This is a genomic window from Haloferula sp. BvORR071 (assembly GCF_000739615.1).
In the GTDB taxonomy this organism is placed as follows: Bacteria; Verrucomicrobiota; Verrucomicrobiia; order Verrucomicrobiales; family Akkermansiaceae; genus Haloferula.
Map to the genome: position 1 here is coordinate 57,672 of NZ_BATP01000022.1, position 56,594 is coordinate 114,265.

Annotated in this window: 53 protein-coding genes and 1 tRNA gene (2 of these 54 cut by a window edge); 14 read left to right on the forward strand and 40 right to left on the reverse strand. The window is 60.3% G+C overall.

Features of this window, described 5'->3' with window-relative positions:
- The 3 genes from BV071_RS10415 to BV071_RS10425 all read right to left on the reverse strand — a co-directional run.
- Window positions 1-748 carry the start of a right-handed parallel beta-helix repeat-containing protein gene (locus BV071_RS10415; RefSeq protein ID WP_035606111.1) on the reverse strand. 1,175 nt of this gene lie to the left of the window's left edge, so the window shows 748 of its 1,923 coding nt (coding positions 1-748); the start codon lies at window positions 746-748; the stop codon falls past the left edge of the window.
- Between the two features lie 209 nt (window positions 749-957).
- Window positions 958-1,995 carry an MBL fold metallo-hydrolase gene (locus BV071_RS10420; RefSeq protein WP_035606114.1) on the reverse strand — a complete coding sequence of 346 codons (1,038 nt, stop codon included), beginning with the start codon at window positions 1,993-1,995 and terminating at the stop codon, window positions 958-960.
- Between the two features lie 185 nt (window positions 1,996-2,180).
- A complete protein-coding gene (locus tag BV071_RS10425) occupies window positions 2,181-2,552 on the reverse strand; it encodes a Dabb family protein (protein ID WP_035606117.1) in 372 nt (123 codons plus the stop codon).
- Window positions 2,553-2,676: 124 nt separating this feature from the next.
- Here BV071_RS10425 and BV071_RS10430 point away from each other — a divergent pair, with 124 nt between their 5' ends.
- From BV071_RS10430 to BV071_RS10470, 9 genes are all read left to right on the forward strand, one after another.
- Window positions 2,677-3,108, forward strand: coding sequence for a TM2 domain-containing protein (locus BV071_RS10430; RefSeq protein WP_035606121.1), 432 nt, complete (start codon window positions 2,677-2,679; stop codon window positions 3,106-3,108).
- Window positions 3,109-3,738: 630 nt separating this feature from the next.
- Entirely contained in the window at window positions 3,739-7,299 is a 3,561-nt protein-coding gene (locus BV071_RS10435; RefSeq protein WP_035606124.1) for a LamG domain-containing protein, read from the forward strand.
- A 25-nt stretch (window positions 7,300-7,324) separates the two neighbouring features.
- Window positions 7,325-10,735: a hypothetical protein gene (locus BV071_RS10440; protein WP_265594307.1), complete on the forward strand. Its 3,411-nt coding sequence runs from the start codon at window positions 7,325-7,327 to the stop codon at window positions 10,733-10,735.
- A gap of 46 nt (window positions 10,736-10,781) precedes the next feature.
- The gene (locus tag BV071_RS10445) at window positions 10,782-11,480 is read left to right on the forward strand and encodes a hypothetical protein (protein ID WP_035606130.1); all 699 of its coding nucleotides are present in this window, start codon (window positions 10,782-10,784) and stop codon (window positions 11,478-11,480) included.
- Between the two features lie 38 nt (window positions 11,481-11,518).
- Window positions 11,519-13,408: a sulfatase-like hydrolase/transferase gene (locus BV071_RS10450; RefSeq protein ID WP_075090881.1), complete on the forward strand. Its 1,890-nt coding sequence runs from the start codon at window positions 11,519-11,521 to the stop codon at window positions 13,406-13,408.
- Between the two features lie 275 nt (window positions 13,409-13,683).
- Complete coding sequence (locus BV071_RS10455) at window positions 13,684-17,100, forward strand: response regulator (RefSeq protein ID WP_035606134.1); 3,417 nt, start codon at window positions 13,684-13,686, stop codon at window positions 17,098-17,100.
- 18 nt (window positions 17,101-17,118) lie between these two features.
- Window positions 17,119-17,955 (forward strand): CheR family methyltransferase, encoded by an 837-nt coding sequence (locus BV071_RS10460; RefSeq protein ID WP_035606136.1) that lies wholly within the window; start codon window positions 17,119-17,121, stop codon window positions 17,953-17,955.
- The gene (locus BV071_RS10465) at window positions 17,952-18,551 is read left to right on the forward strand and encodes a chemotaxis protein CheB (RefSeq protein ID WP_035606140.1); all 600 of its coding nucleotides are present in this window, start codon (window positions 17,952-17,954) and stop codon (window positions 18,549-18,551) included. The genes BV071_RS10460 and BV071_RS10465 overlap by 4 nt, the downstream gene beginning before the upstream one ends.
- Window positions 18,551-20,113 (forward strand): response regulator, encoded by a 1,563-nt coding sequence (locus BV071_RS10470; protein WP_035606144.1) that lies wholly within the window; start codon window positions 18,551-18,553, stop codon window positions 20,111-20,113. Before BV071_RS10465 ends, BV071_RS10470 begins: the two co-directional genes overlap by 1 nt.
- Window positions 20,114-20,121: 8 nt before the next feature.
- Here the strand turns inward: BV071_RS10470 and BV071_RS10475 are convergent, their stop codons facing one another.
- The 5 genes from BV071_RS10475 to ccoG form a co-directional block, all read right to left on the reverse strand.
- On the reverse strand, window positions 20,122-21,051 hold the full coding sequence (locus BV071_RS10475) for a helix-turn-helix domain-containing protein (RefSeq protein WP_052573137.1): 930 nt from the start codon (window positions 21,049-21,051) through the stop codon (window positions 20,122-20,124).
- Window positions 20,996-23,374 (reverse strand): heavy metal translocating P-type ATPase metal-binding domain-containing protein, encoded by a 2,379-nt coding sequence (locus BV071_RS10480; protein ID WP_052573138.1) that lies wholly within the window; start codon window positions 23,372-23,374, stop codon window positions 20,996-20,998. The genes BV071_RS10475 and BV071_RS10480 overlap by 56 nt, the downstream gene beginning before the upstream one ends.
- Window positions 23,375-23,444: 70 nt before the next feature.
- Entirely contained in the window at window positions 23,445-24,152 is a 708-nt protein-coding gene (locus tag BV071_RS32790; RefSeq protein ID WP_052573139.1) for a sulfite exporter TauE/SafE family protein, read from the reverse strand.
- A gap of 34 nt (window positions 24,153-24,186) precedes the next feature.
- Window positions 24,187-24,357 carry a hypothetical protein gene (locus BV071_RS35290; RefSeq protein WP_265594308.1) on the reverse strand — a complete coding sequence of 57 codons (171 nt, stop codon included), beginning with the start codon at window positions 24,355-24,357 and terminating at the stop codon, window positions 24,187-24,189.
- A complete protein-coding gene (gene ccoG, locus BV071_RS10490; RefSeq protein ID WP_035606147.1) occupies window positions 24,354-25,754 on the reverse strand; it encodes a cytochrome c oxidase accessory protein CcoG in 1,401 nt (466 codons plus the stop codon). Before ccoG ends, BV071_RS35290 begins: the two co-directional genes overlap by 4 nt.
- A 701-nt stretch (window positions 25,755-26,455) precedes the next feature.
- Here ccoG and BV071_RS10495 point away from each other — a divergent pair.
- Window positions 26,456-27,388 (forward strand): IS110 family transposase, encoded by a 933-nt coding sequence (locus BV071_RS10495; protein WP_035606150.1) that lies wholly within the window; start codon window positions 26,456-26,458, stop codon window positions 27,386-27,388.
- A gap of 75 nt (window positions 27,389-27,463) precedes the next feature.
- Here BV071_RS10495 and BV071_RS10500 read toward each other — a convergent pair whose 3' ends face one another.
- From BV071_RS10500 to BV071_RS10525, 7 genes are all read right to left on the reverse strand, one after another.
- Window positions 27,464-27,661, reverse strand: coding sequence for a hypothetical protein (locus tag BV071_RS10500; RefSeq protein ID WP_035606153.1), 198 nt, complete (start codon window positions 27,659-27,661; stop codon window positions 27,464-27,466).
- Window positions 27,662-27,692: 31 nt separating this feature from the next.
- On the reverse strand, window positions 27,693-28,316 hold the full coding sequence (locus BV071_RS10505) for a cbb3-type cytochrome c oxidase N-terminal domain-containing protein (RefSeq protein ID WP_035606155.1): 624 nt from the start codon (window positions 28,314-28,316) through the stop codon (window positions 27,693-27,695).
- Window positions 28,306-28,563: a hypothetical protein gene (locus BV071_RS10510; RefSeq protein WP_265594309.1), complete on the reverse strand. Its 258-nt coding sequence runs from the start codon at window positions 28,561-28,563 to the stop codon at window positions 28,306-28,308. Before BV071_RS10510 ends, BV071_RS10505 begins: the two co-directional genes overlap by 11 nt.
- An 88-nt stretch (window positions 28,564-28,651) precedes the next feature.
- Entirely contained in the window at window positions 28,652-31,207 is a 2,556-nt protein-coding gene (ccoN, locus tag BV071_RS10515; RefSeq protein WP_075090882.1) for a cytochrome-c oxidase, cbb3-type subunit I, read from the reverse strand.
- Window positions 31,204-31,365, reverse strand: coding sequence for a hypothetical protein (locus BV071_RS35295; RefSeq protein WP_265594310.1), 162 nt, complete (start codon window positions 31,363-31,365; stop codon window positions 31,204-31,206). The genes ccoN and BV071_RS35295 overlap by 4 nt, the downstream gene beginning before the upstream one ends.
- Before the next feature lie 22 nt (window positions 31,366-31,387).
- The gene (locus BV071_RS10520; RefSeq protein WP_035606161.1) at window positions 31,388-31,921 is read right to left on the reverse strand and encodes a hypothetical protein; all 534 of its coding nucleotides are present in this window, start codon (window positions 31,919-31,921) and stop codon (window positions 31,388-31,390) included.
- A gap of 13 nt (window positions 31,922-31,934) precedes the next feature.
- Window positions 31,935-32,183 carry a hypothetical protein gene (locus BV071_RS10525; protein WP_035606163.1) on the reverse strand — a complete coding sequence of 83 codons (249 nt, stop codon included), beginning with the start codon at window positions 32,181-32,183 and terminating at the stop codon, window positions 31,935-31,937.
- A gap of 229 nt (window positions 32,184-32,412) precedes the next feature.
- Here BV071_RS10525 and BV071_RS10530 point away from each other — a divergent pair, with 229 nt between their 5' ends.
- Window positions 32,413-33,114: an alpha/beta hydrolase gene (locus BV071_RS10530; protein ID WP_052573140.1), complete on the forward strand. Its 702-nt coding sequence runs from the start codon at window positions 32,413-32,415 to the stop codon at window positions 33,112-33,114.
- A gap of 210 nt (window positions 33,115-33,324) precedes the next feature.
- Here BV071_RS10530 and BV071_RS10535 read toward each other — a convergent pair.
- Window positions 33,325-33,399 (reverse strand) — tRNA-Arg (locus BV071_RS10535).
- A 142-nt stretch (window positions 33,400-33,541) separates the two neighbouring features.
- Between BV071_RS10535 and BV071_RS35300 the strand changes: the two genes are divergently transcribed.
- Entirely contained in the window at window positions 33,542-34,129 is a 588-nt protein-coding gene (locus BV071_RS35300; protein ID WP_265594311.1) for a hypothetical protein, read from the forward strand.
- Between the two features lie 1,629 nt (window positions 34,130-35,758).
- Here BV071_RS35300 and BV071_RS10555 read toward each other — a convergent pair.
- From BV071_RS10555 to BV071_RS10680, 23 genes are all read right to left on the reverse strand, one after another.
- Window positions 35,759-36,370: a CHAP domain-containing protein gene (locus tag BV071_RS10555; protein ID WP_035606176.1), complete on the reverse strand. Its 612-nt coding sequence runs from the start codon at window positions 36,368-36,370 to the stop codon at window positions 35,759-35,761.
- A gap of 67 nt (window positions 36,371-36,437) precedes the next feature.
- Complete coding sequence (locus BV071_RS34230) at window positions 36,438-36,773, reverse strand: DUF1353 domain-containing protein (RefSeq protein WP_035606827.1); 336 nt, start codon at window positions 36,771-36,773, stop codon at window positions 36,438-36,440.
- 208 nt (window positions 36,774-36,981) lie between these two features.
- A complete protein-coding gene (locus tag BV071_RS10565) occupies window positions 36,982-37,947 on the reverse strand; it encodes a hypothetical protein (protein WP_035606182.1) in 966 nt (321 codons plus the stop codon).
- Window positions 37,948-38,010: 63 nt separating this feature from the next.
- Window positions 38,011-39,447, reverse strand: a complete 1,437-nt coding sequence (locus tag BV071_RS10570; protein WP_035606185.1) for a hypothetical protein — start codon at window positions 39,445-39,447, stop codon at window positions 38,011-38,013.
- Entirely contained in the window at window positions 39,444-40,235 is a 792-nt protein-coding gene (locus BV071_RS10575) for a hypothetical protein (protein WP_265594312.1), read from the reverse strand. The genes BV071_RS10570 and BV071_RS10575 overlap by 4 nt, the downstream gene beginning before the upstream one ends.
- Window positions 40,236-40,261: 26 nt before the next feature.
- Window positions 40,262-41,845 (reverse strand): tape measure protein, encoded by a 1,584-nt coding sequence (locus BV071_RS10580; protein WP_035606191.1) that lies wholly within the window; start codon window positions 41,843-41,845, stop codon window positions 40,262-40,264.
- A gap of 219 nt (window positions 41,846-42,064) precedes the next feature.
- Window positions 42,065-42,460 carry a hypothetical protein gene (locus BV071_RS10590; RefSeq protein ID WP_035606200.1) on the reverse strand — a complete coding sequence of 132 codons (396 nt, stop codon included), beginning with the start codon at window positions 42,458-42,460 and terminating at the stop codon, window positions 42,065-42,067.
- On the reverse strand, window positions 42,457-42,882 hold the full coding sequence (locus tag BV071_RS10595) for a hypothetical protein (RefSeq protein ID WP_265594313.1): 426 nt from the start codon (window positions 42,880-42,882) through the stop codon (window positions 42,457-42,459). Before BV071_RS10595 ends, BV071_RS10590 begins: the two co-directional genes overlap by 4 nt.
- Window positions 42,883-42,953: 71 nt before the next feature.
- The gene (locus BV071_RS10600; protein ID WP_035606206.1) at window positions 42,954-43,325 is read right to left on the reverse strand and encodes a hypothetical protein; all 372 of its coding nucleotides are present in this window, start codon (window positions 43,323-43,325) and stop codon (window positions 42,954-42,956) included.
- A gap of 21 nt (window positions 43,326-43,346) precedes the next feature.
- On the reverse strand, window positions 43,347-43,787 hold the full coding sequence (locus BV071_RS10605) for a hypothetical protein (RefSeq protein ID WP_035606208.1): 441 nt from the start codon (window positions 43,785-43,787) through the stop codon (window positions 43,347-43,349).
- Window positions 43,788-43,821: 34 nt separating this feature from the next.
- On the reverse strand, window positions 43,822-44,574 hold the full coding sequence (locus tag BV071_RS10610; protein ID WP_035606210.1) for a hypothetical protein: 753 nt from the start codon (window positions 44,572-44,574) through the stop codon (window positions 43,822-43,824).
- Window positions 44,571-44,867 (reverse strand): hypothetical protein, encoded by a 297-nt coding sequence (locus BV071_RS10615; RefSeq protein ID WP_035606213.1) that lies wholly within the window; start codon window positions 44,865-44,867, stop codon window positions 44,571-44,573. Before BV071_RS10615 ends, BV071_RS10610 begins: the two co-directional genes overlap by 4 nt.
- Window positions 44,868-44,983: 116 nt before the next feature.
- On the reverse strand, window positions 44,984-45,838 hold the full coding sequence (locus BV071_RS10620) for a hypothetical protein (protein WP_035606216.1): 855 nt from the start codon (window positions 45,836-45,838) through the stop codon (window positions 44,984-44,986).
- A 137-nt stretch (window positions 45,839-45,975) separates the two neighbouring features.
- Window positions 45,976-46,428: a hypothetical protein gene (locus tag BV071_RS10625; protein ID WP_035606220.1), complete on the reverse strand. Its 453-nt coding sequence runs from the start codon at window positions 46,426-46,428 to the stop codon at window positions 45,976-45,978.
- A 12-nt stretch (window positions 46,429-46,440) separates the two neighbouring features.
- Window positions 46,441-47,223, reverse strand: a complete 783-nt coding sequence (locus BV071_RS10630) for a S49 family peptidase (RefSeq protein WP_035606222.1) — start codon at window positions 47,221-47,223, stop codon at window positions 46,441-46,443.
- Between the two features lies 1 nt (window position 47,224).
- The gene (locus BV071_RS10635) at window positions 47,225-48,613 is read right to left on the reverse strand and encodes a phage portal protein (protein ID WP_035606224.1); all 1,389 of its coding nucleotides are present in this window, start codon (window positions 48,611-48,613) and stop codon (window positions 47,225-47,227) included.
- Between the two features lie 267 nt (window positions 48,614-48,880).
- Window positions 48,881-50,563 (reverse strand): terminase gpA endonuclease subunit, encoded by a 1,683-nt coding sequence (locus BV071_RS10645; RefSeq protein ID WP_081885921.1) that lies wholly within the window; start codon window positions 50,561-50,563, stop codon window positions 48,881-48,883.
- A complete protein-coding gene (locus BV071_RS10650) occupies window positions 50,499-51,113 on the reverse strand; it encodes a hypothetical protein (protein WP_265594314.1) in 615 nt (204 codons plus the stop codon). The genes BV071_RS10645 and BV071_RS10650 overlap by 65 nt, the downstream gene beginning before the upstream one ends.
- Window positions 51,114-51,118: 5 nt before the next feature.
- On the reverse strand, window positions 51,119-51,571 hold the full coding sequence (locus BV071_RS10655) for a hypothetical protein (RefSeq protein WP_035606236.1): 453 nt from the start codon (window positions 51,569-51,571) through the stop codon (window positions 51,119-51,121).
- Complete coding sequence (locus BV071_RS10660) at window positions 51,568-52,017, reverse strand: hypothetical protein (protein ID WP_035606238.1); 450 nt, start codon at window positions 52,015-52,017, stop codon at window positions 51,568-51,570. The genes BV071_RS10655 and BV071_RS10660 overlap by 4 nt, the downstream gene beginning before the upstream one ends.
- Window positions 52,018-52,398: 381 nt before the next feature.
- Window positions 52,399-52,602: a hypothetical protein gene (locus BV071_RS10670; RefSeq protein ID WP_265594315.1), complete on the reverse strand. Its 204-nt coding sequence runs from the start codon at window positions 52,600-52,602 to the stop codon at window positions 52,399-52,401.
- 38 nt (window positions 52,603-52,640) lie between these two features.
- On the reverse strand, window positions 52,641-53,246 hold the full coding sequence (locus BV071_RS10675) for a hypothetical protein (protein ID WP_265594316.1): 606 nt from the start codon (window positions 53,244-53,246) through the stop codon (window positions 52,641-52,643).
- A 289-nt stretch (window positions 53,247-53,535) separates the two neighbouring features.
- Window positions 53,536-53,940 carry an HNH endonuclease signature motif containing protein gene (locus BV071_RS10680; protein WP_035606250.1) on the reverse strand — a complete coding sequence of 135 codons (405 nt, stop codon included), beginning with the start codon at window positions 53,938-53,940 and terminating at the stop codon, window positions 53,536-53,538.
- A 165-nt stretch (window positions 53,941-54,105) separates the two neighbouring features.
- Here BV071_RS10680 and BV071_RS10685 point away from each other — a divergent pair, with 165 nt between their 5' ends.
- Together BV071_RS10685 and BV071_RS10690 are read left to right on the forward strand one after the other, a co-directional pair.
- Entirely contained in the window at window positions 54,106-54,507 is a 402-nt protein-coding gene (locus BV071_RS10685; RefSeq protein ID WP_035606252.1) for a hypothetical protein, read from the forward strand.
- Between the two features lie 3 nt (window positions 54,508-54,510).
- The gene (locus BV071_RS10690) at window positions 54,511-54,717 is read left to right on the forward strand and encodes a helix-turn-helix domain-containing protein (RefSeq protein WP_035606255.1); all 207 of its coding nucleotides are present in this window, start codon (window positions 54,511-54,513) and stop codon (window positions 54,715-54,717) included.
- Between the two features lie 1,164 nt (window positions 54,718-55,881).
- Here BV071_RS10690 and BV071_RS32800 read toward each other — a convergent pair.
- Window positions 55,882-56,594 carry the 3' portion of a collagen-like protein gene (locus BV071_RS32800; protein ID WP_075090884.1) on the reverse strand. 682 nt of this gene lie beyond the right edge of the window, so 713 of the gene's 1,395 nt are visible here — the last part of the coding sequence; the start codon falls outside the window, past its right edge; its stop codon occupies window positions 55,882-55,884.

Sequence of the window (56,594 nt, forward strand, 5' to 3'; positions counted from 1 at the left end):
AACTGGCCGGATCCCCCGCCTGGTAGCTGGCGACACAGTCGCGCACGGTGACATTCGTGAGCGCGGAGACGGAGCCCGTGAAGCCGAAGGTCTCAATGCCGCAGTGGAGATTGTTGTGGGTATCCACCCGTGTGATCGTCACGTCGTCGTAGCCGGAGTTGCCGTTGTAGCCTCCCACCACGATTCCGCGGTCCCCGAAGCCACTGATCTCCATCTCATCCACGCGCATGTGCCGGTATTTGATGTCTCCCGGAGTATCCGTGTACAAGATGATGCCACTGCCAGTGTTTGTGGTGATGCCTTCCGCAGTCACACCCGAGCCGACAAGATTCAGCCGGCTGATTTCAATCCCACCACCATTATAGGAGACGATCCCCGAGCCATTCCCGGCAAGGATCGTCGCTCTCTCGCCCGCAGCACTGGTGAGGACAATCGGTGCGATCAGGTTGCCTTGGGCATCGGTGCCCGAGTCCTCCGGCCCGAGGTAGAGGATGCCTGTGAAGGTAGTTCCACTCGCCAGCTCAATCCGGTCACCGGGCCCGAAGTCGACGTCATTCAGGGCCGAGTATTCCTCCTGGGTGCTCACCAGGTAATCGGCAGCCGGAGCAGCCGCTGACAGCAGTGCGGCGACTCCATAAACCCGAAGCAGCAACGACGCTACGAGACGCCATTCGGGGACCTGTCCCGGCGTGCAAGCCGCGAACAAGCCCGGAAAGAAATTCCGGGGACTGGCTTTGCTCCACTTCATGCTTCCGGAAGGAGGAAGATACTTTCTGCAATCGGCTGCCAGTCGGGTGCCCGGCAAAAGGGGGATGGGATGAAGCGAGGGAGCAGGTAACACTCCGACCTAGCCCGGTCTAGGCAAAACCCCCGGAATTCGGATAACAAAACAGGAGTCTCCAGCGAAGGAGACTCCTGAAAATCAATGGACGCTTAAGGCATCCCGCTTGCCGGGCTTCAGGCCCAGCTCCAGCGCTCCATCCACCAGCGATAGTGATCTCCATCCTGCATCACGTGCCCGAGACCTGGCCACGGCAGGTGGAAGGCATAGCAGCGGAGGCGCTTCTCGGCCGCCTCGCTCCAGTACTTCTTCCGCACTTCCACTGCGGTCACCGGATCGTGGTCGAAGGCGATGGTCCAATTCGGGTCCGCGAACATCAAGAGGTGATGATGGGCCAGATCCATCAAGTGCAGCAGCTCCTCATTGCCGGAGCGGATGCGGAAGCAGGCGTGGCCATCGGTATGCCCTGGAGCAGCCTCGATCTTGACCATGCCACCCAGCACTTCGGTGCCCGGCTTCACCGGCCGCAGCTTGTCTTGCAGCGTGTCGAAGTGCCCACGCACTTCCTTGATCATCCCGGGGACCTGGCTCTTGTCGCGCTTGGACTTGGAGAAGTCCGGATTCTCGCCGCGCCAGAACTTCAGCTCGTCTTCCAGCAAGTAGATCTGCGCATTCGGGAAGGTCGGCTTGCCGTCGCGCACGAAGCCGTTCAGGTGGTCGGAGTGGGCGTGGCTCAAGAAACCGGCGGTCACCTGCTCCGGCGAGATCCCCACTGCGGCCAGACCATCGTAGAGCCAGCCCATCTGCGGGTTGTTCACCTTGCCGAATCCGGCGTCGAAAAGTGCCACTTCGTTGCCCGAGCGGATCACCAGGATGTTCACGTAAAGCGGGATGGTGTCCAGACGCTCGCCGTGGCGCTCCATCTCCTCCTTCATCTTCGGCCTCGCCTCCTCCGGCCACATCAGGCCCAGCCCTTCGCGGAAGCCTAGATTGCAATCGCTGATCGAGAAGGCCTCCAGCGAGCCGATCCGGAAACGGTAGATGTAGGGATCCCGGAAGCCGGCATCGGCACTCGTGTCGGCAGCCGCGGCCCGCGGCGCAGCGGCGGCACCCAAGGCGGCCATGCCAGCCAAGGCGGCCCCGACGAAGCCGCGGCGCGAGAACTCAGAAGAAGTGGAAGGGGCAGATGATGAAGATCCGGCGGGTGGATTCATGTGTGTCTGGGGCGTTTACGCGCGAATAAACCGGTTTTCATCAGTGAAACCCACTCATGACCAAGAAAAACCAACGCGGAATGAGGGATTCCCAAATCGGGGACAAAGCGTCGCCGCCCTCGGGCGACGCACCCTCAAAAATTCACTAATCACCAATGACAACCGGCAAATGACCCGAGTCCGGCTCAGTCCTTCTTCGCCGTGTAGTCAAACACCAGCGCCTTCTCCAGTAGGGGCTTGAGCTTGGCACCGAAGGCCTTGTGCGCCTCGTTCGGCAGGTAAGCCTCCAGATCCTTCTTATCTTTGAAGGTCACCAGGAAGCAATGGGTGAAGCCGTCGTTCAGGCCTTCCACGCTCTCGCTCGTGCCCCATTCGTAGCTCTTGATCGTGTCGATCTTCTTCGGCAGCTCGGCGAAGGCCTTCTCGATCTCTTTCACCTGCTCGGCCGTGGCCTCCGGCTTGAATTTGAACATGACGACGTGGCGGAACTCGTTCTCGGCGACGGCGGAGCTGGCAAGGGCGGCAGACATGGCGGTAATCAGGATGGCTTTGAACATGGCAGAGACTCCGCCGCCGGACGGGCGGATGTCAAAAGGCGATGCTGGCAGCGACCTCACCACTTCCAAATCCGCCCTCCAATTCTTATGGCGCACCCGGCCGAAAAGGCCATGATACGGGGTCATGGAACGCCCCCAAACGCACAGCAAACTGATCGGCTATCTGGTCTGGATCTTCGGTTTCACCGGCGCGCACCGCTTCTACTTCGGTCGCCCGGTGAGCGGCACGATCTGGATGCTGACCTTGGGCCTCTGCGGCGTCGGATGGCTGGTCGACCTCTTCTTGATCCCCTGGATGGAGCGCACCGCCGCGCGCAGATACACCGCCGGCCGGATCGACTATACCGTGGCTTGGCTCCTCCAGACCTTCCTCGGCGTCTTCGGCGCCCACCGCTTCTACATGGGCAAGGTCTGGACCGGCATCCTCTGGCTCGCCACCGGTGGTCTCTTCCTCATCGGCTACCTCTACGACTACTGCACACTCAACGGCCAGATCGATGAGATTAACTCCGCTGATCGCAGCTTCGCAAAGGGCTCCGCACTAGAGAACGCCTGAATGTATTCCATTTTGGTATCCAATCGACTAGGGATCCAGAATGACGCTCTGGATAGGTGACTAAAGAGATTTTCGGAAAATTCCTCTTGATCTCCCACCAAGTAGTCTGCATTAGTGCCGCCGTCAGCCGCAAGTCGGGTCAGCCCACAATCTGATCCGGCAAGCAAATCGAGCCACCCCGCGCCGGGGAGCAAGTTGGCATGGTGCCGCAACAGCCGGAATGGAGGGAACACCCCTTCACCGGTGCGGCGAATCACACCGCTCTCCTGCACATGTTACTCTTCCTACTTTCCGACAAGCCGCCCGCCGGTCCGACCTCGTGTCGATGCACCACTTGGGCGGCCACCCCCGCGGATCTCGCGAGCCGATGTATCGCTCGCCCCGCGGGTTGCTGATCGCCCGATTTTCCCGGTGGTTAAACGGATGGTCTCGCGGCCTAGGACGGCGTCTTGGGTTTCGCTGTTGAAGGCCGCAGAACAAAAGCCACGGCGGGCGCGGGACTCTTGGGTTTGTCCCGAGCCCGCCGTGGTAATCCGCCCCCTCCGGTAAATCAGCGCCTCCCCGCCACGCGGGATTTTTTTGCCCCTGCCCTTCCTCAGGGCCCTTTGCATTCAAAACCGATACCTTACCATGTTGCTCCACAAACTTCATTTGATTACCCCCCAGAGCGCCACGCGCCGCTCCCTCACCGGCGCGCTGCAGACCGGCGCCCCCACTGACGCCCTGCTCCAAGCTCATCGCGAAGACGCCGGCCGCCGCCGCTCGCGACGCTCCTCCTACTATCTCGCGCGCCTCGCCACCGCCGCCGCGGTCATGTCCTCCATCACCGATGCCGCCGTACTGGTCGGCCTCGATCCCGCCACCGCCCTCTACGACAGCAACGTGAAGGGCATCGTCGATGACGGCGGCACCGCTGGCAGTAAGTCCGGCATCCCGATCCTCGGCGATCCGGAGCACGCCCTCGGCGCTACCTTCAACATCAGCTTCACCCCAACCGCCGCCGACCTGGAACGGGCCACACCCACTGCGGCGCGAACGGTGCTGCTCATCGAGGTCGGCGGCACTTCAAATGGCATCGGTGTCTATCTGATCGATGGCGTGCCGACCCTGCTCTCCAAGCAGAGCTCGAACGATGTAACGGTGCCCGGCTCGCTCAATGACACCACGCTCCCGGCGATCGCGGTGCAGAACCCGATCGGCAAGCTCAACGCGGGCACCGCCTATTCGATCTCCGCTTCCTGGGATCACATCGGCACGGTCGAGCTGGTAGTCCAGCCGGATGGCGGCACCGCGGTGAAATCGCGCCACACCATCTCCGGCACCCCGGGAAACTGGTCCGGCAATGACACGCTGTCGGTGAAGACGATCAGCAGTGTCGGCTCGGTCGGAGGCCTGGCGGGAAGCAATGCCGCGAACGTGCTGGGACCGCCCTTCGACGTGAACAACGCCTCGAACTTCAGCGGCGCAATCACACGGGCGTTCTTCTGGAATGCCTCCGCGGTCACGCCGCCGGTTCCTACGCCACCTGCCGTACTCGGCTTCGAGGTCACTCCCTTGCCAACCACCAATCAAGTGCGCCTGCACTGGCGGGTGACGGAAGGCGGCGCGCCTTCGCCCACCAGCATCCAGATTAAGACCGGCGGCACGGTGATCTACACGCCACCAGGCTTGGAAGGCTTCTACGACCTCGCCGCCAGCACTGCCACGCAATTCACCCTGAGCGCGACCAATGGCAATGGCGTGACCGACAAGAATGCCACGCTCGCCGCGGAATCTCCCTTTGCCGCCGCGGTGCGCGCAGATGGTGCGGTGGCCTGGTATCGCTTCAATGAGGCAGCCGGCTCGCAGTTGTTCGCGGACTCCGCGGAGAATGCCCTGCCCTTCGATGGCCGCAGCTACGGCCAACCCGCCAGCGGCAGCACCGGTTTCCTCGGGGGCGCGGCGCTCTTCGATGGCGGCAGCGGTGGCATCCTTCCTTCCATCTTCGATCCCAGCACGCTGGACACCGGCTTCACGGTCGAAGCGATCGTGAAGCGGGCCCCCGGCGTGGTGGGTGCGAATCCCGTGATCCTGGGCCAGAAAGGCAGCGGCGGCCGCATCCACCTCGCCTCCACCGCAGACGGCAAGATCGTGACCGATATCGGTGCGGGCCAGCTCAAGCATGCCGATGCCACCTTGAGCGATGATACATGGGCTCACCTCGCAATCGTGGTCGACAAGCTGCACACTGAGATCCGCTTCTACCTCGATGGCGTACAGGTCGGCAGCAGTGCCGATGGCTTGAACCCTGACGGCAGCACCTTCGATCCGAACTTCCTCTTGGAGAGCTCCACCGAGGAATGGATCATCGGCGTTGGCAAGGCTCTCGCCGGCAATCACTGGAAGGGCAACATCGATGAGATCGCGGTCTATCGCCGCCTGCTCGATGATCCGGATGCCAATGGCGACAAGTCCGACTCGCGCGTCGCCGCCCACCGCGATGCCTGGTGGGGCCAGACCGCCGGGATCATCGGCTTCAGCGCCTCCAAGCTCACCGTCAGCTCCGGTGATCCGGTCGTTCTCTCCACCCTCGTCGGCGCCAATGTCAGCTCGGTGAGCATCGACCACGGCGTCGGCACGCTGCCACTCACCAATGGCCGTGCTTCAATCACCGTGAATCCCACGGCGACAACCACCTATCAAATCACCGCCGGCAGCGAGACCCGCAGCGTCACCGTCACCGCACTGCAATACCAAGTGCCGCAAGTGAAGGGCTTCCAAGTCACCAAGCTCGCCACCCCGGGCCGTCTGCGCCTGCACTGGAAGGTCACCGAGGGCGAAGCACCGAATCCGACCACCCTGAGCTTCAGTGCCGGTGCCACGGTATTGCACACGACCAGCACCCTGCAGGGCTTCGCCGATGTCGATGCCCCGGGAGTGACCCAAGTCACGCTGCATGCGGCAAATGCCACCGGCCCCACCGATGTGACGGATAGTGTCGATACCGAAAACGCCTTCTCCACCGCCGTGCGCCAGGATTCACCGGTCGCTTGGTTCCGCTTCAACGAAGCGGCGGGCACCGAGCTCTTCGTCGACTCGGCGGACAACACGGCACCGCACAATGGCCACCCTAACGGCAGCCCGGTGGGTGGCGTGACCGGCATCGTCGATGGTGTGATCACCCTGGATGCCAACGCCTCCGTCACCAGCGACTTGATCCTCAACCCGGCGCAACTCGATCCCGGCTTCACGATCGAAAGCGTGGTCCGGCGGGATCCCACGATCGGTAACGCCAACCGCGCGATCGTCAGCCAGTCCGACCTCAACGGCACCGGTCGCGTGCTGCTCTCCGTCTCCGATGCGGATGGCACGCCCCGCACCTACCTGGGCCAAGGCGTGCGCAAGGACGCCGACGCAAAGCTTGCCGAAGAAACCTGGGCCCACCTCGTGGTGGTGGTCGATGCATTGCACACCGAGGTCCGCTGGTATCTGGATGGCGTGCTGGTGGGCACCACCAAGGACGGCCTCAACCCCGATGGCAGCACCTTCGACCCGAACTTCGTCTTCGAAGCTTCCGAAGGCGTCTGGAACATCGGCACCCAGAAGACCCTGACCAATGACCGCTGGCGCGGCGAGATCGATGATGTGGTGGTCTACAACACCTTGCTCGACGATCCCAATGCCGACGGCCAGACCGATGACTCGCGCATCGCGGCCCACCGCGCGGCCTGGTGGAGCGGCACCAGCGGCGTGATCCAGCTCTCCAGCAGCGCCAGCACGATCCAATCCGGCGGCGAGGCGGAGCTGACGATCAAGGTCGGCCCGGACATCACCTCGGTCAGCATCGACAAGGGTGTCGGCAACGTGCCACTGGTGAATGGCAATGGTGCGATCACCCTCCATCCCACGGCGACCACCACCTACACGCTGACCTTCAGCGGCCCCGGCGGCAGCTTCACCCGCACGATCACGATCACGGTCGGCACGACTCCGCTCAAGGTGATCACCACCTCAATCCAAGGCGGGAACCTGTTGGTGAACTTCACCGGCGCGGCCTCCACCACCTACAACGTGAGAGGCACCGATACCCTCTCCGGATCCTTCACTGAGAACCTCGGCACGGTCTCGACCGATGCCAGCGGCAACGGCACCGCCACCATCCCCCTCGGCAGCACGAGGAAGAAGTTCGTGCGGATCGAGGACGCGCAGTAATCGCGCCAGCCCCGGCTGAACTACGATGAACACCGTAACTCCAAAGCAATCCACGAGGGCAGAGCGCGGCTTCGCGCTGGTGATCGCGCTCTCCCTCCTGGTCCTGCTGCTGGTCCTCGCCACCGGCCTGCTCTCGCTCTCCACTGTGAGCTTGCGCGCAAGCAGCCGGGGAGCGCTCCAGCGGCAGGCCCAGGCGAATGCCCGCCTTGCCTTGGAGTTGGCGATCGGCCGCCTACAGTCCCTCGCCGGTCCGGACCAGCGCATCACCGCGCCTTCCGGTCTGGGCGGCGACAGCAAGGCACGCCCCCACCTCACCGGTGTTTGGGAAGGCTGGCGCTGGGATGGCCTGGGCAGCGCCCCGGATTGGAAGAAGGAGAAAAGCAAGCGCTTCAAGGGCTGGCTCGCCTCCGCCCCTCAACCGAAGACCAGCGATGAAGTCGAATTCGCCAAGGACGAGCTGCCCGGCGAGCGCGTGGCACTCGTCTCCGCCACCGCCAAGGACAAGGCGGTGGAAGCCGCTCGCGTCCCGCTCCAAGCCAAGGGCGACGGCTTCGCCTGGACGGTCTTCGACGAATCGCAAAAGGCCTCGGTCACTGTGGATGCGGCCGAGACCAAGACCTTCGCTGACACTCACGACCGAAGCAGTGCAGCGAGCCGCTATGGCTTCCAAGCAGTGAGCGATGCCGATTGGACCGCGCTCGCCGACAAGGCGACCGATCACACCAAGCTCCTCAGTACCGGCCAAGCCCGCCTCGCCGGATTGAAACAGGAAGACACCCGCTTCCACGATCTCACCAGCGGCAGCCGCGGCGTTCTCGCCAATGCCGCCGAAGGCGGCCTCGCGGGTGACCTCTCGCGCCTCTTCGATACCCCCGCCCTGCCCGCCACCTTCGCCTCCCGCTTCCTCTACTCGGACAAAGACGCACCGCTGGTCGGCATGCCCGCGCGCTTCAGCGGCGCGAACCCGCTCCCCTCACCCGATCCATCCTGGAGCCTGCTGCAATCCCACTACCGCTCCTTCACCCGCCTCAGCGGCGGCGAGTCGCCCTTCTTCGATGCCCAGGTCAGCGCCGTCACCGCGCGTCCTTCCGCCGCTACCGCAGCCAATCAACTCCTGCGCCACAAGGCCTTCACCGAGCAGCAGATCGCACCGGTCGTCGCCAAGGCCCAGTTCGTCTTCAGCCTGGCCTTCGGCTACAACGGCGACACCCTGAATAACATGTGGTCGGAGGGCAGCGCCCGCAAGACTCCGCCGGAACAGCGCGACGAATACATCACCTGGGTGGTCATCGATCCGGTGATCACGCTCTGGAATCCCTACAACGTGCCGCTCCGCTTCACCGGCGCACGCGTCGAACTCTACCGCATCCCGCTCGCCTACCGCATCTACAAGAACGGGCAGCTCATCAATGCAGAGTATACCAAGCTCACCAACGCCCACACCCCCGAGGACTTCAAGACCCGCCAGGCACGCTTCTACCGCCTGAACATCCTGCCGGAAGACGGCGCCAGCGAGCGCATCCTCGCTCCCGGCGAGCACGTCGTCTTCACCGCCCACAACCACAAGGTCCACGGCGGCCACGAATACAACCTCACCGGCGTGGATCTCCGCCCCGGCTTCCACCCGCCTGCTGGCAACGCCAGCGACCTCGAAGTCGGCGGCGTGACCACCCAGAACATCTTCGTCGACAAGAACGGCGCATCCTCCGGCAAGGACTACGGCAAGACCGTGCGCACCATCGCGGTGAAGGGCGGCGACCGCATCCAGATCGAGGTCAAGGCCGAGCGCGCAGGCATCGACAACTTCAAGGAGACCGGTGGCAAGGAGATCACCGGCTTCATGAAATACTACCTCGGCGGCGGCAATGTCACCCGCCTGTTAGGTGGCGTAGAGCTCGACTATGGCGACCGCGAGCAAGAGCTGCTGCCTCACTTCCCGCCGGATGACCTGCCCACCATCGTGGTCCCCTCCGACATCCCGAAAGGCAGCACCGCCGGCCTCAATGCCGCGCGCCACGCGCTGCGCTTCAAGGAGCCCTTCCTGCTCTCCACCTTCCAGACCAAGACCGAGCGCGACTCCCGCTTCCCCTCCCGCTCCTGGCTGAACAACGCACCTGCCAATCTCTACGCCAGCGAAGGCCTGGACCAGGCCGAGGACTTCAAGGAGCACCAGTACGAGTTCAAGTGGGAGGTCATGACCGACTGGCCGCCGAACAGCCCTACCATCGAAATCAGCAACACCGGCAACCGCGGCTACGGCGGCCCCGGTATCTACGCCCAGAGCGGGGTTGAATTCGCCACCTATGCCACCCTGCCACTCGCACCCGCGCACTCCCTGGCCCAGCTCCGCCACGCCCCGCTGAATGTCGGCGGCCAGCTCCCGCTCACCGGCCAGATCGTCGCAAACTCCTTCGAGCCATCCCTCTTAGGCGATGACCGCGTCCGCGCCGACGCAGGCAACCGCACCTACCTCGACCACTCCTATCTCGCCAACAACGCGCTCTTCGACCGCTGGTTCCTCTCCAGCGCCGCGAACCATCCTGCCCTCCCCGGCCAGAAGGAACGCAAGGCGAAGGACCTGCTGGAGAAATTCCTAAGCAGCACCGCCCAGCTCCCTAACAGCCGATTCACTCCTCACGCACCCGGCGCCGACCCCAAAGACCTCGCCGAGCAGCTCAGCAGCAATCCGGAAGCCTACAAGCAAATCGCCGCACACCTCCTCCTCGACGGCCCCTTCAACGTCAACTCCACCAGCCTCGCCGCTTGGCAGGCCCTGCTCGCCTCGAACTTCGGCGAAAGCGCCCCGCGCATCGAGGACGGCAAGCTCAGCGCCGATGCAGGCGATGGCCTGCCAGTCCTGCGCAACTCACCTTCCGCATCCGGCGACCACGAATCCTCCGGCGGCAATGCCGACCACGTGAAGTGGAACGGCTACCGCCGCCTGAGCGAGGAGCAGATCACCAAGCTCGCCGAGGAGATCGTGAAGGAAGTGAAGGAACGCGGTCCCTTCCAATCCCTCGCCGAGTTCGTCAACCGCCGCCCCGGCGATGGCCAGCACGCCAAGCAAGGTGCACTCGAAGCCGCCATCGAACGCGCCGGCCTCAATGCCAGCGTCCTCGATCCCACCCACACGCTGCCCGATGGCGGCAATACCGCCGACGGAGCACCCGGCGTCATCAACCAGGCCGACCTCCTCACCCCGCTCGCACCGCTGCTACTCGCCCGCGGCGATACCTTCCGCATCCGCGCCTATGGCGAGGCCGGCGATGGCGGCAGCAAGGCCCGCGCATGGTGCGAAGCCACGGTCCAGCGGGTCCCCGAATACATCGACTCCACCGAGCGCCCCGAAACCACACCCGAACTTCCCGTCAATCTCCGCTTCGGCCGCCGTTTCGAAATCGTCGCCTTCCGTTGGCTGAAGTCGGCCGAACTCTGAGAACGCCTTCCCATTCCACCAAATCTCCAACCACACCACACAAAGCATGAAGACACTGGCATCCATCCTCGCACTTGGCCTGTCCGCCGTGGCAGCCCATGCGGACCAAGCACGCACCGTGGAGGCATCCTTCTACTGCTTCAAGAACGTGCCCGGCGCGGAGACCATCCAGATCCTGGGTGGCAGCGCACCCGCAAGTGTCCGCCTCTCCGCCGCGAACATCAGCAACTCGGTGCCACTCACCGTGAATGGCGAGCTCGCCATCATCGGTCGCACCGGATCCACCGAGCCCGCGGCCAAGGTCAAGATTCCCGCTTCTCTCAGGAAGGCATTGGTGGTGCTGCTGCCCGCTCCGGCGGGCAGCAGCGAAGCCTACCAGGCTTTCGCCATCGACTACTCCCGTGAGAACTTCCGCAAGGGCACCTACCGCCTCGTCAATATCTCGCGCCACGCGGTCCGCGGCGCGATCGGCCGCAGCTATGCCGAAGTGAAATCCGGCGGCACCGGCGATATCGAACTTCAGGGCGACGAGGGCGCAACCCAAGGAGCCAAGTTCGAGTTCAATGACAAGGGCGCATGGAATCGCCTGACTGAAACCCGTTGCGCCGTACGCCGCGACCGCCGCTGGCTGGTCGTCGTGCATGAGGACCCGGTCACTCAGCGCATGAACCTCCGCAGCATCCCCGATCGCGAATCCCAAGGCACCTCTACTCAGACCATCGCCACCGCCGACACTGGCGAATGAACCATCCATCACCACTTCTCCTACCATTCTACTCCAAGATGAAAACATCCTACGCACTCCTCGGGCTCCTCGCATCCCTGGCCATTCCCGCGCACGCCGAACGCAAGCCGAACATCCTCGTCATCGTCGCGGATGACCTCGGCTACGGCGAGCTTACCTCCCAGGGCTTCAGCAAGGACATACCTACGCCGAATATCGATAGCATCGCCAAGAACGGCGTCCGCTTCACCAATGGCTACGTCAGCGGCCCCTATTGCAGCCCCACTCGCGCCGGCTTGCTCACCGGCCGCTACCAGGAGCGCTTCGGCCACGAGTTCAATCCCGGCCAAGCCACCAGCGAAGGCGAGAAGATCGGCCTCTCCCTGCAGGAGACCACCATCGGCAATCGCCTCAAGACCGCGGGCTATGCCACCGGCTGGTTCGGCAAGTCACATCTGGGCAATGATCCCGAGTTCCACCCGCAGAAGCGCGGCTTCGATGAATTCTACGGCTTCCTCGGCGGCGCGCACAGCTACGTGAATGCCGGCCAAGGCCAGAACGCCATCCTCCACGGCACCGAGCCCGTGAAGGACCCCGGCTACCTGACCGAAGCCTTCGCCCGCGAAGCCTCTTCCTTCATCGAGAAGAAGAAGGCCGAGCAGTGGTTCGTCTACCTGCCCTTCAATGCCGTCCACGCCCCGCTCGAGACCTTGGAGAAGTACGAGAGTCGCTTTAGTTCCATCCAGGATCCGAAGCGCCGCAAGTTCGCGGCCCTGCTCTCCGCCTTGGATGACAATGTCGGCACCGTGCTGAATAAGGTCCGCGATCTCGGCCTCGAGGAAGACACGCTGGTTTACTTCTTCAGCGACAACGGCGGCCCCACGCCCTCCACCACCTCCGGCAATGGCCCTCTCAAGGGTTACAAGGCACAGACCTCCGAAGGCGGCGTGCGCGTCCCCTTCTTCGTCCAGTGGAAGGGCAAGATCCCCGCCGGCAAGGTCGATGAGCGCCCGGTGATCCAGCTCGACATCCTGCCCACCTCGCTGGCAGCCGCCGGCGTGGAGACCGATCCGGCATGGAAGCTCGATGGCGTAAACCTGCTCCCCTACCTCAAGGGCGAGAAGACCGAAGCCCCGCACGAGGCTCTCTACTGGCGCTTCGGCCAGCAACTCGCCATCCGCAAGGGCGACTGGAAGCTGGTGAAGTCCGTCGCCGATGAGAACGCGAAAGGCGGCGCCGGCAAGGCCAGCATCGAAGGCGCGAAGCTCTACAACCTGAAGGACGACATCGGCGAGAAGAACGACCTCGCCGCCGCCAATCCTGACAAGGTCAAGGAGCTCTCCGAACTCTGGAGCCATTGGAACAGCGAGCTCGTCGATCCCAAGTGGACCCCGAACGGTGCTCCTCGCGGTCAAGGCGGAGGCCAAGGTCGCCCCAATGGCGGCGGTGCGGGTGGCGGACGCAATGAAGCGGTCAGCAGCAATGCCTCGCATGAAGGCCCCTGGAAGTCCGGTGACGTCCTCAGCTCCGTCGATTCACCGGACATCACGGGCAAGGCCTTCACCGTGGCACTCGACATCGAAAGCACGGATGCGCCTGCCGGCGTCATCCTCGCCCAGGGCGGCAGCGCCCGCGGCTACGCCCTGCACGTGGAGAACGGCAAGCTTGTCTTCTCCCTGCGCGATGGCGGTAACCTCAGCAACGTGACCACCACCGAGCCACTGGCTGCTGGCAATCACAAGATCGAGGCCAGCCTCCAAACCGACGGCACCGCCTTGATCAAGATCGACGGCAAGTCAGCCGGCGAAGGCAAGCTGGGTGGCGTGGTCACCCGCCGTCCTGGCGAAGGCCTCACCATCGGCAGCGATGGCAATGCCCCCGTCGGCGAATATGCCGCCCCGCATAACTTCAACGGCAAGGTCAGCCAGGTCACCATCAAGCCGCTCTAACATAAGACTGTCAGGTTAGGCTCGCTCATCCCACGCCGCCCTTCGTCCCCATCCGGACGGAGGGCGGCGTTTTTTTATTCTGGCGACTTCAAGTATCTCCCTCGCCTCACCGTGCAAAAGGCACTCCATCGCATTTCTCCGGCACCCCTCTCCTCCGGACTAATCTTCTTGTCGCCTCCCGGCCACCCCCGCTTTTCTCGGCAGGCACTCCCCTTTTTCCCGTTAGATCGGGGAGCCCCCATTTGGCTCGCGAACCACTTCTCCTGTCGCACCCCATGCCGATCCACTATCGTCAACCCGTCTCCGCTCCGCGGAAGGCGGTCAGCAACCTGCCCCTCTACATCGGCTTCGCCGCCGGGCTGATCTTCTTCCTCCTCAGCGGCCTCAATACCTACCGCAATACCCAGTCCCTGCGGGAGAATGCCCGCCTGGTCGCACGGACCCACGATGTGATCGGCTCGCTTGAGGTCCTGCTTTCCCAGCTAAAGGACGCTGAGACCGGCCAGCGCGGCTACCTCATCACGGGCAAGGATGACTATCTCCAACCCTACCACACTGCCCTCTCCGGGATCACGGTAGAGCTCGACCGCACCCGCGACTTCACCAAGGACAGCGCCATCCAAAAGGACCTGCTCCGCCAAGTGGAGGCCCAGATCGCAGCAAAGCTCAGCGAGATGGATGAAGCGATCAAGCTGCGCCGCGACCGTGGCTTCGAGGCCGCCCGCGACTTTGTCATGACCGATCGCGGCAAGCAGACCATGGACAGCCTCCGCACCAACCTGGAGTCCATGAAGCGCGAGGAGCGGCGGGTGCGCACCGTGCGGATCGATGAGATGGACGCCGCCCATCAGGTTGCGCTGACCAGCGGCTTTTTCACCGCGGGATTGGGCATCGTCCTGTCCTTCACCGTCATGTGGCTCATGCGTCGCGCCCACGCCCTGCGCCGCCAGCAGGATTGGCTGCAGAGCGGCAAGCTGGAACTCAGCGAGGTGATGTCCGGCGAGAAAGGCCTGGAACCACTCGGTGAAAGCATCCTCGCCTTCCTCACCCGCTACTTGGACTCTCAAGCTGGTGCCGTCTTCGTCGGCCGAAAGGGCGATTTCAAACGCGTGGCCCTCAGCGGGGTGCCTCTCGATGGCCGTGTCCCGGAGCGCGTCCAGCCGGGCGAGGGACTGCTTGGTCGCGCCATCACCGACCGATCGTTACAACGCATCGACGAGGTTCCAGAGGGTTATCTTGTGATGGGTTCGGGACTCGGCAAAGGCATTCCTCGCCACTTGCTCATTCTCCCCGCGCTGACCGATGACTCGGTCAATGCCGTCGTCGAACTTGGCTTCTTGCAGCCGCCCCATAAGCAGAAGCAGGAGTTCCTCCAACAGATCTCCGAATCCATCGGCGTGGTAGTGAAGTCCGCGCTCTATCGCGAGCACCTCCAGGAGCTGCTCGAAGAAACCCAGCAGCAGTCGGAGGAGCTCCAGGCCCAGAGCGAAGAACTCCGCGTCTCGAACGAGGAGCTCGAAGAACAAGGCCGCGCCCTCCGCGAATCCCAGTCGCGCCTGGAACTCCAACAAACCGAGCTTGAGCAGACCAACGTCCATCTCGAAGAGCAAACCCAGCGCCTCGAATCCCAGCGTTCCGAACTCATCCGCGCCAAGCAATCGCTGGAGAGCCAGGCCCGCGTCGTCGAGCAGGCCAGCCGCTACAAGTCGGACTTCCTCGCGAACATGTCGCACGAGCTGCGCACACCGCTGAATTCCTCGCTCATCCTTGCCAAGCTCCTCGCCGACAACCGCCCCGGCAATCTCACCGAGGAGCAGGTGAAGTATGCCTCCACCATCGAGTCCGCGGGCAATGACCTCCTGGCCCTCATCAATGACGTGCTCGACCTCTCCAAGATCGAAGCCGGCCACATGGAGATCCACGCCGAGCCGGTCGGTCTGGCGAAGCTCACCGATGGTCTGCGCGCCATCTTCGAGCCCCTTGCTCGCCAGAAGAAGCTCGAGCTGACCATCGAGCTGGCCGCAGGCACCCCGGACCGCATCGAGACTGATCCTCAGCGACTCCTCCAGGTGCTTACCAATCTCCTCTCGAATGCGGTGAAGTTCACCGACACTGGCAAGGTCGCACTGCGCGTCCACCGCGCCGACAACGGACTGGTCGCCTTCGAAGTGGAGGACACCGGCATCGGCATCGATGCCGAGCAGCACCGACGCATCTTTGAGCCCTTCCATCAGGCGGATGGCACCACCAGCCGCAAGTACGGTGGCACTGGCCTTGGCCTCTCGATCTCGCGGCAATTGGCGTGGCTCTTGGGCGGCGAGATCCAGCTCAAGAGCGAACCGGGCCGCGGCAGCACTTTCACCGTCCTGGTCCCGGAAGTTCACACCGGGCCGCAGAAGCACCCCGTGGCGCAACCACTTCCCGCTCCTCGCGAAACATCGCGCCCAGCCGCCCCCATTCCCACGGCCCGTGTCCCCGATGACCGCGAGCGCCTGACCGGCAATGGCCGCATGATCCTCGTCGTGGAGGACGATGAGACCTTCGCTGGCATCGTCTTGGACCTCGCGCACGAGATGCACTTCCAGTGCCTTATCGCCACCACTGCGGAGGAAGCCCTTGCCTTGGCTCAGCAGCACCTACCCAGTGCCGTGGTGCTGGATGTAGGCCTACCGGATAACTCCGGCCTCTACGTGCTGGAGCGCCTGAAGGGCGATGCCCGCACCCGCCACATCCCCGTTCACGTCGTCTCCGCCAGCGACTTCACCGAGAAGGCCCTGGCCCTCGGGGCCGTCGGCTACATGCTCAAGCCGGTCAAGCGCGAGCAACTCGTCGAGGCCTTCGAGAAACTCGAAACCCATTTCACCCAGAAGATGCGCCGCGTCCTCCTCGTCGAGGATGATCCCGTGCAGGTGAGCGCCATGAAGGACCTCCTCGGCTCCCGCGAGGTCGAGACCGTCTGCGCCGGTTCCGCCGCCGAGTGCCTGGAGCGGCTCAAGACCGATACCTTCGACTGCATGGTGCTCGACCTCACTCTGCCGGATGCCTCGGGCTTCTCTCTGCTGGAGACTCTCAGCGCGGAGGACTCGTACTCCTTCCCCCCCGTCATCGTTTACACCGGCCGCGACCTCGGCTCCGGCGAGGAGCAGCGCCTGCGCCGCTATTCGAAATCGATCATCATCAAGGGCGCCAAGTCCCCGGAGCGCCTGCTCGATGAGGTCACCCTCTTCCTCCACCAGGTGGTCTCCGACCTGCCGCCGGAGAAGCAGCGCATGATCGAGTCTTCCAACAACCGCGATGCCGCACTGGAAGGCCGCCGCATCCTCGTCGCGGAGGATGACGTCCGCAACGTCTTCGCCCTCACCAGCCTGCTCGAAGGCCGCGGCGTGAAGCTCAGGATCGCCCGCAATGGTACCGAGGCCCTCGCCGCCCTCGATGAGGCCACCCGGGACCCCGCCAAGGCCGTCGATCTGGTGCTGATGGACATCATGATGCCGGAAATGGATGGCCTCACCGCCATCCGGGAGATCCGCACGCGCCCGGAGTGGAAGCGCCTCCCTGTCATCGCCCTGACCGCCAAGGCCATGAAGAACGACCAGGAGGAGTGCTTGGCCGCTGGCGCGAACGATTATTTGGCGAAACCCTTGGACGTGGAGAAATTGCTCTCCTTGATACGGGTGTGGATGCCACGCTGACTCCACGCCTCCCCGTCCATGAAGAGCGACGTCGCCATCACTGAAGACCTCGAGCTGCAATTGCTGCTCGACGCCATCTACCGCAAGTACCACTACGACTTCCGGGAATACTCCCCCGCCTCGCTCAAGCGCCGTCTCACCCAGGCCAGGACGAACTTCGCCTGCGAGAGCCTCTCGCAGCTCCAGCACCGCGTGCTGCATGAGCCGGGCTTCCTCCCGCAACTCCTGCCCTTCCTCACCGTGCAGGTCAGCGAGATGTTCCGGGATCCCTCTTACTTCCTCTCCCTGCGTCGCCAGGTGATCCCCCACCTGATGACCTATCCCTCGCTCAAGGTCTGGGTCGCCGGTTGCAGCACCGGTGAGGAACTTTACTCCTTGGCCATCCTCTTCCGCGAAGAAGGCTTGGAAAACCGCACCATCTTCTACGCCACCGACATCAATACCGATGCCCTCGCCCGTGCCGAGGCCGGGGTCTACGAACAGGACCGCATCGCCCTCTTCACCGAGAACCACCGTCGCTCCGGCGGCAAGTCCTCGCTCTCGGACTACTACACCGCCGCCTATGGCCGCGCGGTCTTCGACAAGAGCCTGCGCGCCCGCACCGTTTTCTCGGACCACAGCCTGGTTTCGGATGCGGTCTTCGCGGAGACCCAGCTCGTTTCCTGCCGCAATGTGCTCATCTACTTCAAGCGCGAGCTGCAGGACCGCGCCATCGGCCTCTTCAGCGATTCGCTCGTGCGGAAGGGCTTTCTGGGCCTTGGCTCGAAGGAAAGCCTGCGCTTCTCTTCGCGCGCCAGCGACTTCACCGAGTTCGATCGCGAAGAACGGATCTATCAGAAAACCGCCGGCTTATGAGTGATGAGCCTTCCATCACTCGGGGAAATCAGTCCGCCGTGGTCATCGGCGCCTCGGTCGGTGCCATTGAGGCCCTCACCGCCATTCTGCCAGCCTTGCCCGCGACCTTCCTCTTGCCGGTCCTGGTCGTCGTGCACATCCCGCCGGACCGCAAGACCATACTCCCCGAGCTCTTCGCCTCGCGCTGCCATTTGCCGGTGAAAGAGGCCGAGGACAAGGAGCCCATCCGCGCCGGCACCATCTACTTCGCCCCCGCGAACTACCACCTCCTCGTCGAGCCCGACTTCCTGCTCTCGCTCTCCAACGATGAACCCGTCCTCTACTCCCGTCCGGCCATCGATGTGCTCTTCGAGAGCGCGGCGGATGCCTATGGGAGCGACTTGACCGGCGTGATCTTGACCGGAGCCAGCGCCGATGGCGCGCAGGGCTTGAAGGCAATCGTCGCGAATGGCGGGTCAGCCATCGTTCAAGATCCCGCCACCGCCGAGGGCACCGCCATGCCCACCGCCGCCATCGAGTCCTCCCCGGCCGCCCGCATCCTCCCTCCCGACCGGATCGCCGCCGCTCTGTTAGAAGCTTGTATTTCCGAATCCTGATGAAGTCCCCGGTCAAGTTCCTCCTTGTCGACGACCTCGAAGCCAATCTGGTGGCGCTGGAGGGTCTTCTGAAGCGCGATGGCCTGGAACTCTTGAAGGCGCGCTCCGGCCCGGAAGCCCTGGAGTTGCTGCTCGTCCATGATGTCGCGCTTGCCTTCCTCGACGTCCAGATGCCGGAGATGAGCGGCTTCGAGCTCGCGGAGCTCATGCGCAGCACCGAGCGCACCCGCCGCGTGCCGATCGTCTTCCTCACCGCCGGCGTCGTCGATCACGAGCGCCGCATCCGCGGTTACGAAAGCGGCGCCGTCGACTTCCTGCCGAAGCCGATCGACCCGAACAACCTGCTCAACAAGGCCGCCATCTTCTTCGAGCTCGCCAAGCAGCGCGAAGACCTGCGCGTCGCGAACGAACAGCTCGCCAAGAGCAACGCCGACCTCGAACGCGCCGACCGCAGCAAGGACGAGTTCCTCGCCATGCTCGCCCACGAACTGCGCAACCCGCTGGCCCCTCTCCGCAACTCCGCCAAGATCCTGCAAGCCCCCGCCGCCAAGCCCGCCGAACGTGAGCGCGCCCTCGCAATGATCGACCGCCAGCTCGGCAACCTCGGCCACATGATCGATGACCTCCTGGACGTCTCGCGCATCACCGAGGGCAAGATCGAGCTTCGCAGCGAGCCGGTGGAACTCAATACAGTCCTTTTCTCCGCCGCGGAGATCGCCCGCGCTTCCTGCTTTGCTGCCAAGCAGAGCTTCGAACTCATCCTCCCTCCAGAGCCCGTCTATCTCGAAGCCGATCCCACCCGCTTGGAACAGATCGTCGGCAACCTCCTGGTGAATGCCTGCAAGTACAGCGGTGAAGGCAGCCACATCAGCCTCTCCGCCGTCGTCGAACAAAACCAGGCCATCATCCGCGTGAAGGACAATGGCATCGGCATCGATCCGGAATTGCTCCCGCGTATCTTCGACCTCTTCGTCCAGGCCAGCCGCACCATCGACCGCGCCCACGGCGGCCTCGGCATCGGCCTAACCATCGTGAACCGCTTGGTGAATCTCCATGGCGGTACCATCGAGGCCCACAGCGACGGGCTCGGCCACGGCTCCGAATTCATCATCCGCTTACCGGTCCTGGCAGGCCACATCGAATCCGCACCCACCCATGATGGGGCCGTCTCCGACATTCCCACCGGAGCCCTCAAGCTCCTGATCGTCGACGACAACCGCGACTCCGCCGAGAGCATGGCCCTGCTCCAGGAACTCAACGGCCACGAAACCCGCGTCGCCCACAACGGCGAAACCGCCGTCACCATCGCCCTCGACTTCCTGCCCGACGTCGTCCTCCTCGACATCGGCTTGCCCGGTATGGACGGCTTCGAAGTCGCCCGCCAAATGCGCCAATCCCCCGCCCTACGGCGCAGCTACCTCATCGCGGTCACCGGCTACGGCAGTGAAGGCGACCGCAAACGCGCTTTCGCGGCCGGCTTCGACGAACACCTCGTCAAACCCGCCAACCTCACCGTCCTGGCGAAGCTACTGGACCAGCGCAAGCAACAGCCCGTCGGCTGAGGACAGTCTCAGTCCTCCGCCTCTTCCAATTTCTCCCTCCGCCAGGTCGTCGGCGACTGCCCCACGATCTTCGCGAAGCTCCGGTTGAACTGGGACAAGGACTGGTAACCCACCTCGAAGGCCACTTCCGAAACCCGTCGGTCGGATTTCAGCAGCTCCTTCTTGGCCCGTTCGATCCGGCAGCGGTTCACATAATCCGTCAGCGTCAGCCCCGTCGCCTCCTTGAATAGGCGGCAGAAGTGCGACTCGCTCAAGCCCGCCTCATGCGCCACAGCGCCCAGCGGCAAGGGGTCATCCAAATGATCGTGGATATAGCGCCGCGCCTTCGCGATCGCCGCCGGCTCCCGCCCTTCTTCAATGATCGCCAGCGACTCTGCATGACGCCCCAACTGCTCCGCGAAACTCTGCAGCAAGGTGATCATGCTCGCATATCTCTCCGGCTCGACCGAGCGCGTCTGCAGATAAGCACTGCGCAATCTCTCCGTTGCCTCCTCATCCAGGGTCTTGCGGCCCAAGCTGCCTAGTACCTCTTCAAACTGTGCATTATCCGGCGTGCGAGAAAACACCTGCCCGGTCTTCAGGAAACCGACGATCGAACTCCCCAGCTTCACCGGTACCGCAGAGGCGCTCAGCCCCGCGAAGCAATGGCACGACGACGGACCATTCACCCGCGCCTCCGCAATCAGCTTTCTATTGGTGTCGATGCAGGCATGACAGGCGCTCTTGCACAAATTCAGCGCCTCGCAGAAGGGGCTGCGGTTCACGGACTGATCATCCAGGCACCAGTCATCCGGGTCCGCGCCCACCAACCGCAAGGGCAAGCCCGTGGCGGTTCGGAAGGCATCCTGGTAAACCCGGAACAAGTCCGACTGCTTCAGCCGCTCATGCAGCGTGGCCTCGAACTGAGTGCTCGTCTGCTTCTGGGTGGATTGGGACATCGGATTGGGCTGCATAGCGACCATGATCGTGTTTCTTTGGGTTTTCAATCCAACAAGTGCGTGCACCCGTGGCGGCGAGAAGAATTGATATGACAGAACTCAGGGGCATCAGCACCGCCGCCAGCAGCGGGTTCATCCCCGCACTGGCCGATAGCGCGACTACCGCCAAGTTATAGGCAAGGGCAAAGGCAAAGGCCCGGCGCACCCCGCGCGCCCTTGCGTCCGCCGCAGCGAAGAGTTCGGTAAGATATCCCATCCCGGAGCCGAGCGCATAGAAGTCCGCCTTTGACTCCAGCAGGCTTCGGTCGACCACCGGCGTGCCGGTCACAAAGGCCGCGTCGAAGGCGAGCGAATCGTTCGCCCCGTCTCCCAAAAACAGGGTCGTCCCCGGGCCTTTTTGGCCCACAATCCGTGCCTTTTCCTGCGGTGAAAGCCCGCCTTTGGCATGCTCCGGGGATAGCTTCAGGACCCGCGCCAGCGCTTCCACCTTCTCCGGGGAGTCCCCCGAAAGGATGTGCAGCGTCAATCCCCGCGCCCGCAAAACATCCAGAGCCTGTGCCACTCCTGGCCGTAGCGAATCGGTGAAGCGGAAGCGCGCGATCACATGCTGGCCGTGACGTAGCTCGGTGCCCCCCTCGCCCTTGCCTAGGAACCACTCCCCGTCCTCCGCCGTGTAGCGCACCCCCGTGCCCGGGATCTCCTCCACCGCCACTGGCCCCAGCGCTTCCAAGAGCCGCTGCCCGCGCAACCCCAGCGCTTCCAATAGGCTGCGCGACACCGGATGCAGCGAACCGCTGGTCAGACGAGCCAATGCCAGGGCCGCTGGCGTCTCCAAGGCTGTCACCGTGGAGGGATCCTCCAGCACCGGCCGCTCCAGGGTCAGGGTCCCGGTCTTGTCGAAAATGATGTGCTTCACCCGCCGCAGCCGCGGCCAGAGGCTGGCATGGCGGGCAAAGGCACCAGCTCGGGCGAGCCGGGTGGCGGCCCACTCGTCTGCGAGCGGGACTGCCACGCCGAGGGCGCAGGGGCAGGAGACGACGAAGACAGAAATCATAGCCTGGAGGCCAAGATGCCAGTCGCCGCGCAGCGACCAGACAGCAAAGACAACAAGACCCAAGATCAACACGATCGAGAGGTAGACGCGCAGCAGGCGCAGGAAGAGCGGCGAGCCTCGGTCCGCATCCTGGCCGGCTACCAGTTGGCGGATCAGTGAGTCTTTCCAAGCCTCGTCTGCGGTTACGGAGACGGCCTCGCGGCCCAGCAGGATCGCTCCGGCGGGGAGGCGTGCTCCGGGCTGGAGGGTCACGGGATCAGCTTCGCCGTGGATCCACTCCAATGAGACTTCCGCGCGCCCTTCCGCGAGTATGGAGGAGACTGGTAGTGCGCGGCCCGGCTCCAGTGCGAAGCGGGTGCCGGGCGCAAGTTCTTCCAACAGAACGGGGCCGGTCGGAGTGGCGACGCTTTCCGGCAGTGGCGAGCGGCGGACGAGGCGCTGGCGGTTGCGCGCCACGGCAGCGGTCTGAACACGGCGGCCCAGCAGCATCAGGAAGGCGAAGGTGGCGACAAAATCGAAGTAGAGCAGGCGCTCATCGCCCGCGATCCAGCCGTAGATCGAGCCCAGATAGGCGGCGATCAGGCCCAGGGCAATCGGCAGGTCGATGTGCAGGGTCCCTTGGAGCAGAGCCTTCCAAGCACGGCCCGCGAAGTAGCCACCGCCGACGAGCATGGCCAGGGAGGCGGAGCCGAAAGCGATCAGGCGGAAGAGTCCGGCGAACTCAAAGTCGGCGGGCATGCCGAGATAGGTCGGCAGCGAGAAGCCCATCGCATTGAGCATGAAGGCACCGCAGAGACCGAGGCGACCGGAGAGCTCCGCCGTGGAGCGGCTCTCGCCGACCTTGGTGGCAGGGGCTATCACGTAGCCGAACTGAGCCAGATCGCGGGCAAAGGTGGGCAGGTCACAAGCCGAGTCGCGCTGCCATTCGAGGTGGAGGCGGCCGTTGGCTGGATTCGCCACCGCACGGACGGCGCCCGGCACGCGCTGGAAGAGCCTCTCGATCAGCCACACACAACCGATGCAGGAGATGCCTTCGACCGCGCAATCCAGCTCCGCCACCTCCGCAGAGGCGGGAAGCCATGAAAAATCGTGGGTTTCGAAGGGCCGGCTGCGGACCGGTGCGGTCTGGCTACCGCCTTGCAGGTCATAGAAGCGGTCAAGCCCTTGGCCGCGAATCATTTCCGCCACGAACTCGCAGCCCCTGCAGCAGTAGCGCTCCTCAGCATTCCTTGCGGTGAAGCGGGTGCCACAGTGATCGCAGGCGGGCATTGCGGCAGAACCATGCTCAAATCGCCTGCGGGCGGCCACGCACTACTTGCGGCAAGCCGCGCATATTCCGCTAAGGGTTGGCGGGATGGCAGCAGGAGGGCAGCTCCTTGGTGACGGGCTCGTTACCCGGGAGCGGCAGGGTGCCGTGGAGACGCCAGGCGAGGACCAGAGCCGCGGTGAGGGCGAAGCCGCGCTGGATGCGGCTCAGGAGCGCGGGAGAGCGGCGGGAGCCGAGGCGCTGGATGCCGCGCTGGGCGAGCCACAAGAGCGGGACTGTGCCGAGACCGAAGGCGAGGGCAAGTTCCGCACCGCGGGCGGCACTGCCGGCGGCGAGGAGGGCTATGAACATCGCGTAGAGAGGACCGCAGGGCAGCAGCGGGGTGAGGAGCCCGGTGACAGCTCCACCCGCGGTGAGGGGCAGGTTGCGGGCCCGGAGACGGACACGGAAGGCGAGGCGCTGGAGGAACAGCGGGCGCGGGATCTTCTTCTCCAAGCCGGTGGCGAGGATCAGAAGGGCGATCACCATGGTCCAGGGCAGGATCACGGCGGGGGAATCAAAGAACCAGTGGAGCGGTTCTTTCCCGAGGCCGCCACAGATCGTGCCGATCAGGGTGTAGGAAAACATGCGCCCGGCATGGTAGGCGGAGGCGGCGGCGAGGCGTTCGGCATCGGTCTTTGCGAAGGTGCCGAGACCGCAGGCGAGAGGACCGCACATGCCCGCGCAGTGCAGGCTGGTAGCCATGCCGGCGAGAAGAGCGCCTGCGAGGGTGAGGTCCATGGGGTGTCAGGGTGGAAGGGAGACCACGAACCATTTACTTCGCGGAGGCTTCGATGACTTGGGGGCCTTGCTTGATGGCCACGACAATGAGGGCGGCCCATGCGGTGCAGAGCAGGGCGAAGGCGAAGAAGACGAAGAGCCAGGGGTGGCGGACGAAGAAGCCGGGTTTCGCTTGGGCTTCGGCGACGGCGGTGGGCGCATTCATGGTTGGCTGGTGGTGGATGGACCGAGGAAGCGGAGTTCGTGGGTAAGGACGACATCACCCGGCTGCATGCGGGCTTCGAGCTTGAGAGTCACGGGGCCGGTGTAGTCGGCCTGGGGGGCGAGGATGATGGCGGGCTTGCCGGCTTCGCCACGGGGCGGAATCTGCACGGTCTCACCGGCGCCGCTGAGAGTGAAGCCAGGAGGCGCGTCGCGGAGCTGGAGGGTGAAGCTGGCAGGCTGGTTGCGCTTGTTGTGGATGCGGACCTGGTAGTGGTTGCGGACGGTAGTACTATCCGAGTAGTACGGCTGGCCGCGCATGCGGGTGAAATCAGCGGTGAAAGGCTTGGCGCGCTGCCAGGCGGTGATGGTGAAGACGGTGAAGCCGAGCATACCCATGGCCGTGTAAACCAGCACGCGCGGGCGGAGGATCTTGCGGGGCTTGCCTTGCAGGCCATTTTGCGAGTCGTAGCGGACCAGGCCCTTCGGCCGGTCGATCAGGGTCATCACGTCGTCGCAGGCATCGATGCAGGCGGCGCAGCCGATGCACTCGAGTTGCAAGCCGTTGCGGATGTCGATGCCGGTGGGACAGACGTTCACACAACGGCGGCAATCGATGCAGGCGCCCTCCGCCTTGCCCTTCGGGCCGCGGGGTTCGCCGCGCTTGGCATCGTAGCCGATCGCCACGGTGTCGTCATCCGTGAGCGCGCTCTGCAAGCGGCCGTAGGGGCACATGATCACGCAGAACTGCTCGCGGAACCAGCCGAAGCAGAACCAGAGGATCAGGGTGAGGAAGAGGACGGTCCCGAAGGCGGTGGCGTGGGCCAAGGGTCCCTCCTGCATGTGCTGGTAGAGCCGCGGGATTGAGACGAAGTAGGAGAGGAAGACGTGCGCAATCAGCGCCGAACAAATGAAGTAGAGAGCGTGCTTGGTGCCGCGGCGCAGGAGCTTGCCGGCGGACCACGGCGCGGTATCGAGGCGGCGGCGGGCAACAGCATCCCCCTCCGTCCAGCGTTCGATGCGGCGGAAAACGTGGTCGAGGAAGACCGTGTAAGGGCAGGCCCAGCCGCACCAGAGGCGACCCAGGAGCGCGGTGACGAAAAAGAGGGTAAAGCCGAGGCCGGTGATCCCGAAGAACATCACCCAGAGATCCTGAGGGACGAGGGTCAGGCCGAAGACGTGGAAATGGTTGTTTTCCAAGTCGAAGAAGAGGGCCGGGCTGCCATTGATCTGAAGCCAGGGCAGGAGGACGTAGACGGCGATGAGGAGCACCGCGGTGACACGGCGGCCACGGGTCCACTTGCCTTTAACGTCCGCAGTGTGGATGTAGTAGCGCGAGCCGTCACTGTTGATGGTGGTGACGGAGTCGAGATTCGGCTGTTTGCGGAGGTCTGAGGCCATCGATCAGCGGCGTGGCGAACGAGGGGAAGATGGCGGATTCAGGGAGGAATGGCTACGCATGGGATGGCGGGGACTGCGCGGATCTTGTGGGGGGGCGCGCCGCCGGAGGAGGCTTGGCCACGAAATGGCGTTCGGAGAGAGGCACTCCGCGGGGCGGCTGGAAGTGGCCGCCGAGGGGGGCTTGGGGTGAGGCGGGCAGTTGGGGTAGCTTCGTCCGCCTGAAGGCGGGACTACTTACGCTTGATGGCGGGCTGCTGGGGATTGTTCGGGCCGACTAAAGTTGTCCGCAGAAGGTGGAGTGGAGTCGCGGACCAGCTCCGCTGCGCTCCGGTTGGCGCACCCAGTGAGCCGTTCGTTGGGCGTGACTTGGAGAGTGGGTTCGCTCGACCGTCCTGTATGTTTGGAAATGCCGCGATTGAACCCTGATCCGCCGAGGGTGGCTGCCGAGAATGGGCCGGAACGGAGCTCGTCGGAGGAAGCCACCCTCGGCGGATCGCCGGGAGGCACCTTGTGTGTTCCCATCGCGGCCGCCCCGGGAGAATGCGGGCGGGGGTAGCTTCCCCGCCCGCAGCGGAAACCTTCAGGCCGGGACCGTCCAGGATCTTGAATCCGTCGCTTAGCGTATGGCCGTTGGTTTCCGCTCCCGGTTCAATGCTCGAACCACTGCATGGGTCTTTGAACCCGCATTACAAGACTGAGACATGAACCGCCCTACTCCTACCCATATCGGCATCGACGTGTCAAAGCCGCGCCTCGACGTCCACATCCCCGACCACCCTCACCTGGAGGTCGCCAACACCGCCAAAGGATTGGAAAAGCTCTTCGCCACCCTCAAGAACGTGGAAGCTCCCCACCTCGTCTGCGAATCCACCGCAGGCTACCAGAAGCTCTTGGCCGCCACGGCACTGCGGAACGATGTGCCCGTATCGGTCGTCCAGCCGGCACGGGTCCGCTACTTCGCGCTGGCCGCGGGCATCCTTGCCAAGAACGACCGCATCGATGCCGCCCTCCTGTCGCGATACGGTGCCACCCTCAAACCCGTCGCCATGGTTGCGCCCGAACCCGACGCCGTCGCGCTCCGCCAAATGCTTGAAGCACGCCGGGTGCTTGTCGAACTCATCACCGACACCAACAACCGCCTCGAGCACGCCGAGGGCTTCCTGCGCCAGACGCTGGTGAAACTGCTGCGCTCGACGCAACGTCTGCTCGACAAGGCCGAGGCCCGTATCGACAAGCATGTAAAGGAATCGCCCGTGTTGGCGGCGAAATCCGCGCGCTTGCGCCAGCTCAAGGGAGTGGGGCCCGTCCTCGCCGGCACCATTCTGGCCTTCCTACCCGAACTGGGAAAGCTGCCCGACAAGACCGTATGTTGCTTGGTAGGAGTTTCCCCGCTCGCCAAGGACAGCGGTGCCAAGCGCGGCAAGCGCAAGATCCGCGGAGGGCGTGGAGCCGTGCGCAAAGTCCTCTTCATGGCAGCGGTTTCAGCGGCGCGCTCCAACCCGGTCTTGAAAGCCTTTTATGATCGTCTCACCGGGGCAGGCAAACTCGCGAAAGTCGCCATCACTGCCGTGATGAGGAAGATGATCACCGTCCTCAACAGAATGCTCGCAGACCCAGATTTTACCCTTGCTTAAAAACACCACTGCTAAGCGGGCCGGAGGCGCCGCGCTCCCAGCGGGCAGGCATGAGGCGGGCGGTCGCGGTGTGGATTACTTTTCTTCGGGGATGGTAGCGGGACCGAGGCGGCGGCGGGAGCAGCGCTCCCATTCTTCGTGAGAGCATTCGCTGACGGAGCAGTTGAACTCGCAGCGGGCAAGTTCGTCCGGGACGGCCTGGACGAGGTGCTTGAGGATCCGCTCGCGGAGAGTCGGTGGCGCTGTGGTGTCTGGCTCGGGGTGTTGGTTCATGTCGCAGGGGGACGGATGAGAACGAGCGGTCTCAATTGCCGAAGTCCTTCGGATTCATCGAGATCAAGTAAGCGGTGAGTTCGGCGACTTGCTTGGGGCTGAGGACCTGGCCCCAGGCTTGCATGCGGGCGCCATTGTAACCGGCGGAAGCGGCAGGGGTGCCCTCGTTGATGAGCTTGAAGATCTCCATCGGCTTGCCGCCGTATTCCCAGTGGCCGTCATTGAGCGGGCGGCCGGGAAGCGGGACCTTGTTGCCGCCGGCTTCAAGGGTGGCACTCAAGTCCGCGGCGTGGCAGGCGGCGCAGTTTGTGCCGTAGGTGGTGGCGCCGGCGGCGACGATGGAGGGATCCGCGGCCCACTTCGCGACCAGGGTCTGATCGTCGAGCGTGGCGAGCGTGGCGGCCAGTTCCTGGTCCTTCTTCTCCTGGATGGCGGCGAGCTGTTGCTCGATGCCCTTTTGATCGGTCTGGTAGATGCCGGTGTAGTAGTAGAGAACCCAGTAGCCGACGAACCAGACGATGCCGCCGTAGAAGGTGAAGAGCCACCAGTTCGGCAGCTTCTGGTCGAACTCCTGGATGCCGTCGAACTCGTGCTCGCGGAGAATCACTTCCCCCTTCTCCTTGGCGTAAGATCCGCGCTTGATTTCAGGGTTCATGGTGGTCTCGGGATTCGTTGGCTTCGGACTTGGACTCTGGCTCATCGGAAAGCGGCATGCGGGAGAGGTGTTCGCGGTCGCCAGGCTTCATTTTCAGGGCGCGGATGGTGGCGACGATGAAAACAAGGGCGAGCACCGCAAAGGCGATCATCGGGACGATCGAGGCCCATTCTTCGAGGATGACGCGCTTGAACATAAGCGTGGTGAGGTGGCTTGGCTTGAAGGTGAGGAAAGGGATAGCAACCACGGACGGGGGTCCTGAACCCCGGGCTCAGGGGCCGGCACCCGCCGGAACCCCTGCGGTGTTTTGCTGATTCAAGTAGGTTCCCGGCTGTTCAGGAGCCATCCGTGGTTGAAGGGGATGCGGCTTGCTCGACTTCGCGGGCATGCTCGGTGATCTTGCGGTAGCTATCGGGATCGAGCGGCACGGCTTCGGGGATCGCCTTCTTGTCAATCTCGTGGTAGGTGCCGAGCTTCTGGACGTAGGCGATCAGGGCAACGACCTGGCTCTCCGAGAAGTGGCGGAGGAGTTCGTCCTTCGAGGCATTCTTCATCGGCTCGTAGCCCACGGGGGCGTCGCCTTCAAAGAGGGAGCGGGCGATGGCCATGCCTTGGTCGCGGGCCTTTTGCTCGATCTCGTCCTTGGTCCAGGCCGGGAAGGGCACGCCGAGGCGGCGCTGCACGGCAATCTTCTCCGGCAGGGATTTGAAGTCGGTCTTCTGCTCGTAAAGCCAGGGGTAGCAGGGCATGTTCGAGTCATCATTCGCCCAGCGCGGGTTCATGAAGTGGAACCAGTGCCACTTGTTGTCGCGCTTGCCGGCGCGGACTTCCGTGGAGCCGGTGACCAGCGGGCCACCCTCGCGGGCGAGGTCGGGACCGGTGCGCTTCGAGCCCCACTGGTAGGGGTGATCGTAGAGGGACTCGCCGAGGTGAGAGTAGTCGTCCTTCATGCCAGCACGGCCGTAGCGCATGACATCCGGCACGAGGGTGCGGATCATCTGCGAGTGGCAATTGTAGCAGCCCTCGCTGACATAGAGGTCGCGGCCGGCGAGTTCCAGCGGGGTGTAGAGATCCTGAAGGCGGCCCTCGACGTTCTTCTCGCGGTTCACCAGCAAAGAGGGAACGATCTGCACGCTACCGCCGATGGCGACCGCGACGAAGGTGAGGATGGTGAAGGGCAGGTAGTTCTTCAGCAGGCCATCGTGCCAGCGGTCCCAGGCGAGGCCCTCGCGCTTGAAGGTGCTGACGGCCTTCGCAACGACGAGGAGCGCGCAGACAAGCGCCGCGATGTCCGCGCCCTTCGGCAGGAAGAACCAGAGGACCATCATCAGCAGGCCGAGGAGGGTGTAGCCGACCGGCTTGCGGAAGATCACCTCGCCGAGGCGCAGGCGATCGTGATCGCGCTCCGGCACGGTGACTTCGACGGTATCGTCCGTCGCCTGACCCGAGCGCGCGGTCATAAAGATATTCACCGCGCACATCACGAAGCCGGCGAGGTAGAAGCTGCCGCCGACCGAGCGCAGGACGTAGGTGGGCTGGATCGCCTTCAGGGTCTCCACGAATTCATACTTCAGCGTGGTGCCGCCCTCCGCGACCTGGCCGAGCATGAGGCCCTGGGTGATACCCGCGGTCCACATGGCGGCGACGTAGAGAAGGATGCCCACCAGCCCGATCCAGAAGTGCATGTTTGCCCATGAGGTGGACCAGAGCTGGGTCTTCCACAGGCGCGGGGCGAGCCAGTAGAACATGCCGGCGGCCATGAAGCCATTCCAGCCGAGGGCACCGGCGTGGACGTGACCGATGGTCCAGTCCGTGTAGTGGGAGATGGCATTGACCGCGCGGATCGAAAGGAGCGGGCCTTCAAAGGTGGCCATGCCGTAGAAGGTGATGGCGGCGGCGAAGAACTTGATCACCGGATCGCTGCGGAGTTTCGCCCATGCCCCGCGCAGGGTGAGCAAGCCATTGAGCATGCCCCCCCAGGAAGGGGCCCAGAGCATGAGCGAAAAGAGCATGCCGAGCATCTGCAACCAGCGCGGCAAGGACGTATTCAGCAGGTGGTGCGGCCCCGCCCAGATGTAGATGAAGACGAGCGACCAGAAGTGGATGATGGAGAGCCGGTAGCTATAGACCGGGCGGTTCGCTGCCTTTGGCAGGAAGTAGTACATGATCCCCAGGATCGGGGTGGTGAGGAAGAAGGCGACGGCATTGTGCCCGTACCACCACTGCACCAAGCCATCCTGCAGGCCGCCGAAGATGGGGTAGGAATGGGTCCACGAGGTGGGAATCGAGAGGTGATTGACGACGTAGAGCATCGTCACCGTGACGATGGTGGCGATGTAGAACCAGAGGGCGACGTAGAGGCTGGGCTCATTCCGCTTCGCCAAGGTCCAGAAGAAGTTGATCCCGAAAATGACCCAGACGAGGGCGACGGCGATATTGATGGGCCAGATCAGCTCGGCGTATTCCTTCCCGCGGGTGAGGCCGGCGGGGAGGGTGATGGCAGCGGCGAGGATGATGAGCTGCCAGCCCCACATGTGGATCTTGGAGAGCAGATCGGAGGCGGTGCGGACCTTGCAGAGCCGCTGGGTGGAGTAGTAGATGCCGGCGAAGGCCATATTCCCCACGAAGGCGAAGATGACCGCATTTGTATGCAGGGGACGGAGGCGACCGAAGGTGAGGTAGGCAACACCGTCTGCCTTGAAGGCTCCGCCAGTGATCTTCTCAAGGAAGCCCCAGAGGTGACCGTTCATCTCCCAGGTCGAAAGCTGGGTGGCGCAGATGACGCCGACAAGCATGCCCACGATGCCCCACGCAATGGAGGCAATCATGAACTGCCGCACTGTGCGGTTGTCGTAGGTGATGGTGGTAGTTCGGGCAGTGCTGGCGTTCATGATTTGCGGGGCGTCTCGGTCTCGTCGTCGAGAGGAAGCAGGGAATCGCGTTCGGGCGAAGAAGAGCGGCGGGAGCGGATGAACTCGCCCGCGAAGCAGAAGATGAAGATCCCGGCGAGGCAGGAGCTCACCAGGATGGTAAGGGCGATGACGTTCATACCAGCGGTCGGAGGTCGGAGATCAGCGGGCGGTGTCGGCGAGGCGGGCGTCGGCCCATTCGAGATAGGTATCGCCAATGATGGCGGGCAGGGAGTGGCCGCTGAAGTGCTCCGGGTGGAGGATGAGGTGGAAGGTGTCGGCGGTATCGGCGGTGTCGGGTGGGGTGCCGAGCCAGATGCGGAAGATCCGGGGGGAGCCGGTGCAGGCCTGCATGGCGGCGGCGCCCTCCAGGACGGCATGGCCGCGGGCGGCGAGGGCGGAGAGGACCTCGCCACGATGCGAGCAGGCAGCGCCGACGAAGGAGCACTGGCAGTCACGCTCGATGCCAAGGAGGCTGCGCTGGGTGGCTGACTCAGCGATGAGGGTCATGAGCTCCGGGGCAAAGGCGAGCCAATTGCCATGGGCGTCTTCATCGAACTCATTCAGGTGGCGGGCGACCGCAGCGGCGAGGCCGGCGGGCAGCTCGCGCTGGCCGTGAATGACGATGGATGGCGTGCCGGCCGCTGTATCGGCGAGGAGCCAGCGGTGGAAGGTGCCGAGGTCCGTGGCTTCCATAATGCGGCTGAGATTAGTTCCGTGCAGGCGCGGTGGCTGCGCATGGGGTGCGAATTTCCGCGCAGATTTTTTCGCGGGCGGGCGTCAGGAAGCGCGGCGCGGGGTGGTGGTCCTCGATGATTTCGAGGAAGGGGCCGGCCTGGCCTTGGTGCTGCTCGAGGTGGCAGCGGATGCCCCTGCGGCGGAGGGCGCGGATTTCGAGGGCGGCTTCGCGGTAGGCGGCGAGGGGGTCGGCCAGCGGCAAGATGACGGTGGCATTCATGCTGACAGGAAAGCACGGGAATCCCCTGCCCTGCTGCCGGTGGATTGTGATTTGCTGTGCGTTTTTTGCCGGGCGTTTTTTTGCCGGGTGCCGTGGGCGCAAGATCCGCATGGGATTTGAGAGGCGGCGCGGGGGAAAGAGACAGGGCCCGGGCTTAGCTATCCTTGTCGCCAAATCCCTGCGGCGCTCGCGGCCACGGCGACCCATCAACACGCACCGTCATAGAGCCATGAACACATCTGCTTCCGAAAGCTCGATCGCCTGCACGCAGGTCCCCTGCGGTAGAACCAGCATCCACGGCGAACTCGCCATCCCAGAGGACGCCCGCGGTTTGGTCGTCTTTGCCCATGCCACCCGGGGAGGCTGGACGAACACCAGCAACTGGGCCATCGCCTGGAAAATCCATCATGCCGGCTATGCCACGCTGCTGCTGGATCTGCTGACCCCGGAAGAGGCCACGCTGGAAACCGCCAAGGAATTCCTGGGCTCCGAAGTGGCCCTTCTAACAGAACGGCTGGTCGCCGCGATCCGTTGGGCGCGGAGCCGGAAGGAACTCGCGGATCTCCCGGTCGCTTGTTTCGCATCGGAGGCTGCGGCCGCAGCCGCGCTCCACGCCGCGGTCCTGCTACCTGAGATCCGCACCGTGATCGGCCGCGCCGCGCGTACCGATCTGGTGGACGAACCGGAGAAAATGCCGAGCCTGCCGGTACTGCTGGTGGTGGGTGAGAACGACCGGCGAACGCTGAGATCGAACCGTGAATACACCAACTATGCCCCGGCCAGGCACGTGGTCCGGGTCATCCCAGGGGCGACTCACCGCTTCCCCGAAAGGGGCGCGCTGGGCCAAGTGGCCAACCTGAGCCTGGCGTGGCTGGAGCAGAAGCTGCCCAAGCTGATGCCGAGCGTTGGAAAGGGCTGGAGCGGCTTGTGAGCGTCTCCAAGGCGAGGGCTCAGGGGAAGGCGGCCCGGCATCGGCCGCCGGCTCTTCTTTTTGGAAGTATCCCCAAGAGGAATCGAACCTCTATCTTCAGTTTAGGAAAACTTGGTCGATTTCACACAACCCATTGACCAACAGGAATATACAAAATCCCCTTCCTTAGCGTTTCCCTTAAACCCTGAAGCCCTAGGTTTCTTGGACTGTTGGTATCCCCACCGGGAATCGAACCCAGATTTACCATTTAGGAAACGGTTGTTCTATCCGTTGAACTATGAGGACGCGGCGGAAGTGTCCCCTGAGAAGGGCGGGCCTAGCAAGTGGGAAATGGGGTCCTCCCCGCACTGTCATAGATCGCGTCTCGCAGCTAAAGCTTCGAGCTTGAACCCAGTCTACCCTATCTCCAGAGTCAGAACTAGCCCCCATGAAGCCTGCTGCATTTGTTTCAATTCTCGCTGCTACTGTCGTTGTGTCCGGAGCCACAGGATACTGGGCGGGACGGAAAAGTGTCGTTCCCGCCCCTCTGCAACGGTCGGTTGAATTAGCTCCAGCATTACCCGAAAAATTCCAGAGCAGACTTTCGGAAGTACTAGAGACGGCGAGCCGCCTTTCCTCTGCTACGAAAAGCGGAATCTCACTGAACCAACTGAATGAATCCATCCAAAAGCTCCAAGGTGATTTGGACCTAGCGAAATCAATCTGGCCTGCTGACAAACTACAAGAACAGCGGCTTGCCTTCGAGCAACTATTGGCCCTCTACCAGTTCTCAGCGAAAATTCACGAGAAGTCGCTTAGAAGTCAGACGATCAGGCTATGGTTTAGCGAACACCCAGAAGCGGAAGATTTTCACAAGCGTTACCCAACATTGGAAGTGGGCACCTCCATGGGAGGGTCGGACGAACACGGCATTCTGACCAATAATAAAAATCTGGTAACGCTGTGGAACGACGCTTCGGATCGGGTAGAGAAGCTTCAAAGAGAGGTTGAACCCTATCTGCAAACCAAAAACTAGGGTGGGAGCCTTGCCTTACCGTGGCTTGCTCTGCGGCAAGCTAGGCGGCGCACGGCGACGAAATCCGTCGGTTGACTGGCCTAAAGACGGTGTAACTTTGCAGGGCCATGAGCTTCCCTCTTCCATACGCTTCGCTCCTTGAACTCCGTGTGGCTGTCAGCCTACAGCATGCCGTCCGCTTCACCTTCCGTGGGGCTGAATGGACTGTGGAACCGCACGAACTGGCACAAGCCCCCAAGACCTTCGCAATCATCCTGCGCGGATGGGTTCAAGAAGGGCCTCTGGCGGGCTCTTGGGCCGTCTTCCGTTACAGCGATATGAGGAAGCTCGAAATCCTTCCCGATTGCTTTGCGCCGCGTCCCATGCCCCTTCGCTTTGAGAATTGGGACCCGAAGGACAAGAAGAGAAGCGGCGCGCCTGTTTAGGCCGGTGGTCCGTTCCCGCGAACCTTTTGCTCTGCCACTCTCCCTAGGAAGGCCAAGAAGCTATCATTCGGCGGCCCGCCCTCGCCTCTGGTGAGTGCTTCGGCGGTGTCCTCAATGGTTCGCAGCTTCTCAATGATCCCGCCGCCTTGATTTAGACGAGCAGCAAGGGCGAGCAGCACGCCAAGGGAGTTTAGTTGTTCCAACCGTTGCGGGGTCCATTCTGCGTTCATTGGGGAGGCCCGTTGTCTATCAGCCGCGTCAGTGAGAAGCAAGCGGCCCCGTGAATGCCCGTCCACGAGACCGCCGCTCATCAACCGAAAAATTGCAGGCCGGGGAGGATTCCCACGAACCGATCCCCGACCCGCTTGGGTTTTACTAGACCTGACATATTGGGAAAACGGGCCGCGCCTTCAAGGATAGGTTCACTGCATTTTCGCGCCTAGCCGCGAAAGGGGTAGAACCCTTGGACAGCGGGCTTCTTTGGATACCCTTTGAAACCCGCCGCCCTTTGGGGGGAAGAATTAAGAAACGTGAAGACTTTAAGGCAGTCTTCGAAGAAAATTCAACCCTTAACTGGGAAGCTTGATCGCTTCCAAATGGCTTCTAAACTCCTCTTCCGTCAATGTAGTAAAAACAGACCTTTTCGAGCCATCTTCAAAATGGAAAACCGCGTCTGTGGCTCTTCCCCCGAATACCCTCGGTTCAATTTCCACAATACGCTGTGGGTTGGAGCATCCGTCGATGGCGCGCCAAAACGCGTCCACAAGGGGATTGTCCGGTCGAAGGTGTGAAAGCATGCTGCGCATTGAAGCAAAAAGGTTAAGAAACGTCAATAACCCGCCTGCCCCCTTCACACTGGAAAAGGGCTCCTCGGTCGTCTATAGGTGCGGCGTGACCACGATTACCGAAGCTGAGGGATATCTGGCGCTTGGTTTGGTGCAAGACGCTTGGGAAGCACTTGAAACGGTCCCCGTGGAGATCGGAGCATCGCGACGGGGGCTGCGAGCTAGGCTTGCCTGTTGCCCTCATGTCCATGCGTGGGAGCTTGGCGCACTCATTGCCGAACTCTTGAAGGATTCCAACGAAGCCGACCGGGAAGCGGCGGCGCGCTTTTACCAAGCCCTCGCGATGCACTGGCAAACGCTGGGTGCCCTCGGCGCGTCAAAGCTTGCCTTGAGCGAAGCGGCGAAAGCTTGGTCGGACTTCAAAGGCGAACCAAAGAACGAACCGCAGAGAGGTTCCGGCGCTTCCTCATCACGGTTCCCCCTTCCCTTTCCCCGGCCCCGTTGGTGTTGCCCTCGATAGCGTCAAAGTTCCCCTTGGAGTCGGAATCACTCGCGGCGATTCCAATGTGACTGAAGCTGTAAATAATCACTTCTCCGCGCTTCACGCTAGAAGGCCCTTTAACGAGCTTTTGTCCTTCTTCCCTTGCCCAGTCCTCGAAACCGAAAGCCGCTGCCGTCTGGGGCCGATCAAAGGCCAAAGAAACCCTCTTGCCGGTTTCCATGAAAACCCAACAAACGAACGCGGCGCACCATGCGGCCCTGTCCTTGTAGCCCTCGGGGTAGTTGGTCGCGGTCCAAAATTTAGCAATGCCGGGACCTTGGTTCTTGCTGGTCTCTGTAACGCCTAGCTGGCTGGCCGCTATCTCGATTAAAAGGGAACCAAGAGAATTTGCCCCGGCCCCGCCCGCCCCCTTCGCTTCCACCGGAAGTGAAAGGCGCTTCTCCAGTGCCGTTAAAGTCTCGTTGCCAATGTCGCCGTCGTCCTCGACTCCAAGGGCCCGTTGTATTGCCTGAATCCGTTCCTTAATCATGCACGGCGTGCGGTAGTCGAAACCGCCTCGGTGGATTTGGAATCCGCCTTGCTCCCGGAGCCCGCCGTTAGTTCAAAGGCTTGTAGTAGCGCCAGCCAAACAAGCGCACTGCCCTGTAAATTGTTTGCCGCTTAAGCCAAGGCACGCCGCATGCGGCCATGCCCTCCAAAAGCAAATCGTCTGCCTCCTTGCGGGTGAAACCATAGGGGCAAGCCGCCGAATAGTTGAGGTCATGAAGAATGCTGCTTTCCATGCCCTCTTCAAAGGGATTGCACCAAGACCAAGCCGCAGACGGGATGCTATAGCCATCGGTGACGAAACCGGCGGGCGCTGTTAGTCTTCCTTTGGAGGAAACAAAAACGAAAGGCTCGACCAACCGGAACAAGCGCGAGCGGCCACGCATGCCCGCGTCCTCCAAGACCAACGGCAAAGGGAAATACTTATTAATACTTACTCCTTCTTTTTGGGTCTAAAGAATGACCAAAGAGCAATGGCAACGCCCACCGTTAGGGAAAACGCCTGCATGTACTCGTTGTAGGTGGAGAGGCTTATGGCGAGGCCCGCGAAGGGCGCGCCAGTGCCAAGAAATAGCTTTGTTAGAAGGGATTCGTTCATCGTATGCGTCTGGCTGAAATGCGGCCTGCTCCCGAAACTCCGCCGTCTGCCATAACGGCACTGGCCATAAGGTAAACGGTGGTGGGGTAGCTGAGTGAAAAGCGCTCCTCGTTGATCGGAAACGAAACCGTGTTGATCCAACCGGCATCCTGTTGGAGCGAACTGCGGGCCTCGTTCGAGAAGCCAACGCCTGCGAAAGATTCCGCGTCGTTCGCCACTGCTGAAAATAGCGCAAGGGTGGCGCTGCTAGTGAAAGACACGTGCCCCCTTACGTCCCAGTCTCCCGGAGTAAGGTTTATGCCCGTTACTGTGAAATAGCCGTCAATGTTTGCTGGCGTTGAACGGCTGGCCTCGATGTATTCCCCAATCTGCCCGGAAGCCGCGTTAGAGCCATCGGTAACGCCTTGCCTCACGCCAATATTATTTCGGGCCTGTGCCTTCTGGCCGCTCGTTAGGCTCTGTGCCTCGGAAAAGAGAACGGCCCGCACTCCAAGCCAATCGTCGGCATCGGGAAGTTCCAAAGGGGTGCCCTCGGAACCTTTAATTACGTCGTTGAGAATGTTTGCCGTGATCGTGCGCGAGCTTTGATAAATGCCGCTTTGCTCCGACCAAGTGATTTCGAGCATGGCGGCCAAGCTGGCAACGTCGTTGCTGTCGTCGCCGTCATTGTTCAATGCATCGTTCAGCGCCTCGGTGTTGAAGCTCGGGGCAATGTAGTAGCTGTTAGAAAGGGACGTGAAATCATCGGCAAAAACCAAGAAATCCCCGTCAAATTTTCCCGATTCCTTGATACCAAAAGCAATGGTGGCACCTGAGGCCAAGCCGGTGACGGCGTTTCCTTTAACAAAAGCCAATTCAAGGTTGGCCGCGTCCCCGCGCTTGAAACTCACGGCATCCACCGGGGCCTTGAATAGCGGATCGGAAACAAATTGGTTAGAGTCTAGGTCTAGGAAAAGCTTCATTACCACGCCGGGCGCGTCAAAAGCAAAAGGGCCGCTCCCCGTGAAGGAAGCGGCCCGAAGGGGTCAAGAAAAGGGGTCTGACTCGCCGTAAACAAAGTTTCGATTTACCTTAACGTGCGCAATGTCTTCCGAAGCAATGCCCGTGTCGTCGATTTCGTCGCCGTAGTCGATTTCGTCGGTTCCAGTCTGGCGTTCCAAGCGAATCAGTCGGCCATTCCGAAAATACAACCTAGCAAGCAAGCCGTAGTCAGCTTCACTCAGCTTCCCTTCCGAGTCGTAAGCAGAAAGCCAAACTTCAATGTTTGCATGCACGCCTTCAAGGTCGGGCGGGGCACTAGCAGAAACATTCGTTACCAATCCATCCTGAACGGAAATACTCACCTTGCTGGCATCGCTGACGCCGCCGTTGTAGCCGTTGCCCTTGATCTCGATTAGTCCCTGATCGTCCTTTAGCTCAACGTGGATTTGGGTGTCTTCCTCCTTCTCGCAAATGCGTCTAAAGTCGATGGTGTCCGGAAGGTCGTCGGGTTCGGTCTCTTCTGACAAAGGTTTAATGAGTGCTTCACCGCGTCCCGTGATCTGCTTAAGGCACCTGAACTCGTGTTTGTCGTCTCCCTTCAAGTAACCTTTGTAAATCTCGCGTTCGGCTCCGACGTTCTTGATTTCGACCAACTGGTTTGGAAGGTAGCGGTTGCCGGTGATTCTCTTTGTGATCTTCACGCGTCCTTCTTCCGTGGTCGTTTCAGCCAAAAGGAAGTAGTATTCCCCGCTCGTTTCCTCGTTGGGTTCGTGGTGGGTGCTATCCTGTGTTGAGGATGAACCTTGGATTTCTGGCGTGCCGGTGACCTTCCCTTTGTGATCGGTTTGCACGTAGAGGTAAATGTAGGGAGCGGCGGCCATGGGTGACGGGTTGGCGTCAATGGCAGTGCCTTCCATGGAGGGAACGTGAAGCTTCACCGGTTCATCGTCCCCGATGTTTTGGGAAACCACGTAGCCGGGGCTGATAGAAATTTTCTGTTCGTCGCCAACGGTGACAACCGAAGCGTGCAATGCGGGTGCGGTGTCGAAAACAAGCGAAGGATGCCTGTTGAGAAAGGTTCTCGTTTCAGTGCCCTCCCCTTCTTCTTCATCGGGCTTTTTAACCTCGATCACCAAAAGGCCCGCGTGCCCTTCATCCTGCCATGAGAGAATGCCGTTTGTTAGGAACAAGTGCTTGTCTTCCTCTACCTCAATTTCGGGGTAGGTGCTCAAGGCATGGTCACCAAAGAAAATCTCTTGAGAGGCAGTGCCGCTAACGATGTAAGACGGTTGAAGAATGAGCCGCCATTTCTCATCGCTGTAGTCTACGCTGATCGGCTCGAAAGGAGGATACAGGCGGTTCTCGCCGCTCGCGTCTATGCCCTTGTAAGGACGGTGCCCGCGCACGGCACTAACAAGCGTGTTCAGCTTTGCTGCGGCCAAGGTTTCCCCGGGTTGGAAAAAGTCAGGGGCAAGCTTCATTCCTCGCCCTCCTTGTAGAGTTCAGCATCCCAGCCGCCGGGGCCGGACAAGCGCCATTCAAGGCTTACGTTGAAGCTATCGCCTTGTTCGTTCACGCTAGCGCCGACAAAGAGCCAATCGCGATCCTGATTCACAGAAGGCGCGCCCTTTGCGGTGGTGACCTTGCCGACCTTATTAAGAACGGCGGAGCTTAGTTGGTGCTTGCTGGTGTATTGGACGCGCCAAATCTGGTTACACGCCAAATAAGAATTAATACCTTTTGCGATCTTGTCCGCCAGTTCGGCGGCCTTCTCATCGGTGAAAGTGAATTTCTTCCCGTTGGCGTTGTCCGTCTTCAAGACGTATTCGCCCTCGGTCTCGGTAGCCTTCATTCGGCCTGCCCGTAAATGGCCAATGTTTATGCGGTCTGCTGCTGAAAGATCCTTGTAACGCCAGTGGGTTTCAATCGGCTCCTCGCTGGTGCTGATCGCTAGCTCCGTGCGGTAGCCGTCGCCCTCTTCATCGTCGAAACCGAATTCCGTTTCATCGGTGCCGCCGCCTACATACTTGCAAAGGATTCTAACCCTGCCGCCGCCGATGTTCTCAACGGTGCTGCTGTCCAAGGTGAGGTGACTTGCCCCGCCGGGAGCAATGCAAGGCGCGCCCTTCTTGGGCCTCAATGCAACCGCGTCCCCTTGAAGGCAGATGAAGCTAACACTAGCCTCGATCTTGCCCTTGTTGTCGGTCGTTTCGCTGTAATCGGCCTGCCATACAAGCTGGCCCGGCCTTAATCCTCTGGTTGTAATCATTCTGACAGGCGGCCCCGTCAAAAAGGTCACGAAAGAACGGCTGCCGTGGTCTTGCCGCTATTGCGTGCGATGGTCTCCAGATAATTGTTCGCCGTCTGTTGGAGAGCCACAAGCGGGTTGCTTGTGAATGCCCGCGCTCCGCCGATTCTCGCAAGAGAGGAAAGCACGGGTTCAAATTGCGCCTGTATGGCCGCCTGCTGCTTTGCCGGTGCCGTTGGGGCACTTGCCTTGCCGGTTTCCGTCGCGGCTGCTGGTGCGGCTGCTGGCTGCTTGGAAAGCTCGTTCCAGCGGTTTTGAAGATCCTTCAAGCGGCCCGAAGTGTCGAAGACGTTCCCAGTGCCTTTGAAGGCGTCTTTAAAGACGTTGCCGGTATCCTTGAGCTTGTCGGCTGCTTCGTTCAATAGCTCCGCGTTCTTGCGTGCGGCTCCCTCCGCGTAATCGGCTGCCGATCTCTCGTTGCTGCCCTGCTGGCTGTCCAAGCCTGCTAGAATCTGTCCCTTGTCGCCCTTCACCATGAAGTCAGGGAGAACGCTGATAATAGCTTTCTGAATGCCTAGGCCCGCCGCTTCAAATTGATTGCGAAGACTGTCCCACATTGCGCCGTTAGAAATGACGCCAAAGACAAGTTCCCCCGCCGCCATGAAGGCGTTAAGGATCACGGCTCCCGCCGCGCTCATCCCTTTGACCAAAAGGTTAACGAAGCTCTGGCCCGCGAGCATCAAGCCGGAGCCGAACAAAGACATTAGTTCCCCGCCTTTGAATGCATTGCGCAAAAAGGTGATGCCCGCCGCCACTCCTTCACCGAAGGCGCGGGCCTTGGCTTGAAGATTTTCTAACAGGCTGATTCCATCTTGGAGGAAAGGCTTAAGAGCCGAAACTATCGGGGCTCCGAAGGCCCTAAGTAAGCCATCCCAAGAATCGGAAATTGTCGAAAGCAGACCGTTAAACGTTAAGCTCTGCTTTTCCATGGCGTTGAATGCCATTCCCCCCTTGCTTGTGAGGTTCTCAAGGACTTTCTGCAAGTCGGCTCCCGTGATCTTGCCTTCACTGCCAAGCTTGCGAACCGCCTTCACGCTATCCACGCCAAGAACCTTTGCGAACTCCTGTAGAGCCGCGCCGCCGAGTGCGTCCCCGATCTGGTTGAGGTCTTCTCCCTGAACAATGTCGCCGCCTTTAATCTTGGCGAACATGCTAGCAAGCTCAGTGATCGGCTTTTGCGATGCGCTCGCAAGGTCACCAATCATTTTTAAAGTCGGGGTAAGCTTCTCCTTCCCAGTAATGGAAAGAAGGGAACGCGCCGCCTGTGTTAGGTCCTCGATTCCATACGGTGTCTGAGCCGCAAGCTTGGTAATGTCGCCCAATACCTTCTTTGCATCCTCGGCACTGCCTAGCAGGGTTTCAAAGGCAACCGTGGTCGCCTCCATGTCGCCCGCCAGCTTCACGCCCTTAAAGGCCGCACCAAGAACGGCCCCAATACTCGCCAGTGCGGCAAGAGGGGCCATTACGGTGCCAACAGTAGCAGCAAGCCCGCCGATCCCGGCGCGCACTGCATTGATACCTTTTTGAAAGCCTGAGGTGTTGGCTTTGAACTGAACGCTAACGGACGCCATATTACGGCCCGTCTGTCAAAGCTTGGCCGCTTTCGCTCAAAGGGGAGCCAACCAACTGAGCGAAGGTCGCCCGTGTTTCATCTTCCTTCCCGCTCACGTAGAAACAGGGAACGTCATAGCTCCTAAGTAGTGCCATGCGGTATTGCCAGAGACGGGCCAGCGGAAGCTCTTCAAAAATGAACTGCTCCGACCAACCCGTTTCCTTGGCCAAGCTGAATGTTAGGTCGGCCGCCCAGTGCCCTTCTTCTGAGGCTTTTTTTTCGTCCCTTCCTCGCGGGCCTCCACCACTGCCGCCGCTACGTTCTCGTTAGACTCGGAAACAAGCGCGCCAAGCTCTTCAAGATCGCCAGCGGAGAAACCTTCGGCAAATTCAAGAACGGCCAAATCCCAAGCGTCCTGATCGCGCAAGAGTGGGAGAACCTGTTTCGCAGAATGCGAAGCAACAAAAAGGAAATCCAACAGGCCGCGCACGCCTTCATCGTTGCCGGTGAAGAATGGGGAGCGGACCTTTTCCAAGATCAATAATGTCTGAGCGGTGAGGGCGCGGTAAAAGGTGCCCTTGAACTCGAAACCGCTTTGCAGGAAGCCCGCAACAAGTGAATCGGTGCGGCTCATAGTTTGCTAAAGATTTTGGTTTGAAGTTCCGGGGAGGCGTTCTCCGGGAGAATGGCAACCTTGCCGTGCTTCTCGACCGAAACGAACGCGATGGATTGCTTAACGGTATCCAACAAGCCTTCGCGGTTGCGGAAGGCGCAAGCAATGTAGGCAAAAGGATGCTCCGGGTGTTCTTGGTGGAACGTCGGGCTTTCCCAAGCCTTCAAAAGGTCCGCGGTCTTGTATTGGCCGCAAATACTAGTCCCCTCGTAGAAGAACGTGTAGTGTTCTCCCTTTACTGAACGGGATTTGATAAAGGGCATTTCACCAACAAAGGGAACGCCCATGGCACTAAGCGCCGCCGCCAGTGCTAAATTGGATGTCTGATAATTCATAGGTTCTGCCCCGGCGCGGCTGTCAAACCCGGGCGAATACGAATTCATTTTTAATCCAGCAAGGGGCCAAAAAAAAGGGCCGCCCCCGGAAAGGAGCGGCCCCGCAAAGAGAAGAGGTGTTAGCTAATGAACGGCCAGTAGGTGGCGGAAATCTCGATTGTTTCGGCCCCTTCGTTGGAAGCCTCTCGGGAGATTTCGTCAATGAGGTAGGTTCCGCCCGTAGCGGTGCCTTTGAAGTGGTCCGGCATGGTGTTAGCCATTACAAGGGTTCCGGCAATGTTACCAGAGAACGCGCTAGAGGTCGGAATCCAACCTTGAATTTTGATCGTGGCCCGTTCGTCCAGAAAGGTCATTCCAACCGTTTCGCCTTGGTGGTTCTTGGTCGGGTAAGATTCCTGAATCCAGTTGTAGGAAATGGAATTAACGATAAGGCCCGTTTCCGCTGAAGTGATGCCGTGCTTTGGGGCTATGCCCGTTTGAGTAGCTGCCATTGATTAAAAAGGTGAGAGGGTTTAACCTGCGACGCTGTCAAACGCGCACGTGAAGGCGTCGAAGCGGACAAAGACAAAGGTTGAAGAATCCTGCTCCTCTCTCTCGGTGCCGCGCACGTATAGCCGTATGAGGTGGAAGCCTTTCGCGGGCCGTTCGTCCTCGCCTGCCGGGGCATTCATTGCCGCCTCAAGCGCCGCTCGATCACAAAGAAGGTCGATCACTTCATCCGCTAGGCTATCGGCAAGCGTGTTCCCGCCGTCATCGTAGCCGTTCACGCCAATGCAAACAAAGCCGCTCACGGTGTAATTGCCGGGAATCGTTTCCGTTTGGTTGTCGTTGTCGTATCCAACGGAAATAAACGGAAGCTCTCGCTTCTCGTTAGAGTCGAAAGGAACTACCGGCTCCTCAAAGAAAGGGGCCAAGTAGCTCACCAAGTTTTTAACGGTCTTTTTTCCGGTCATGCCCGGGCGGGCCTGTCAATCGCCGTGGCCTTGGTCACACTTCGCGGCTTCTCTTCTCCAAAACCTTTTCAATGCGCTTTAGCTGATTCGCTTCCGTTGCTCTCAACGCGGCCCGGGCCTTGCTCTCTGGCAAATTGTTGGAGGTATAGCGGCACTTATTGAAAAGGGTAACGATTGAATCGAAACCCCGCTTAAGAATGGAGGAAGTGCCAAGAGACGTTGCCTTGCGGAGCCATGCGGGAAACCTTGTCTTGGCCCCGATATTTTCACCGCATTGAACCCAGCCCGACTTGGCCGTGCCTGCTGTTAGTAGCTTCTCCTTCCTGATCGCGCTTACTGCTCCCGGATCTGTGAGGTTAGTGATTTGGGGACTACGCACGCGGCCCTTGCTATCGCGCAAGCTCTCCAAGTGCTGGCCCGAATCCGTGGCTTCCACGTCCCGGAAATTGGCCAAGGTTCCTCTAACGATGCGTTCCGCCGCTACGTGGTCTCCCTTTTCGATTGCCGCGCCGTATGCACGGGCCTTGCGGGGGCTGATCCGGCGGAGTTCGTTGTAGGTGCGCGCCGTGGATGAGTAGGCCAAGCTAATATCTCGGGACACGGCCATTTCGCCAATCCGCTTCGCCTTCCCTGTTAGTCCATAGGGTTCCGTCCGCATGGCCAGTTGCCTTGCGCCTGTCCGCGCTAGTTCCTTCACGGCTTCCTCAGCATCCATGCCAACCGCTTTGGCGTAGCGCCTCAAAGAGCTTTCCAGTTCCTTGCCTCCTTGTAGCGAAATTTTAATCACGCCTTGAAGTCGGAAACCAAAGTGAAACTAGTGAATGTCGCCCCGGTCCTTACTCGGAGAATGCGCCATGCCGCGCCGTCTTTGGTGACAGTGCGGCCGATTAGCGCCGCCGGGTTTGCTACTAGGGACGTGGTAACAGTGAAAACGGCTTCATTGTCGGGCTCAAAGCCGCCAAGGTCCTTGTTATCCGCGTATCGGGCATCGTTCCAAACCCCTGCCACGGCTCCGCCGGGGAACACCAAAGAGGTTTTAGGAATGAGGTTGAAGCCTGCGGAAAGAAATTCTGAGAACATACAGAGCGGGCCCCGTCAAAGCCGCCCCGCCGAATTAGTATTCATTTGTAAGCACGAAAAAGCCGCCCCCTTGTGAGGGGCGGCCCTTCTGCTCAGCTAAGAGCCTGAAAAAAAACTCAAACTGTCTTCACCAATTTGGCCTGTGACGCATCGCCAACAGCCGCACCAAAGAGAACGTCGAACGAACCCCAAGTGTTACGGGAAGCGGTAGAGCCCCAAACGTTGAATTGAACTGCAAGGCCAAGGTCCGGAACCTCGAAGACTTCGGAACTGAGCATGTCAGCAACCGGGCCAGAGTATTCAGGAATAGCGCTGGCAATTGCCAAGGCTCCCTTGGTTGCGCCGAAACCAACGATCTTGGTTCCAGCGGAAGCGAAGCCTGCGCCAGAGTGATCGAACGTATCGAAGCCATAGGCCCCCGTGCTACCAAGAACGTCGAAGGAAGTAAGGTTGGTGCCGATGAAGTTCTTGAACTCGGAGTCAGCAAGAACGCATGCCTTGTTAGTGCCGCCAACAGCGCCCCAAAGGGTCTTCAAGTTCGCTTCGGACATTGCGCCCGGCGTAATGCCGGTAACTACTGCGGTTCCGTAGTTCGCCTCGGTGATCTTGGCAAAAACGGCATCCTCAATCGCCTTTGCAACCACGTTCATATTGATTTCGGCCAAGGACTCCAAACGGGTGCCTTTGCCGTAGTCAGCGGAAGTGATGTAGAAGCTCTTTGAAATGTGGTTGAGCGCAACTGCGGCGTTGGTCGCCGTGGTGTCGCCGGTTTCAAAGTTGGTTGGGTTGGTCTGAACTGCGGAGGTAGCAGTGTAGACGGGAACATTGATCGTGCGGGAACGCTGATCGCGGACTTCGTCGGAGAAGTCAGTAGAGAAAGCCTTAAGCCAAGAAAGCTTGTGACGTAAGACGGATATACCCTTTTGGGCAAGGACGCTGTTAACCAGCGCGGAATCGAAGGTATTACTCAAAATAGTAAGTAGTTAGAGATTTGTCGGATTTGTGGTCCGTATCTCTGAGGCCCTGTCAAAACGCTCGGCCCCGAAACGACAAAACCCGTGGGTTTCCCCACGGGCCTTGAACGTATGCACCAAATAAGAGTAACCGATTAGCCCGCCTTTAAGGCGCGAGCAATTTCCTGCTTGTTGGCAGCGTAGAACTCAACGAGTTCGCGCCCCTTCAAGCCCTTGAAAGTTTTAATGAGGTCCGGGGCCGCTTCCTCTTCCTCGACGATCTCAAGCGGTGCATGTCCCATCGCGGCCACTTCGTGCGCCGCTGTTGCCGCCACTTTAGAATCGAATTCCGCAGCATCGCGTGAGGCTTCAGCTAGAGACACGTTAAGCGCCTCAATGGTTGCGGCCTGCTCCTTTGCTAGAGCATCGGTGCGGGTGAATTCCGCAAGGAAAGTCGCCGCCGATTCCTGCGCCGCTTTCGTTTCCTCCTGCGCTCCTAGTAATTCGGCCTTTAATGCCTCATGCTCCTCAGTGAGAGAAGCAAAGCGGGTTTGAAGGTCGGCAAGCGCCGCCTCGGATGCGTTGATTTTGGTTTTAAAGAATCCCACAGTAAAAATTGGTTAACTATTCTGTTCGTTTGTCAAAACCACTAGCTCTCGGAGCCTTTCAACTGCCGTGGCCTCGCTTCCCAGTTCATCCACTAAGCCAAGGGAAAGGGCCCTGTTGCCGCTATACCATCCTGCGCGCCAAACCTCAGGATCTATTCCGGGACGGTTCGCCGCTACGTGGTCTTGAAACTCCTTGCCCGCTTCATTGATCCCATCTTGAAGGAACTGCTTTTGCTCTTCCGTGAGGCTGTCTAGGTGGCCAGTGGCCTTGAGGGTTGCGCCCTCGTTCGTTATCGCATTTAGGGAAACGCCAAGATTCGCCATCATGGCGCTTGTGTCCGCGTAAACGAGTATGGTGCCGATGTTCCCAACCGTGGCGGAAGGGCTCGCAACCATGTAGTCAGCGCCGCACGCGATCTTGTAGGCCGCACTGCATGCCATGCCGTGAACGAACGCGACAACCGGCACGGAAGCTTCCGCGATCAATTGCGCCACCTCGATACAACCCGCAACGGTGCCGCCCGGGGAATCGACATGAAGCAAGATAGCTTTTGCTCCCTCGGCGCTGATCTCTGCGGCAAGGTCGCCGTAATCCGTGGCCCCCAAGTCTTTCTCAACTGGTGCGGCATCCTGCAAAAGCGGGCCATGAACCCAAACGTGCGCAATCCCGGTTTCGTCCATGGAGAACGTGGGGCGCTTGTTAACAAAATAAGAGAGGTCCAGGCCCTCTTTGGCCTGCTGTAATCGGGCGCGAAGGTTGGCCGCGCCCTCTGTGGTGATTTCAAATAAATTCATATTAATTTAGAGGGGGGTCGATAGGGAACCCGTAGCGTTCTGAAACTTCCTTTCGGATCTTGATTCTTAGGGCGTCCTCCTCGGCACGTTCCCTGATGTGATCCTCTCTAGTTCTCCCTTCTTCTGCCAAAATCTGGGTGAGGTTCTTCATTCCCAGCTTTATTTCCTCTCTCAAACTCGCGGAATCGCGGCCAAGGTCGATGCTGAGGCGGTTTGAACAGCTAAGGTTCCAGTTCCACCACTGTTTGGCCGGCGCGAGAATCCCGGAGTCAATGGCCTTGCCCAAAGCAAAGTTAATGATGCGCTTTGCAAGTGGCTTCAAGAGGCTCTGTCTGTCCTCAATGGCCTTGCGGCCCTGCAAAAGGGAAATGCGGTCTGCGGTGCCGTTGCCTTGGGCCATATTGACCAAAGAAAGCGGCCAGCCGGTGCCGGTGAGGCTGTCTCTAATCAAACGATCATGGAACGCCTGCCAGTTCTGGCTTGGTCTGTTATTGGCTACTTCCTCAAGCTTGCTGCCGTCGCCACCCTTGAAGAATTTCACGGTGCCGCCCTCGAAGCTCTGGCAAGAAGGAGTGCCATCGGAACTATACTCAATCGTAACGTCGTCCGGGTCGGGGCCGCCGTAAGGGTTTGTCTCAACGAAAGCCAAAGAAGAGAGAAGCAATTGAGCCGCCATTTCGCGCTCCCTACTCTCGGAAATATCCCGAAAGGCTGACACGGCGTGGGAGAAGAGAGGCAAGCCGCGTGATTGATCGACAAAACTAGGATCAAAAACGTGTAGGAGGTCCCGGGCGCTTACGTCGGAATCCTCTGAACCGTCTTTTGCTTCTCCAAGAACGCGATACGCAACCGCTCTGCCTACCTTGTTAAAGATCACGCCTTTGCGGATGCGAAGTCCCTTGTAGCCGCCTGCTGCCACTCTGGCCGCGTTGTCACGCTGGCCGATCCTGTGGGCGGGAATGCTTTGAATTTGTGGAAAACCGTTGGTCTCCGTTAGAAGAATCCACCCATCGCCATCGCGGTCGATAGCTACAGACGTGAGGTAAAGAACGGTGTTAAAGTCGAATAGCGGCCCGCGCACTTCGCAAAGCTCCATCCATGAAGACAGCCAAGCTTTCGCCTGCTCTCCCCATGCGGTGTCTTGCCCTTGGAATTCGGGAACGAAGCTGCCGGAAACGCTGTAGGTAGCCTTTTGGTCAATAGTGCCACGGACAACGCCAGAGTTGGCCCACAAGCGGCGACTTGCGCCAACCACGGTGGCCCAATCTGCTTGGCTAACGAGTTCGTCGAAGTCACGGGCTGCGCTGCTCTGCCACGTTCTTTGACGGGACGGACGCGCCGCTTCCATGAACTTTGTTTGCTGTCCGAATTGATCCAAAATTAAATTCATATGATGCTGCCACGGATGCGGCTAACAGCCGGGGTGGAAATCAGGGTGAGGGTGTAGCTCAAGGTGTTGGCCCAAGCCGCCACGGTGAGAGAACCAGCGGACATGTTCACGCTTACGCCGTTTGCCGTGACGCTGGCCGGGCTTGCGCCCTTCCCCTCGGCAATTGCCGAAATTGCCGCGTCTAACCAATCTTCTATTTGGGCTGTCTTGGTTTCGTCATTGCGCGCCCAACGCGCTAGGGTTTTTGCCAAAGTAATATCCATTCGTTTATGCGGCCTCTTCGTCCTGCTGGTTTGTCAAAAGCGGGTAGAGCTTGTGCATGGTGGCCCCAATAATCTGCATGGCCTCCAAGTCGAAATAGTGGTTGTGGTCCTTTATTTGAACCCAACTCATTCCCTTTGCCGTCTGCTTCTTGATCTCGGAATTGAGGCTGTCCAAATACTGCTGGCCAACGTCTGAGGGAACCTCCCAGAGCGTGCCGTTGCCCTGCTTGAGGATTTGCAAAATGTCTTTGGCCCCGGCGCTGCTGTAGTTGGTGACGCGGGCAAGGCCCTCTGTTGTCTTGTAATCCACAGGCACGGAGTAAATCCGGCGGAACTTGTTTCCCCTCCGATCGGTGACGGGAAAGGAATCCTCGCCGCGTCCGTTCAGGCCAAGCCAACCGTATTTTGCTAAAGCGGCCTTCACTTCCTCCACCCGATAGGCGCTATCAAGGAAGACAGCCTTGCGGTGAATGTTCCACTGCTCCCGCTTCGCCTCGATCTCGTGGAAGTGGAGAAACTGGCCGCGATCCAACAGACGCGACTCGCCCGCCCTGTTCCACGTTCTGACTACATACCAAAAATTATTCTTCTGCACGTCCACGGTGAGAATCGTTAGGTCCCACTGCTCCGACGTTCCTAGTAGGTAGCCGCCGGTATTGATCGGCACGGCTTCAAGCTCCTCAAGCTCGGTCCATGCCTGAGCAAGGCGCTTTTGAAGGAACTGTTTCAGGGGCGCGAGGTCGCCGCGTTTCTTGGCAGCATTGGCCGTGTTCCATTCATCCCTGAGCTTGGCCCAAGGAATAAACCAAACGGCAAGGGCGTTGTAGGTGAAGCAAACGTGCCCCGCCTTCCCCTTACTTATGAATACGTATTCGCCGCTCGATGCCATGGCGCGGCGGTCTATCGGGTTGTCGTCCCAACGGTGTCCGCAAAGCCCCTCGCCAAGGCTCCCTTGGCACTGGTAGTGCGGCGATTCCTCGCCTTCCCATTTCAGGTTTCCCCATCGCCACGGTTGGCGGGTGGAACATGAGGGACAAACAAAAGAAAATTCATAAAGCGCCGCGTCCTCGCATGCGTTCTCAAAGTCTTCGCCTGAGCTTCCGCCTTGGGAAACAAGAACTACCTTTGAATTGAAACGGTCATGGGTGCGGCGGCGGGCCTCTTGCAATAGACTCTTTTTGAGCATCCACGCCTCATCCAAAACAACGAGGTCACAGGATTTACTTTGAAGGCTCGATAGGTTCGCCCCGGCAACCCAGAGCGGCATATGGGGAAACAGAATCGCGCCTTTCGTTACCTTGTGCCGGTCCTTCGGCCAAAGGGGCTTGATAAGGTCGCAACCTTGAAGGCAAGGAAGTAAGCCGGAATCGAACCAGTCCTTACTGTCGCCCTCAGTCTGGGAGACGAACAAGGCGGGCCCCGGCTTCTCTGCCACGGTGTAGCACGCAAGAACCTCTAGCAGGGTTGTTTTGCCACTACCTACCGGAGCTTTTACAATGATCTCCGAAGCGTCGTTGCCGGTGATCGCCGCCAAGGGAGCCACTAGCCAAGGGGTTTGCCTTAGGTCGGCAAAGGTGCTGCGGGAAGAGCGGGGCAAGCGGACATGCCGCGCCGCCCAAGTTTCAATCGTTATTGCCTCCGGGGGACGAATCCCCTTCGCAAAGGCTGTTGCTAATCTTGCTATCATCTGCCGCAGCGGCGGCGTCAAAGTCGGTCGCAAGATCGGTAAGCACTGCGGCCACGAACTCGCGGACAATGGGAATCATGGCGGCGGCGGCCAGTCCCTCCAAGCGGGGCGGAAGCTCCTTTTCAAGGCGGGCCAGTTGGCCCTTGGTCCTGTTAGCCAAAAACAATAAGGTTTCCTCTAGGGCCGGGATGGAAACCAGTTCGCCGCGAGCCTGAGCAAGGGCAAGCTCCGCCTTGTCGGCCTGTGCCTGCTTGTGCCGCGTGTCCTGCCGTAGCTTCTCGGTCTTTAGCTCCTTGATCTCTTCCCCGCCTGTTGGGCCTAAATTGGCCCTGTAGGCTTCCACGGCTTCCGGGTCCTGTATGTCTACCCCCTCGGCCTTCCAACGCCTCAGCGTGCGTTCTGTGGTGCCGTAGAGGGTTGCCAGTTCGGCTTGGGGACGGACGGACACCGGAATTTTTGGTCCTGTCGCACTGACTTCCAAGACTCGGCACTTTTGGCCGCTTTTAGTGACTTCAAGAGATTCCTTTAGGTCTTCTTCTACTATGTTCATCGTATTTACCCCTCTGGTGCCACCTCAATGAGTACCCACGCAATTCTTCCATTGGTCCAAACGTCAAACTTGATCGTTCCCACTCCGGGCGCATCAAAGGTTTCGCGATAGCAGCGAGGTTCACCAATGCCGCGCTGCGGCTCTGATCCAAACAGCTTCGCAACCCGCTCCATGTTATACTTAATCAAAGGTGGTAAGCGGCTCGGCTCGGAAAGATCCCGCTCGGCAAGTTGGAAGGACACGGAGACGGGGCCACGCGGCGCGCCTTTGAATAGGTGCAAGTTCTCCTTCATTATGGAAATTCCAGCGGATGCAATTTCTTCTTCTACTATGCTCACCGTATCATCCCCAATTTTCAACTTCTCCACCTCTATCTCTAGCTTGTGCATATCCCACGTGATCGAAACCATCACAAGCGTCTGTAAAATTATAACGATAATGTCTGCAAATTCCTTCATAGTTCCCTCAATAGTTTCTCAATCATTCCCCTTATTACTTCGGCTTCCTGTGCGTTCAGGCCGCGTTCCTTCGCGGCAAGGATCTCGGCTTGGAGATTCCCCACCTTAACGATTGGGCTGCTTGGCTTGCTTGCCTTGGGGGCTTTGCGCGGGGGCGCGGGCAGCATGCCGTTAGCAACAAAAAATGTTTTATCCACGGGGCGCTTTGCGAGTTGGCGAAGCTTGCGGGCTTCCTCTGCGGCTGGCCCGGGCTTCATCCCTAACGAGTCGGCCACTACGTCAACGTAACTGCTGCGGGCCTCCTGTTGGAGTCCTTCAAGGTGAAGCGCGATCTCGGCAATCTCGCTCACTAGTGCTGCAATCTCCGCCTTCATTTTGGCCCGGCGGGCGCGAATGGCCGCGTATTTCTGGGAAATGATTCCCGCTATGTTCTCTTTTAAATTCATACTTAATGCGTTGCCGCCTCCGTTGCTCCTGCAACTACCTTTTGGCGGGCTTCTCTTGCTTTGGTTACTCGGTCCTCGCCCTGCATTAGGGCGGAAGGCGGAAGGCCCGCCATGCGTCCGAACTTCTTTGCATGGTGGCTGATTGTGCCGCTTGAAAGCCCAAGCTCGCGGCCCTTCTCTCTCATGGTGACATTCCCAGAAACGGAGATTAAACCAAGGGCATACACCACGCCCCAAGCTGCGGTCCCGGGGTTGTCGGCTTCCGTAATGTAGGACATTGCCAAGGAAATGAGGCGAAGGTAAGCGAGGCTGGCCTCGCGGTATTCGTTGGGCTCCCCGTCTGGTTCTAGGTAATCTACGGGGGTCCTAGTATCAATTGGCTCAAGCACTGCGTTTCTCCTTGAGTTTGGTTAGAATGCTCTCGCGGTTGCTCTCGTAATACTTGCGCTGATTCTCGCGGATCGCGTCCCTGTTCGCGATGTAGTAGGCGCGGCGCTTCTCGATCTCTGCGGCGGCTGCTGCTTTCTTCCCGGCGCGGTAGCCGCGCTGGTAGTCGGTCATGTTCTGTATGGTTCTTTTCTTCATGTTATTTGACAGTTGGACTGTTGTATTTGGCCTGTTCATTAGGCAATTTTCTCTTCTTTAAGGATGCTGTTAAACTTGCGTCTGTTGGCCACTACTGAGAGCGGCTGTAAATTGGTGAAGTGCGCGGCCATTCTCTCCTCCCTAGGGTCTGTTAGGTCGAAGGAACTAAGGGGGCGCTTGTGGTCGATTTCCCAGAAGCTCGCGTAATTCTTCCAAGACATGCCTTCGTGGAACTGGCGTTCAAGATGCTCCCGAAGCTCTTTCGAGTCGCAACCAAGCAATGAGCAATGGTCAATTCCAAGGACGAGGCTTTCCCAAGTGCATTTCCTGATACTGTTAGCCCTTGCAAACTTGGGGTCTTTGCTGAAGCGGTCTGCAAGATAGGTGGCTTTTGCCTCGGCGTTCTCTTGAAACTTGCTCATTCCCTCTTGAAACCAAATCGGCAAGGTGAACTCTCTGGCCTCATAGCAAAGGACGGTATTGTAGCCTCGGCTTGTGGTGCCGACTTTGACCAAAAAGCCCTTGTTTCTCAGGCCATAAGGGGTCGTCCCCCACTCGTTCAAAAAGTCATTAGCAAAGGTGGTAGTGTCTTCCCAATCGGTGTCCGTCGCCATGGTCTGCCAGCGTTGGTTGGCTTCGTCCAACACGAGAAAGCGAAGGCGAACGCGCCCGCGTTTGGGGGTTGTGAGTCCTAAGAATTGGGCCGAATAATTTCCGTTAGTAAAATGGTATCGCATAACTACAGATAATTACCCGGATTTCCTCGGCAGGTGAACTCCCTCAGTAAAATAAAACAAAAAAACTGATTGGAACTCATCGCCCGGTCCCCTGATCCAAGTTAAATAATTGTTCATGCTTCTACATACCCACCCACCCGGGAAAAAACTGAAACTTTAGGCAAAAAAAGATCTCTGCCCGAATTTGTATTCATACTTAGTCCCCCTGCTTGCGGGGGCGGCGGCGGGCCTGCTTCTTTTTAGCCGCCTTCTTTGGTTTGGCTTCCTTCGGCTCCTTGGGTGGCTTCTCCGCCTTCTTGCGGGCCAGCCTGATCTTTCCTTCCGCCCTCCCCTTTTCTATGTGGCAGGCGCGGCACAAGCATTGAAGGTTTGAAGCATCACAGAAGAGACGGGCAACGTAGGTGTTCCAGTCAACAAAGCCCTGTGTTGGCTCCACCACGGGGGACACGTGATCCACCTCGATTTCCTTGTTAGGGACGATCTGGCCGCAACCGGCGCACGAATACTTATTCCGCGCCACCCGGGCCGCCTGCTTTACCTTTGTTCTTGCGGACCACCTAAGGGAGGCACGGCGCAAGGCATTCAAAACGAAATCATGCATGCCCGGCGGGCCCGTCAAAGCTGCCCGGCAAAAAAGTTTCCCGCCCAAGAAAGCGCTTGAAGCCGCGCCGTTAGTGGATTCCCGAATTACTTAACAACTGAATCCCCATTTGTTAAACATGTATTATCTTGACTAACGCAAGATAACGATGCATAACGGAGGGGCATGAATAACACTAAAGAGAAAAAGGCCCCGACCAAAGCAAAGCCCGAAGTGATGCCTTGGCATCGGGATTACAAGCGCATGGCGGCGGCGGAGGCGGCGGAGCATTGCGAACGGGTGGAGAACGCTTGGGATACTATTTGCGGCATCGGCAATTCACAGTTGGAGGCTTACGGCTTCAACGATGAAAGCGCCGAGTGGGAGCAATGGGGAATCCTCTGCTTTACCGCTGAACAAGCCGAGTTGTTCCTTCCGCCGCTGAGTAGCCGTGACCGGGACAATCACCTCAGCGAGGAACTGAACGACATTCACAGCTTCTGGGAAGGCATGCGCGAGCGGTTCCCCGACTACTGCGAATGCGAACTGCGGTTGCTCGAAATGATCCTCTTCACCTTCCGCCCCTGATCCATGACCAAGAGTAAGAACAAGAACGAAGCCGCGCCCCCGGGGCCTGCTCCGCGCCTGATCGACATTAAGGAAGCAAGCAAGCTCTGGAATTTGCCGGTAACGGCTATTCGTAAGAAGGTCCACGCGGGCAAGCTGCGGCCCTTCGTTGGGTTCAAGTCTTGGCGCTTCCTCGAAACGGATATTCTGGGGGCGTTGGAGAGGCTCTAACGGGCGAGGTAGGAACAAAGAAAGCATTGGCGCAAGAATGGCGGGGCCTGCGGGCTCCGCCTTTTTTGTGCCCTGATCCAAGGAAAGTCCCGCATTGGCTCTAGGATCAATTCTGAGGGGTTTTCCGGGCCTGAGCGGGAGAAGAGCAAGGGCTTTCCTTTTTGGTGCCTCAGCAATCAAAGGAAGATTCACTAATGATGCCCCGGCCCCCTAATACTAATTCTTTAGTAATTGCTGCCGGGCGCGGCTGTTTCCCTTTTGGTGTTTCAACAAAGAAGGGAGAATGAAACGTGATCGCCCCGGCCCGCCTGCTCTCGGGTGCTGTAATAACAAAAGTAGAATCTTGGTTTGTGAGGTGGCCCGCGCCCCGGCTCTTCCTCGAAATCTTTTCTTTGATCCATCCCAAGGGCGAATGCCCGTTATAAGCGAAGCGCCAAGCCAAAATGCAATGACGGCGATTGAGTCTTTGCGAATCCCTTCGTTGGTTAGGCATTTGCCGGTTTCCAATGGAGCGGAAGCGACTCCTTGCGCGGTTGCTGTTACTGCGCTTGCAAGCAAGCTTGCCCTGCCGGGGGCGCTTCGCTTTTTAAGGTTTAACTAAGGTAATCGTTTTGCCTCAGTGCCTAGCCCCTGCTCCGCCGGGCTTCTCAAGTTTAACGAACTCTCTTTGCTTCGCGAACCAAGTTCATACTCAGTTCCGTTAGTATAGAGGTCCCCCATTGGACGAAAACCTTTAGAACGGGCGAAAACCTAACCGGCGCGCTGTCTAAAGCTGACTCGGAGAACCAAAATCGGGTTTGAATCTGGGGTCGTTAGCGGACGTTTGCAAGTTGGCCCATTACCCCAACCGGTTCCCGGGGCTTTCCCCCTTCGTGCAAAGAGCGGCAGTCAGACTTTTCCAGCTTTCGCCGGTCCCTCTCGATCCGCTGGCCTGAGTGGCCCCAATTATCCAGCCTCATGCTGGCGCTAACTATCTCCTACGTGGTGGAACTCGCTTTTCCCTATCGGGCCGAATTCCTACATACATAGTTACCCCAATTAGACGAAAATTCCTGAAAATTATTCATCTTTCTTCCACTTTTTTTCCTGCAAATGCATAACAACGCAAGATAACGCAGAAAAAACGGCCCGCCAGTTTCCCGGCAGGCCGCATTTGAATTTTTATTAGCTGGCCGTCGTCAGGCTCCGAATCCGGTAGGTGTTCCAGCGGCAACCGTTGCTTGCCCCTGTGGGGTTGTAGGCGCTGAGGAATGGCGTGGCTTCCGTGCCTGCTGAAGTGCCGGACGGGCCGCCGCTGATCGAAGTTAGCGCCGTGCCGTTGAGCGTGGCCGAAAGGGTTCCGGCGTAATAATCCAAAACCAATTCGTTAAAGTTGCCCAAGGTGAACGCAACAGCCGTGCCGGTTGTAAGCGTGGTGCCGTTATGAGTCTGTAGCGCGATCCTTGGCGCGCCGCTTGCGTAGGTTAATTTAAACCCGAATCCTTTCTTGGCTGGCTCCGACGTGCCGCCGGTTGAATCAAGGAGAGCATAGCTTGCACTGCTCCAGAAGCGCCCCACGGCGTTCCCTAGGAAGCCTCCGAAACCCGCAGCGGAAAAGCTAATGTATAGACGATGGCGGCGGTCAAAGTTCATTGTTGAATGACTGTCGCCCGGGTAAATCATCGGACTTGTAACGTCGTTCGTTCCCGCAAATCTAACGATGGCAAAGCCTCCAGAAGTTGCGCCCGAATCCAGCATGATGCTGCCGGGTGTTGCTTGTCCCCCTGCATAGCCGATTGCCGCGCCGCTAGTGGTCTGCACGGAGTTGGAAACATACATCATCCAATCGCGCACGGGACTAACAAGGGTGCGGTAGTCCACAAGATCGCGGTTCATTG

Bases quoted from the DNA above. Each gene is read 5' to 3' on its own strand.
- BV071_RS10420 (WP_035606114.1), bottom strand. From the start codon at position 1,995: ATGAATCCACCCGCCGGATCTTCATCATCTGCCCCTTCCACTTCTTCT.
- BV071_RS10425 (WP_035606117.1), bottom strand. From the start codon at position 2,552: ATGTTCAAAGCCATCCTGATTACCGCCATGTCTGCCGCCCTTGCCAGC.
- BV071_RS10430 (WP_035606121.1), top strand. From the start codon at position 2,677: ATGGAACGCCCCCAAACGCACAGCAAACTGATCGGCTATCTGGTCTGG.
- BV071_RS10435 (WP_035606124.1), top strand. From the start codon at position 3,739: ATGTTGCTCCACAAACTTCATTTGATTACCCCCCAGAGCGCCACGCGC.
- BV071_RS10440 (WP_265594307.1), top strand. From the start codon at position 7,325: ATGAACACCGTAACTCCAAAGCAATCCACGAGGGCAGAGCGCGGCTTC.
- BV071_RS10445 (WP_035606130.1), top strand. From the start codon at position 10,782: ATGAAGACACTGGCATCCATCCTCGCACTTGGCCTGTCCGCCGTGGCA.
- BV071_RS10450 (WP_075090881.1), top strand. From the start codon at position 11,519: ATGAAAACATCCTACGCACTCCTCGGGCTCCTCGCATCCCTGGCCATT.
- BV071_RS10455 (WP_035606134.1), top strand. From the start codon at position 13,684: ATGCCGATCCACTATCGTCAACCCGTCTCCGCTCCGCGGAAGGCGGTC.
- BV071_RS10460 (WP_035606136.1), top strand. From the start codon at position 17,119: ATGAAGAGCGACGTCGCCATCACTGAAGACCTCGAGCTGCAATTGCTG.
- BV071_RS10465 (WP_035606140.1), top strand. From the start codon at position 17,952: ATGAGTGATGAGCCTTCCATCACTCGGGGAAATCAGTCCGCCGTGGTC.
- BV071_RS10470 (WP_035606144.1), top strand. From the start codon at position 18,551: ATGAAGTCCCCGGTCAAGTTCCTCCTTGTCGACGACCTCGAAGCCAAT.
- BV071_RS10475 (WP_052573137.1), bottom strand. From the start codon at position 21,051: ATGTCCCAATCCACCCAGAAGCAGACGAGCACTCAGTTCGAGGCCACG.
- BV071_RS10480 (WP_052573138.1), bottom strand. From the start codon at position 23,374: ATGCCCGCCTGCGATCACTGTGGCACCCGCTTCACCGCAAGGAATGCT.
- BV071_RS32790 (WP_052573139.1), bottom strand. From the start codon at position 24,152: ATGGACCTCACCCTCGCAGGCGCTCTTCTCGCCGGCATGGCTACCAGC.
- BV071_RS35290 (WP_265594308.1), bottom strand. From the start codon at position 24,357: ATGAATGCGCCCACCGCCGTCGCCGAAGCCCAAGCGAAACCCGGCTTC.
- ccoG (WP_035606147.1), bottom strand. From the start codon at position 25,754: ATGGCCTCAGACCTCCGCAAACAGCCGAATCTCGACTCCGTCACCACC.
- BV071_RS10495 (WP_035606150.1), top strand. From the start codon at position 26,456: ATGAACCGCCCTACTCCTACCCATATCGGCATCGACGTGTCAAAGCCG.
- BV071_RS10500 (WP_035606153.1), bottom strand. From the start codon at position 27,661: ATGAACCAACACCCCGAGCCAGACACCACAGCGCCACCGACTCTCCGC.
- BV071_RS10505 (WP_035606155.1), bottom strand. From the start codon at position 28,316: ATGAACCCTGAAATCAAGCGCGGATCTTACGCCAAGGAGAAGGGGGAA.
- ccoN (WP_075090882.1), bottom strand. From the start codon at position 31,207: ATGAACGCCAGCACTGCCCGAACTACCACCATCACCTACGACAACCGC.
- BV071_RS35295 (WP_265594310.1), bottom strand. From the start codon at position 31,365: ATGAACGTCATCGCCCTTACCATCCTGGTGAGCTCCTGCCTCGCCGGG.
- BV071_RS10520 (WP_035606161.1), bottom strand. From the start codon at position 31,921: ATGGAAGCCACGGACCTCGGCACCTTCCACCGCTGGCTCCTCGCCGAT.
- BV071_RS10525 (WP_035606163.1), bottom strand. From the start codon at position 32,183: ATGAATGCCACCGTCATCTTGCCGCTGGCCGACCCCCTCGCCGCCTAC.
- BV071_RS10530 (WP_052573140.1), top strand. From the start codon at position 32,413: ATGAACACATCTGCTTCCGAAAGCTCGATCGCCTGCACGCAGGTCCCC.
- BV071_RS35300 (WP_265594311.1), top strand. From the start codon at position 33,542: ATGAAGCCTGCTGCATTTGTTTCAATTCTCGCTGCTACTGTCGTTGTG.
- BV071_RS10555 (WP_035606176.1), bottom strand. From the start codon at position 36,370: ATGATTAAGGAACGGATTCAGGCAATACAACGGGCCCTTGGAGTCGAG.
- BV071_RS34230 (WP_035606827.1), bottom strand. From the start codon at position 36,773: ATGCGTGGCCGCTCGCGCTTGTTCCGGTTGGTCGAGCCTTTCGTTTTT.
- BV071_RS10565 (WP_035606182.1), bottom strand. From the start codon at position 37,947: ATGAAGCTTTTCCTAGACCTAGACTCTAACCAATTTGTTTCCGATCCG.
- BV071_RS10570 (WP_035606185.1), bottom strand. From the start codon at position 39,447: ATGAAGCTTGCCCCTGACTTTTTCCAACCCGGGGAAACCTTGGCCGCA.
- BV071_RS10575 (WP_265594312.1), bottom strand. From the start codon at position 40,235: ATGATTACAACCAGAGGATTAAGGCCGGGCCAGCTTGTATGGCAGGCC.
- BV071_RS10580 (WP_035606191.1), bottom strand. From the start codon at position 41,845: ATGGCGTCCGTTAGCGTTCAGTTCAAAGCCAACACCTCAGGCTTTCAA.
- BV071_RS10590 (WP_035606200.1), bottom strand. From the start codon at position 42,460: ATGAGCCGCACCGATTCACTTGTTGCGGGCTTCCTGCAAAGCGGTTTC.
- BV071_RS10595 (WP_265594313.1), bottom strand. From the start codon at position 42,882: ATGAATTCGTATTCGCCCGGGTTTGACAGCCGCGCCGGGGCAGAACCT.
- BV071_RS10600 (WP_035606206.1), bottom strand. From the start codon at position 43,325: ATGGCAGCTACTCAAACGGGCATAGCCCCAAAGCACGGCATCACTTCA.
- BV071_RS10605 (WP_035606208.1), bottom strand. From the start codon at position 43,787: ATGACCGGAAAAAAGACCGTTAAAAACTTGGTGAGCTACTTGGCCCCT.
- BV071_RS10615 (WP_035606213.1), bottom strand. From the start codon at position 44,867: ATGTTCTCAGAATTTCTTTCCGCAGGCTTCAACCTCATTCCTAAAACC.
- BV071_RS10630 (WP_035606222.1), bottom strand. From the start codon at position 47,223: ATGAATTTATTTGAAATCACCACAGAGGGCGCGGCCAACCTTCGCGCC.
- BV071_RS10635 (WP_035606224.1), bottom strand. From the start codon at position 48,613: ATGAATTTAATTTTGGATCAATTCGGACAGCAAACAAAGTTCATGGAA.
- BV071_RS10645 (WP_081885921.1), bottom strand. From the start codon at position 50,563: ATGATAGCAAGATTAGCAACAGCCTTTGCGAAGGGGATTCGTCCCCCG.
- BV071_RS10650 (WP_265594314.1), bottom strand. From the start codon at position 51,113: ATGAACATAGTAGAAGAAGACCTAAAGGAATCTCTTGAAGTCACTAAA.
- BV071_RS10655 (WP_035606236.1), bottom strand. From the start codon at position 51,571: ATGAAGGAATTTGCAGACATTATCGTTATAATTTTACAGACGCTTGTG.
- BV071_RS10660 (WP_035606238.1), bottom strand. From the start codon at position 52,017: ATGAATTTAAAAGAGAACATAGCGGGAATCATTTCCCAGAAATACGCG.
- BV071_RS10670 (WP_265594315.1), bottom strand. From the start codon at position 52,602: ATGAAGAAAAGAACCATACAGAACATGACCGACTACCAGCGCGGCTAC.
- BV071_RS10680 (WP_035606250.1), bottom strand. From the start codon at position 53,940: ATGCATGATTTCGTTTTGAATGCCTTGCGCCGTGCCTCCCTTAGGTGG.
- BV071_RS10685 (WP_035606252.1), top strand. From the start codon at position 54,106: ATGAATAACACTAAAGAGAAAAAGGCCCCGACCAAAGCAAAGCCCGAA.
- BV071_RS10690 (WP_035606255.1), top strand. From the start codon at position 54,511: ATGACCAAGAGTAAGAACAAGAACGAAGCCGCGCCCCCGGGGCCTGCT.